Annotated in this window: 47 protein-coding genes, 2 pseudogenes and 1 riboswitch; of the genes and pseudogenes, 24 read left to right on the top strand and 25 right to left on the bottom strand. The window is 71.3% G+C overall.

Annotation, left to right across the window (positions count from 1 at the left end):
* Both RE027_RS16945 and RE027_RS16940 read left to right on the top strand, forming a co-directional pair.
* Nucleotides 1-210 (top strand): annotated as a pseudogene (locus RE027_RS16945) (diacylglycerol kinase); the annotation flags it as partial.
* A gap of 247 nt (nt 211-457) precedes the next feature.
* Nucleotides 458-1,174, top strand: a complete 717-nt coding sequence (locus tag RE027_RS16940; RefSeq protein WP_368809467.1) for a GAF and ANTAR domain-containing protein — start codon at nt 458-460, stop codon at nt 1,172-1,174.
* A 70-nt stretch (nt 1,175-1,244) separates the two neighbouring features.
* Here RE027_RS16940 and RE027_RS16935 read toward each other — a convergent pair whose 3' ends face one another.
* From RE027_RS16935 to RE027_RS16920, 4 genes are all read right to left on the bottom strand, one after another.
* Entirely contained in the window at nt 1,245-1,511 is a 267-nt protein-coding gene (locus RE027_RS16935; protein ID WP_368809466.1) for a hypothetical protein, read from the bottom strand.
* A 20-nt stretch (nt 1,512-1,531) separates the two neighbouring features.
* Nucleotides 1,532-2,251 carry a GAF and ANTAR domain-containing protein gene (locus tag RE027_RS16930; RefSeq protein WP_368809465.1) on the bottom strand — a complete coding sequence of 240 codons (720 nt, stop codon included), beginning with the start codon at nt 2,249-2,251 and terminating at the stop codon, nt 1,532-1,534.
* Between the two features lie 158 nt (nt 2,252-2,409).
* Nucleotides 2,410-2,739 carry a hypothetical protein gene (locus tag RE027_RS16925; protein ID WP_368809464.1) on the bottom strand — a complete coding sequence of 110 codons (330 nt, stop codon included), beginning with the start codon at nt 2,737-2,739 and terminating at the stop codon, nt 2,410-2,412.
* A gap of 9 nt (nt 2,740-2,748) precedes the next feature.
* Nucleotides 2,749-3,450, bottom strand: a complete 702-nt coding sequence (locus tag RE027_RS16920; RefSeq protein ID WP_368809463.1) for a GAF and ANTAR domain-containing protein — start codon at nt 3,448-3,450, stop codon at nt 2,749-2,751.
* A gap of 709 nt (nt 3,451-4,159) precedes the next feature.
* On the opposite strand from RE027_RS16920, the gene RE027_RS16915 reads away from it, so the two are divergent.
* Both RE027_RS16915 and RE027_RS16910 read left to right on the top strand, forming a co-directional pair.
* The gene (locus tag RE027_RS16915) at nt 4,160-4,429 is read left to right on the top strand and encodes a hypothetical protein (protein ID WP_368809462.1); all 270 of its coding nucleotides are present in this window, start codon (nt 4,160-4,162) and stop codon (nt 4,427-4,429) included.
* 240 nt (nt 4,430-4,669) lie between these two features.
* Nucleotides 4,670-5,140, top strand: a complete 471-nt coding sequence (locus RE027_RS16910) for a hypothetical protein (protein ID WP_368809461.1) — start codon at nt 4,670-4,672, stop codon at nt 5,138-5,140.
* 578 nt (nt 5,141-5,718) lie between these two features.
* On the opposite strand, the gene RE027_RS16905 is transcribed toward RE027_RS16910, so the two are convergent.
* From RE027_RS16905 to RE027_RS16890, 4 genes are all read right to left on the bottom strand, one after another.
* Nucleotides 5,719-5,958 (bottom strand): helix-turn-helix transcriptional regulator, encoded by a 240-nt coding sequence (locus RE027_RS16905; protein WP_368809460.1) that lies wholly within the window; start codon nt 5,956-5,958, stop codon nt 5,719-5,721.
* Between the two features lie 191 nt (nt 5,959-6,149).
* Nucleotides 6,150-7,268 carry a hypothetical protein gene (locus tag RE027_RS16900; RefSeq protein WP_368809459.1) on the bottom strand — a complete coding sequence of 373 codons (1,119 nt, stop codon included), beginning with the start codon at nt 7,266-7,268 and terminating at the stop codon, nt 6,150-6,152.
* Nucleotides 7,269-7,548: 280 nt separating this feature from the next.
* Nucleotides 7,549-8,151 carry a response regulator transcription factor gene (locus RE027_RS16895; RefSeq protein ID WP_368809458.1) on the bottom strand — a complete coding sequence of 201 codons (603 nt, stop codon included), beginning with the start codon at nt 8,149-8,151 and terminating at the stop codon, nt 7,549-7,551.
* Complete coding sequence (locus RE027_RS16890) at nt 8,145-9,257, bottom strand: sensor histidine kinase (protein WP_368809457.1); 1,113 nt, start codon at nt 9,255-9,257, stop codon at nt 8,145-8,147. Before RE027_RS16890 ends, RE027_RS16895 begins: the two co-directional genes overlap by 7 nt.
* A 217-nt stretch (nt 9,258-9,474) precedes the next feature.
* On the opposite strand from RE027_RS16890, the gene RE027_RS16885 reads away from it, so the two are divergent.
* The 4 genes from RE027_RS16885 (at nt 9,475) to RE027_RS16870 (ending at nt 12,317) form a co-directional block, all read left to right on the top strand.
* A complete protein-coding gene (locus RE027_RS16885; RefSeq protein ID WP_368809455.1) occupies nt 9,475-9,951 on the top strand; it encodes a hypothetical protein in 477 nt (158 codons plus the stop codon).
* 187 nt (nt 9,952-10,138) lie between these two features.
* Entirely contained in the window at nt 10,139-10,582 is a 444-nt protein-coding gene (locus tag RE027_RS16880; RefSeq protein ID WP_368809454.1) for a hypothetical protein, read from the top strand.
* 652 nt (nt 10,583-11,234) lie between these two features.
* A complete protein-coding gene (locus RE027_RS16875; protein ID WP_368809453.1) occupies nt 11,235-11,462 on the top strand; it encodes a hypothetical protein in 228 nt (75 codons plus the stop codon).
* 510 nt (nt 11,463-11,972) lie between these two features.
* Nucleotides 11,973-12,317, top strand: a complete 345-nt coding sequence (locus RE027_RS16870) for a hypothetical protein (protein WP_368809452.1) — start codon at nt 11,973-11,975, stop codon at nt 12,315-12,317.
* A 283-nt stretch (nt 12,318-12,600) separates the two neighbouring features.
* Here the strand turns inward: RE027_RS16870 and RE027_RS16865 are convergent, their stop codons facing one another.
* Nucleotides 12,601-13,380 (bottom strand): TIGR04086 family membrane protein, encoded by a 780-nt coding sequence (locus tag RE027_RS16865; protein ID WP_368809451.1) that lies wholly within the window; start codon nt 13,378-13,380, stop codon nt 12,601-12,603.
* A 640-nt stretch (nt 13,381-14,020) separates the two neighbouring features.
* On the opposite strand from RE027_RS16865, the gene RE027_RS16860 reads away from it, so the two are divergent.
* From RE027_RS16860 to RE027_RS16845, 4 genes and pseudogenes are all read left to right on the top strand, one after another.
* The gene (locus tag RE027_RS16860) at nt 14,021-14,443 is read left to right on the top strand and encodes a hypothetical protein (RefSeq protein WP_368809450.1); all 423 of its coding nucleotides are present in this window, start codon (nt 14,021-14,023) and stop codon (nt 14,441-14,443) included.
* Between the two features lie 183 nt (nt 14,444-14,626).
* Nucleotides 14,627-15,466, top strand: coding sequence for a hypothetical protein (locus RE027_RS16855; protein ID WP_368809449.1), 840 nt, complete (start codon nt 14,627-14,629; stop codon nt 15,464-15,466).
* A gap of 3 nt (nt 15,467-15,469) precedes the next feature.
* Nucleotides 15,470-15,667, top strand: coding sequence for a transposase (locus RE027_RS16850; RefSeq protein WP_368809448.1), 198 nt, complete (start codon nt 15,470-15,472; stop codon nt 15,665-15,667).
* Between the two features lie 75 nt (nt 15,668-15,742).
* Nucleotides 15,743-16,081 (top strand): annotated as a pseudogene (locus tag RE027_RS16845) (transposase); the annotation flags it as partial.
* A 33-nt stretch (nt 16,082-16,114) separates the two neighbouring features.
* Here RE027_RS16845 and RE027_RS16840 read toward each other — a convergent pair.
* From RE027_RS16840 to RE027_RS16820, 5 genes are all read right to left on the bottom strand, one after another.
* On the bottom strand, nt 16,115-17,224 hold the full coding sequence (locus tag RE027_RS16840) for a mandelate racemase/muconate lactonizing enzyme family protein (RefSeq protein WP_368809446.1): 1,110 nt from the start codon (nt 17,222-17,224) through the stop codon (nt 16,115-16,117).
* Complete coding sequence (locus RE027_RS16835) at nt 17,221-17,568, bottom strand: hypothetical protein (protein ID WP_368809444.1); 348 nt, start codon at nt 17,566-17,568, stop codon at nt 17,221-17,223. Before RE027_RS16835 ends, RE027_RS16840 begins: the two co-directional genes overlap by 4 nt.
* 196 nt (nt 17,569-17,764) lie before the next feature.
* Nucleotides 17,765-18,034, bottom strand: a complete 270-nt coding sequence (locus RE027_RS16830; RefSeq protein ID WP_368809443.1) for a hypothetical protein — start codon at nt 18,032-18,034, stop codon at nt 17,765-17,767.
* A gap of 759 nt (nt 18,035-18,793) precedes the next feature.
* Entirely contained in the window at nt 18,794-19,096 is a 303-nt protein-coding gene (locus tag RE027_RS16825) for a hypothetical protein (RefSeq protein WP_368809442.1), read from the bottom strand.
* 28 nt (nt 19,097-19,124) lie between these two features.
* On the bottom strand, nt 19,125-19,379 hold the full coding sequence (locus RE027_RS16820) for a hypothetical protein (RefSeq protein WP_368809441.1): 255 nt from the start codon (nt 19,377-19,379) through the stop codon (nt 19,125-19,127).
* 190 nt (nt 19,380-19,569) lie between these two features.
* On the opposite strand from RE027_RS16820, the gene RE027_RS16815 reads away from it, so the two are divergent.
* The 3 genes from RE027_RS16815 (at nt 19,570) to RE027_RS16805 (ending at nt 21,464) form a co-directional block, all read left to right on the top strand.
* Entirely contained in the window at nt 19,570-19,773 is a 204-nt protein-coding gene (locus RE027_RS16815) for a hypothetical protein (protein ID WP_368809440.1), read from the top strand.
* Nucleotides 19,774-20,023: 250 nt separating this feature from the next.
* Nucleotides 20,024-20,443 (top strand): hypothetical protein, encoded by a 420-nt coding sequence (locus RE027_RS16810; protein ID WP_368809439.1) that lies wholly within the window; start codon nt 20,024-20,026, stop codon nt 20,441-20,443.
* Nucleotides 20,444-20,624: 181 nt separating this feature from the next.
* Nucleotides 20,625-21,464, top strand: coding sequence for a hypothetical protein (locus RE027_RS16805; protein ID WP_368809438.1), 840 nt, complete (start codon nt 20,625-20,627; stop codon nt 21,462-21,464).
* Between the two features lie 20 nt (nt 21,465-21,484).
* On the opposite strand, the gene RE027_RS16800 is transcribed toward RE027_RS16805, so the two are convergent.
* From RE027_RS16800 to RE027_RS16775, 6 genes are all read right to left on the bottom strand, one after another.
* Entirely contained in the window at nt 21,485-22,396 is a 912-nt protein-coding gene (locus RE027_RS16800) for an FG-GAP repeat domain-containing protein (RefSeq protein WP_368809436.1), read from the bottom strand.
* Between the two features lie 138 nt (nt 22,397-22,534).
* Nucleotides 22,535-23,155 carry a dihydrofolate reductase family protein gene (locus tag RE027_RS16795; RefSeq protein ID WP_368809435.1) on the bottom strand — a complete coding sequence of 207 codons (621 nt, stop codon included), beginning with the start codon at nt 23,153-23,155 and terminating at the stop codon, nt 22,535-22,537.
* 96 nt (nt 23,156-23,251) lie between these two features.
* Nucleotides 23,252-24,433: a molybdopterin-synthase adenylyltransferase MoeB gene (gene moeB / locus RE027_RS16790; RefSeq protein WP_368809434.1), complete on the bottom strand. Its 1,182-nt coding sequence runs from the start codon at nt 24,431-24,433 to the stop codon at nt 23,252-23,254.
* Entirely contained in the window at nt 24,430-25,278 is an 849-nt protein-coding gene (locus RE027_RS16785) for a thiazole synthase (RefSeq protein WP_368809433.1), read from the bottom strand. Before RE027_RS16785 ends, moeB begins: the two co-directional genes overlap by 4 nt.
* A gap of 1 nt (nt 25,279) precedes the next feature.
* Nucleotides 25,280-25,519, bottom strand: a complete 240-nt coding sequence (gene thiS, locus RE027_RS16780; protein WP_368809432.1) for a sulfur carrier protein ThiS — start codon at nt 25,517-25,519, stop codon at nt 25,280-25,282.
* Nucleotides 25,516-26,841 (bottom strand): FAD-dependent oxidoreductase, encoded by a 1,326-nt coding sequence (locus tag RE027_RS16775; protein WP_368809431.1) that lies wholly within the window; start codon nt 26,839-26,841, stop codon nt 25,516-25,518. Before RE027_RS16775 ends, thiS begins: the two co-directional genes overlap by 4 nt.
* Nucleotides 26,837-26,938: riboswitch (TPP riboswitch) on the bottom strand. It overlaps the preceding gene by 5 nt.
* Before the next feature lie 15 nt (nt 26,939-26,953).
* Between RE027_RS16775 and thiE the strand changes: the two genes are divergently transcribed.
* The 4 genes from thiE (at nt 26,954) to RE027_RS16755 (ending at nt 30,672) form a co-directional block, all read left to right on the top strand.
* Nucleotides 26,954-27,673 (top strand): thiamine phosphate synthase, encoded by a 720-nt coding sequence (gene thiE / locus RE027_RS16770; protein WP_438612446.1) that lies wholly within the window; start codon nt 26,954-26,956, stop codon nt 27,671-27,673.
* Nucleotides 27,674-27,766: 93 nt separating this feature from the next.
* On the top strand, nt 27,767-28,765 hold the full coding sequence (locus tag RE027_RS16765; RefSeq protein WP_368809430.1) for a hypothetical protein: 999 nt from the start codon (nt 27,767-27,769) through the stop codon (nt 28,763-28,765).
* A 92-nt stretch (nt 28,766-28,857) separates the two neighbouring features.
* Entirely contained in the window at nt 28,858-29,649 is a 792-nt protein-coding gene (locus RE027_RS16760; protein ID WP_368809429.1) for an alpha/beta fold hydrolase, read from the top strand.
* Between the two features lie 111 nt (nt 29,650-29,760).
* A complete protein-coding gene (locus RE027_RS16755; RefSeq protein ID WP_368809428.1) occupies nt 29,761-30,672 on the top strand; it encodes a VOC family protein in 912 nt (303 codons plus the stop codon).
* A 96-nt stretch (nt 30,673-30,768) separates the two neighbouring features.
* On the opposite strand, the gene madM is transcribed toward RE027_RS16755, so the two are convergent.
* Genes madM through RE027_RS16735 form a run of 4 tightly spaced genes read right to left on the bottom strand, consistent with a single transcriptional unit; the run spans nt 30,769 to nt 34,729 of the window.
* Entirely contained in the window at nt 30,769-31,536 is a 768-nt protein-coding gene (madM, locus tag RE027_RS16750; RefSeq protein ID WP_368809427.1) for a malonate transporter subunit MadM, read from the bottom strand.
* The gene (madL, locus tag RE027_RS16745) at nt 31,533-31,940 is read right to left on the bottom strand and encodes a malonate transporter subunit MadL (protein ID WP_368809426.1); all 408 of its coding nucleotides are present in this window, start codon (nt 31,938-31,940) and stop codon (nt 31,533-31,535) included. Before madL ends, madM begins: the two co-directional genes overlap by 4 nt.
* Before the next feature lie 9 nt (nt 31,941-31,949).
* The gene (locus RE027_RS16740; RefSeq protein WP_368809425.1) at nt 31,950-33,473 is read right to left on the bottom strand and encodes an AMP-binding protein; all 1,524 of its coding nucleotides are present in this window, start codon (nt 33,471-33,473) and stop codon (nt 31,950-31,952) included.
* On the bottom strand, nt 33,470-34,729 hold the full coding sequence (locus RE027_RS16735; RefSeq protein ID WP_368809424.1) for a malonyl-CoA decarboxylase domain-containing protein: 1,260 nt from the start codon (nt 34,727-34,729) through the stop codon (nt 33,470-33,472). Before RE027_RS16735 ends, RE027_RS16740 begins: the two co-directional genes overlap by 4 nt.
* Nucleotides 34,730-34,855: 126 nt before the next feature.
* Here RE027_RS16735 and RE027_RS16730 point away from each other — a divergent pair, with 126 nt between their 5' ends.
* Nucleotides 34,856-35,497 (top strand): GntR family transcriptional regulator, encoded by a 642-nt coding sequence (locus RE027_RS16730; RefSeq protein WP_368809423.1) that lies wholly within the window; start codon nt 34,856-34,858, stop codon nt 35,495-35,497.
* Between the two features lie 131 nt (nt 35,498-35,628).
* Here RE027_RS16730 and RE027_RS16725 read toward each other — a convergent pair whose 3' ends face one another.
* Nucleotides 35,629-36,981 (bottom strand): carboxylesterase family protein, encoded by a 1,353-nt coding sequence (locus RE027_RS16725; RefSeq protein ID WP_368809422.1) that lies wholly within the window; start codon nt 36,979-36,981, stop codon nt 35,629-35,631.
* Between the two features lie 169 nt (nt 36,982-37,150).
* Here RE027_RS16725 and RE027_RS16720 point away from each other — a divergent pair, with 169 nt between their 5' ends.
* The 4 genes from RE027_RS16720 to RE027_RS16705 all read left to right on the top strand — a co-directional run bounded on the left by RE027_RS16720 (nt 37,151) and on the right by RE027_RS16705 (nt 40,338).
* Nucleotides 37,151-37,774, top strand: coding sequence for a TetR/AcrR family transcriptional regulator (locus RE027_RS16720; protein ID WP_368809421.1), 624 nt, complete (start codon nt 37,151-37,153; stop codon nt 37,772-37,774).
* The gene (locus RE027_RS16715) at nt 37,774-39,474 is read left to right on the top strand and encodes an MDR family MFS transporter (protein ID WP_368809420.1); all 1,701 of its coding nucleotides are present in this window, start codon (nt 37,774-37,776) and stop codon (nt 39,472-39,474) included. Before RE027_RS16720 ends, RE027_RS16715 begins: the two co-directional genes overlap by 1 nt.
* Nucleotides 39,475-39,713: 239 nt before the next feature.
* On the top strand, nt 39,714-40,043 hold the full coding sequence (locus RE027_RS16710) for a DUF3140 domain-containing protein (protein ID WP_368809419.1): 330 nt from the start codon (nt 39,714-39,716) through the stop codon (nt 40,041-40,043).
* A gap of 91 nt (nt 40,044-40,134) precedes the next feature.
* Nucleotides 40,135-40,338: a hypervirulence associated TUDOR domain-containing protein gene (locus tag RE027_RS16705; RefSeq protein ID WP_368809418.1), complete on the top strand. Its 204-nt coding sequence runs from the start codon at nt 40,135-40,137 to the stop codon at nt 40,336-40,338.
* Nucleotides 40,339-40,637 lie beyond the last annotated feature (299 nt).

Below are 40,637 nucleotides of genomic sequence, written 5' to 3'. Positions count from 1 at the left end.
CTCTTCGAGCACGCCGCCAAGTGGCGCGTGCTGCTCAAGGCCGCCCGCGCGGCCACCACCGGGCTGGGAGATCAGCCCAGTGTGGCCCGCTATGAGTTCACCGCGCTCAAGCCGATGCCCTACCAGCTCGACGGAGAGGTCCGCTCCGTCCCGGCCCACACCACGGTCCGGGTCGAGTCCGCCCCTGGTGCCCTGACCGTGATCGGCTGATCGCCGCTGGCGCGGAGGGCGAGCTCGAACCGGGCTCGCGGGTTGGCGGGGTCCTCACCGAGGCAGGACCCCGCGCCGCTGGTCGGTCCGGTGGCCGGCGGCCTGACGTCGGGTCCCGGAGGTGTCTTGTTCATGACGGGTGCCGCAGGTATCGGCCCCGGCGCCCGGAGGGGAGAATGGTAGTCTCGGCAGGCGTCAGGCCAGCCCACGGAACAGGCCGCTTCAGGGGCTTGTCGGAGGAGAAGCCATGGAACCGGATCCGGTGGTGGCCCGGCTTGGTGCCGCCTGGGCTCGTGTGCACGAGGTGGTGCTGCAGGCTCAGACGGCCGCCGAGGCGGTGAGTCAACTGGTGGAGGTGGCGCAGCAGCTGATCCCGATGGCGGTCGGGGCCGGGATCTCTCTGGTGGACGAGGACGGGGTGTGCACCACCGTGGCGGCCACTCATGCGATGGTGGCCAAGGCGGACGAGCTGCAGTACGAGCTCGGGGAGGGCCCGTGCCTGCGTGCCTGGGACACCGTGAGCGTCCAGTACGTCCCCGACACGACCACCGACCCGCGGTGGCCCGAATGGGGCCGGACCGTGGCCCGGGCGGGAATCCGCTCCGCGCTCAGCGCCCCACTGGTCGTTCAGGGCCAGGAGATCGGGGCGATACAGGTCTACGCCACCGAACCCCATGCCTTCACCGACCACGAGGAATACCTGCTGAGTCTGCTCGCCGGCCCGGCTGCCGCCCTGCTGGGCGACGCCCGCACCCGACGTCAGCCCCCTCGCCTCGACCACACCGTGCAGGAGGCTGTCACGGACCGGGATCGCATCGAACGCGCCGTCGGTGTGCTGATGGAACGCCGGCAGCTGACCGAGCCCACCGCCCGCAGCCGGCTGCTGGACACCTCCCGCGCTCAGGGCGAGACCCTCGCCCAGACCGCCGGGCACGTCCTGGACGACACCGACCCCCCGGCCTGAAGGCGGCCCGTGCGCAGTCACCCCCAGTGGCAGCACCACGGCCGAGGCAGTGGCCTCAGCGGAGACCGGCTCAGCACTCTTCGGCGTTGTCGCCCTCGGCGAGGTCCGAGACGTAGGGTGCCTGTTGCGGGGGGATCCGGGCGATCAGCTCATTGGCCGCATGGGCCAGCAGGTCACGTTGGAAGGGCGGCAGGCTGAAGGACTGGTGCAGGTAGGCGTCGATCTCGGTCTCCCCGGCCTCTCCACCGAGGCTGAAGTAGTGCAACCACAACTGTTCGCGGGCGATCCCGGACCGGTTGATGGCCTGGCGCAGCAGGCGGGCCTGTTCGCGGGCCATGGCATCATCATCCACCAACGCTAGGAACTCGTACCGAGGGAAGGGTCCAGGACCGCCTGGGCGATCTCGAGCAGGGGCCGGTCCTGGGCCCGGGAGTCATTCAGCAGCGCCACGCGGGCGTGGTGCTGATCGAGGCCGCGGCGTTCCATCACGATCCCGGTCGCCACATCCACCGTCGCGCGGTCCGTCAGGGCCGTGCGCAGGGCCTGACTGAGCCGGTGCGGGGCCTCGGAGGTCTGCGCGGCACCGAGCAGGGTCGCGGCCGCCGCGGCCAGCAGGCTCAGCCGCCGCTCATCGGCAGCGGTGAACCCGTCCGCGGTGGTGGTGTAGACCTTCAGCGCCCCGATGCAGTGGCCTCTGTACAGCATGGGGGCGCTCATCGCCGAGCGGACCCCCAACGGGAGCACCCCCGCGCACCAGCCCAGCCATCGGGTCTCGGTGGCGGTGTCGTCCACCCGCTGCAAGGACTCGGTGGCCCACGCGCTCAGGCACGGGCCTTCCCCGAGTTCGTACTGCAAGGTGTCACCGGCCTCGGCGACCGCATCCGTGGTGCCGGTGGACATCGTGTGCCCCTGATCGTTGATCAGCGACGCCCCGGCCCCGATCGCGGAGTCCACCACGTCCTGGGCGACTTCGGCCAGCTGCTCCACCGCGGAGGTCGCGCTCTCCTGGCTCAACAACATCCCGTGAATACGGGCGAAGACGGTGGTCAGTTCCGTGCCCGAGAACTCGCTTTCCATGGTGACCTCCCCGGTCCCACGGATCCGCTCCACGTTCCCTGACGGCTGGGAGCACAGGGGATGATCCGCTCGATGTTCGTCCTTGCCATCCATGATACTCCCGGCCCGACCAGCGACGAGGTTCCACTGTGGCCCGCTCCGGGGAGGTTGTCCCGCTGCTATGCCGTACCGCCCGGGCGGCCGTCACCGTCGGCTCCACCTTCCCCGTCGGCCGTCTCTTTCCGGTCGTCCTCGAGCAGCTCCCAGGAGTAGGGGGCGTGGCCATCGACCCCGTGATCGATGAGTTCGTTGGCCGCGCAGGCCAACAGGTCGCGCTCCAAGCGCGGCATCCCGAGTGCGTGGTGAAGATAGGCATCGATCTCCACCTCCCCCACCTCCCCTCCGAGCCGGAAGGAGTGCAGCCACAACGTCCCCACCTCGATGCCGGCCGCCTTCAGCAACCGGCGGAGACGCTGCGCCTGCTCAGACCCCACCCCGTCGTCGTCCACGACGGCGTCCTATCCTTCCCGGTCCGCCGGGCGGGCCAGGGTCTGGCGGGCGACGTGGGCCAGGGGACGGTCCTGGAGCACAGCCTCAGCCATCAGCGCGGCCCGGGCCTGCTGGACGTCGGTGCCGTGGCGCTCCATGAGCACCCCGACAGCGACCCCTACCTCCTGCCGGTCCGACAGGGCCTCCTGCACGGAGGCACTGAGCCGGCGCGGGGCGTCGGCGGGCTGCGCGCAGCCCAACAGGACCGCCACCGCCCCGGCCAGCATTCCCAGCATTGCCGCATCCTCCCCGGTGAACGCACCTGGCTCACCGGCGTAGACCTTCATCGCTCCCACTCTCCGGTCCCCGTGCAGCAGCGGGGTGCTCAGCACCGAGCGGATGCCCTGAGCGTGCGCGGCCGCGCACCATTGCGGCCAACGGATCTCGCCGGCGGTGTCGTCGATGCGCACCACGGCCGAGGTGGCCCAGGCACTGATGCACGGGCCCTCACCGAACTCGTACTGCAGGGCGTCGGCGGCGGCGGTGAGGGCGTCGGTGGCCCCGGTGGACCTCGCCCGACCGGTGTCGTCGAACAGGGAGGCCCCGGCCCCCACGGCAGTGCTGATCGTGGCGCGAGCTACCTGGGCGAGCTGGTCCACCGCCGTGGCCGCGTTCTGCTCGCTCAGGAGCATGCCCTGGATGCGGGCAAAGGCCATGGTCAGTTCGGACACAGAAGGATCAGGGTGCATGAGGTCTCCAGCGGTCGTGATGACGACCGGAGGTCACGTCCTGGCTTCGAAAACCGCCCCGCTCTGCGGGGTGCGTCTCCGCAGTTCGCCCTGGTCCTGACCTTTGAGCCTACGCCGCATCCCACTGCACACAACCGTCTCCTCGGCGCCCTGCAGCACCCACCGTGGTCCCACCACTCCCGAAGCCCGGCGATAGAGCATGTCGAAGGGCACCTTGTCAGCGCCCTCTCGAGCTTTCCAGCGGGAGTTCAGGAGGGCAGGTTCTGGCCTGCTCAACAGGACCCCCACCCGTGGGACAGAGGCTGCCGCGGACATGTCGAGGGCCTCGCCATGTTCCAGGGCCCTCGGTCCCCATGGCCGGTGGAAGCACCGGCACCACCGCGGCCCGGCGGTGGTCGCCGGTGTCGGGATGGTCAAGACCGGCGGTCTCGCCTACGGTGGGATCAGGTCGAGTACACGGCCTATCCCTTGCAGCGGCCCGATGCCAGGAACTCCCGGACCGTTCTCTCTGACCCCCATGCCCCGTGGCGCTGCTGCGGGTGTCCCGCACTGGATGCCTGCTCCATCCCTGCCGTGTCGACGGGCTCACCGGTCACTGCCCCGATTTCCCCGCTCGAGCGACCACCGCATCATCTGGAGCCATCACCTGCACACCAGGTTCGGCCCCTCTTCTCCGCACAAGGACATCACCATGAGCACCCCCACCACCGCGACCGACCACAGCACCGACTCCTTTTCCGTTCCCGAGCCCGACGGCGGGCCCTGCTCCTGCTTGGAACCCGCCGAGGCGTTCCCGGCCGAACTGGGCGGATTGAGCATGGGCGAGCTGCAGGTGCTGCACTCGAGGATCTGCCGGCAACTGGACCGCGATTACCTCACCACACCCGACGGGCCCCACCCCTGCACCACCGACCGGTTGCAGGACGTGTTGGGCGAGCTCGACGCCCGCGACGCTGCCTGAGCCCACCACCCACCTGGACAAGCGGCCGACTCCAGGTGTGATCACCACGTGTCCCGCTTCTCCACGGGTCCCAGCACCACCAGGGGCGCGCCCCACGACGGAGGGCGCCCCTCCGGTCGTGCCGCCGTCGCACCGCTCGACCAGCAGGTGGAGGGTGACACCGAGGCAGCGGGACTGGAGTCGCGCCGAGGGACGCCACAGCCCGTGGTGTCGGCCGTTCGCGGGATGGGTGTCAGGTCCGTGAGCTCTGGTGCGCTGCCCCACCGGCCCCGCGCCTATGTCGCCGCCCCGGTGGCTCCGGCCACGGGGCTGTTCCAAGCGATCAATTGGGCCTTTGACCAGGCCGAGGACCTCACCTGGGGTGATCTGCGCATCATGGTGAGCGATCCGGGCCTGGTCACGCGGTTGAGCCTGCTGCAACGACTGAAGAACCGCGGGGTGCGCATCGGCACGGCCGAGCAGGCGGCTGGGGCCCGGTCCTTCCGTGGGATGGTGATCGCCTTTCGCCCCGATGCCGCGATGCTCGTTGCCGCCGAAGCGCTGCCTGGGGTCCGGGCGGTGGTTGCGGTGGCAGCGTCCAACGACCAGCTCCGGGAATGGGTGGGCATCTACGCCCCGCAGCACCTGGGCGGAGACGTTCTGCCAGCCCGGCCCGAGGTCACGGCAGCGGTTTCCGTTCGATCCGGGCAGGTCCTCCAGCCCAACGTCTGAACCATCGACCGCCCCACTGGCTCCACTACGAGCCCGCCGCTTCCGGACCGCAGGCATCTCTCCGTGGTTCGCGCGCAGGACGCGGTGCCGCCGAGAACGATCCACAGAACGACAGAAGCGTGCATCTGCCCATCTCCGGCGCTGTCCTCGGGTGTCACGAGGGTGGTTGAGCAGCCGGCCACCCTTGCTTCACCCTGCAGGACCCTGTCCGCCCTCGACGCGGAGAGGAGCACGTCGTGCTGGACGCCCGCACAGCCCAGCAAGCTCGAGCACTGCAGCACCCCATCGCTCAGTCCGGCATCTCGGTGTTCCGGCCGTGGTGGCACTACTTCAGCCTGGGTGGAGACGTCGGCGAGCTCGAGGTCGATGCCTGTCTGCACCAGGCACTGCACCTGCACCGCCTCCAGCGCCAGTTGCTCGATCACGCCGCCCACGAACTCGTCAACGACTGGCCCGGACCACAGACCGACCACCCCACCCGGCAGGAACCGGGATGGTTCCTGCTCCCGCGACGACGGTGGCCCCTCAGCTGTTCTGCAGCGCGGGCGCCGCCAGCCCGTCGGGGTGCGTTGGTGCGGTCAGGGCAGAAGTGCCGTACAGGGGTTCCCCTGTCCTGAGGTCGGTGGTGATCCGAGATCATGGAACACCTCTTCGATCGGCCGGCGGAAGAGCCGGGCCAGCCCGAAGGCCGAGGACGGATCCGACCGCTCGTTCTCCACGACACAGATGGCCTGCCGGGAGACTCCTCCGGCAATGGCCACCTGGCCCTGGGACATTTCCCGGGATGTCCGCAGCGTCTTCAGCTGGTTGTGCACCACCCCTCCGATCATGCCTGCTGGCCGACGAGCAACCTGAGCAGTGTCAGCGCCAGCCACCCGGCCCGCACCGGGATCTTGACCGCAACGAGGCATGCCCAGGAGTCAACCGCGCCTTCAGCACTCCCGTTGAACTTGTGGGACGCCCGCTGTTCTGACCCGGCACCGACCGGGCGATGGGCTCGCCCGGGCCTTCAGTCCTGGTAGTCGTCGGCGAGCCGTCGCCGTTCGTGTACTCGCCGGTTGTAGGTCGCCTCTCGGATCGACTCGTCGCTGTCGAAATTCGATCCCAAGGCCCCGGCCAGGGTGCCCAGCGAGGCGGCCAACCAGGACAGGTGGAGATAGTCGAACAGGCTGACCGGGTGGCCGAGCTGGGAGCCGAGAAAGTCGCCGGTGATGACCGCCAATCCCAGCACGAACAGCACCGACCACAGGACCATGTACATCAGAACCACGCTCAGCCCGACCGTGATGATCGTGGCCGCGTTGTCCAGCCCGGCCCGCCACCGATCGGCGGCGTCGCGGAGCCTGTTCCACAATCCGTTGTAGACGATCAGCCATGCACTCAGCGCGGCGATCACCACACCACTGATCGCGGCCATCCGGGGCACGGAGAGCGCGTCCGACATGTTCCAGATGGACGCGTAGAAGATACCGAACGCCCCGGTGGCCGCCGCCGCGGCCACACAACTGGACAGGGCCGACAGCAGGCGCCCGGGACGGTTGCTGCGGACCATCCCGGACAGCAACCGCAACCGATTCCACCGCCCCGGAAGGACGACATAGGACACGTCGTCCTTCCGCCCCGGGGGCACTCGGCGCACCGCACCATGCCCCGCCGCCTCCCGGGCCGCCGGGGCGGACGGGAAATCCACGGTCCCCTCCTGCACCGAGCGGATCAGGGCCACCACCAGCTTCCGGGTCCTTCTCCTGAGCCGGTATGCCCCCAGAGCCGGCAGCACCACCAGGGCAGCCCGGGCCGCCGAACTCACCTCGCACAACATGGACTGACCATCTTGGACCCGGGGGAGATCCGTCAGATACACCACGTAGTCCCAGCCTCGCCCGTCCCGGATCTCACAGGCACGCTCCATCAGAGGAATCTCCCCCTCCGAGGTGAGCGGAAGAGCCCCCAAACTGACCTCCACCTCCCACCGCGCCCCCGCACCACCAGCAGCACCAGCACCAGCACCAGCACCAGCACCCGGATCATTCGACAGTTCCCGGGACAGTTCAGCAGCAACCGATTCGGCCACCTTCTCCGGCAGGCCAGGATCGGCCATCAGCCCTATCCTCATCGTTGTCGTGGTCATGACCCCATCATCAAGCACACACGCTCACCCCGGACTCGCTTCATCTCATTGCCCCCCAGTGCAGACTCACCCCGCCCACACGAAGGTTCAGTCCGTCCACGCCCACTCACACATCGGTTTCCCACCTCGAACTCGATCGCACAGGAACTTTCACGGCAACGTCGTTCCCGTGGGCGGTATCCGGTATCCGGTAACCGGCCATATGCAAAGTGGGGGCCTGCTGCCTGACCGCCCGGAGCGCTTGTCGTGACGCATCGAGTCCTTCGGTGTGCTGTTGAACTCAGAGCCAGTCGTTGTCCCTGGCGTGCCGAGCGGCGTCGTGGCGGGTGCGTGTCCCGGTCTTCCGGATGGCTGAGGACAGGTAGTTGCGCACCGTGCCTGGTGACAGATGCAGCAGGCGGGCGATGTCGCGGACGCTGTACCCCTCTCCTGTCACTCGCAGGACGTCCTCCTCTCGTTGGGTCAGAGGCGAGTCGGTGGTCAGTGCCCGCGCAGAGACCGCCGGATCGATCACGCGTGCGCCCTGGGCCACTGCAACGGCGGCGGACGCAATCTCCTCGGGGTCGGTGTCCTTGCCGAGGAAGCCACGCACCCCGAGCCGCAGTGCTCGGCGCAGAACGCCGGGCCGGGCATGACGGGTCAGGATCAGGATCGCCTGGTCCGGAACGATGGCGAGCATCTGCGAAGCGGCTTGAAGGCCGTCCAGGACAGGCATGTCGAGGTCCAGGATGGCGATGTCCGGGCGCAGCTGTTCGAATTGGCGCACGGCTTCTGCCCCGTCGGCGGACTCAGCGATGATCTCCAGGTCTTCTTCCAGGGGGAGTAATGTCGCCAAGGCCGTGCGGATGAGCCGTTCGTCATCGGCCAGCAGGACCGTCAGCAATCGCGGACCTGTCCCATCCGCGCCTCGAGCGTGAACGTGCCATCGACGTCGCGCAGTTCGAGCCCGCCACCGAGGGCGCGCAGTCGTCGATGCAGCGTGTCCAGGCCGCGCAGAGTGCACGATTCCTGCCGCGCAGGGGCCCCGTCGTTGGTGACGACCAGGTGATCAGCCCCGACGACGATTGATACGTGCTCGGGGCGGGCGTGCCGGAGGATGTTGGTGGTGGACTCGCGCAGCACCCGGGCGAGGGTGGCCTCCCAATCCGAGGCTGGGGTTCCGTCGGGCCGCTGGACGGTGGTGGTGGCCCCGACCGCGTCCAGCAGGTCCACGGCCGAGTGCAGCTCCTCGGAGAATCTCAAGGCGTGCCGGTCGGCGGCCAGTTCACGGGCCGCTGTGATCGTCTGGCCAGTGAGTTGCTGAATCGCCTCGAGTTCTTGTGCGGCCCGGGCGGGGTCAGCGGTGCGCAGCTTGGCTGCGACGGCGGCTTTCAACTTGATCACGTGCAGCGTGTGCCCCTGGATGTCGTGCAGATCCGCGGCGAACCGATGCCGCTCACGGGCGAGGGAGAGTTCACGCTCGACGTCCTTCGCCCCCTCGAGCAGAGCGAAGAGTCGTCGCTCGGATCCCATGTCGTGGATCGAGCAGAGCCAGATGGCTGCCACGAAGGTCAGCTGAACGACGGTACCCACAGCGTTGGGGGAATCGGTGGTCAACGCCACCGTGCTCACCCCAGCGACAGCAGCACCCGCAGCGGTGGCCCAGGCCGCTCGACGAGTCGTCCGCGCTTCGATGACCACACCGGCGGCGACAGCCAGCGACACCGACCCGGTGGGGTTGGCTCCCGTCAGCGCGGACCAGAGCAGAGTCGGAAGCCCGACCACGACGGTCAGGCTGAGCCACAGCCAATTCGGCTCCTCGTCGACACGCAGAAGAACCAGCACCGCCAGCAGCAGGCTGGGCATCACGACGAGCACGGCCGCCCAGTCCGACGACGCAGTGGCCGCCACCACAACGGTGACCGCCACCGAGAACGCCCACGTGCGGGTGCGACGAGTGCGCGACATGTCCCGTATGTCCATGACGGTGCTCGGCTCGGCGATGGCCACGCGATACTCCTCCGGGGTTCGGGGCCTGCCGGTCCGCAGAGCCCATGCCACCTCATCAGATGCACCTGAGCCCGTCCAGTGACACCACGTCACCCACACCAGTGACTCAACAGCACTGTCCACCTCGGCCACGGGCTGCCCAAGGTGGACAAGTCATCCCACCCCACGGTCTCGGCTCCCACTGCGGAGAACTCGGTGACCGGACGAAAGGACTCCCGTGACCCAGCTGCGCACCTGGATCCTCGACCTGCAACAGGTCGTCGACACCTTGCCCGGCCCCCTGCAGATGCTCGCCGTTCTCCTCATCGGCATGATCCCCTTTCTGGAGGGCGACGTGGCAGCGACCATCGGAGTGGTCGCCGGCATCCATTGGCTCCCCTCCATCGTTCTCGGAGTGACCGGCACCGTCGTAGTGACCTTCTTGGTGCTGAGCTCGCTGGGACGATTCGGCCGACCCCGTGACAACCGGTGGGCGGAGCACAAGGTGATGCGCCGTGTCGAGCAGTGGGGCGTCCCCATTGGCATGCTGATCAGCGGATTCCTGTTCAGCGTGCCCGTCACGGTTTTCATCATGGGCGCCGCCGGCCTGCGGCGTCCGACCGTGCTCATCTCCGCCCTGGCCGTCGCCGTGCTGAACGGGACCGTGGCCGGTCTCCTGTCCGCAGGAATACTCCAGTGGGTCATCGACATCTGAACTCCACAAGCCAGAGAGCAGTCACCTTCCCAGCAAGGACGTCGACGAAACGGCCAAGCACTCTCGCCAAGAACCCGGGGAACCCCAACTGCAACACTCACATCGGCCCCTGTGAAGGTGGCTGGGTGGCATGACCCATGACCCGGTGTCTGTTGGCCATCCGCGCAGTGATCACTACCGTGAAGACATGGACGGCAACGACGCACTGCCCCGCACCGAATCGACAGCCACGGCGACTCCCGCGACCCGAGACCGTGGCTCCGGCCGGGGCGAGGCACTGGTCCTGGCGAGCTGGACGCTCATCGGCGGCCTCTTCATGACCGCGGTCCTCCACCTGGGCGCCGACCTGTGGGGCGGGGCCCAGGGCCCGGTCGTCTTCGGCAGCCTCATCGCGCTGGTCATGCTGGGCAACTTCACCCGCGCACGCACCCGGACGGCACGCCCCCGGCACTTCGGACTGGCAGAAGGAATGGCCGCCCTGTGGCTGGGCATGGGCGGCGGCATCGCCACCCAGGCTCTCGGCAACGACATTGGCAGCGGAGTGCCCCTCGGCACCGCTGTGATCGCGGCTGCTGTGCTCACCGCCCCGCTGTTCGCCTGCTCATTGTGGTTGGCCGCACGAGGCCGGTGAACCGGGTCCGTGCAATCCGCATGGCCCTGCCACCGCTGCCCCGGGTGCCGCGCCGGGGTAGTTCCATGCCTGTCGACAGGCCGGTGCGGAACTGATCGCGGTGATCGACGGACTCTTCATGACCCCGGTGTTGTTCGCTCCTCCTGGAGATCCAGTGGTGTTCTTCAACCGTCCCGGCGGACCTCGCTGCGCCTGGGTCCACGACTCCGACCACCTTCCGGCAGACCAGACGGACACAGTGGAATTCGCCCACCTGTCACCACTCGGTGACCTTGCCCCTTTCGCCCGGTGGGTGCGAACAGCCCCAGTGCGAGGAGGAGAACGACGATCGCAGCGACTCGGACTTTGTTGTGCATGACGATGTGCGGTGGACGGGCCCTCGCCACAACGGGAGCTCGTTCACCGTCGCGTGTGGGGTAGGCACCGCCTTCCTCGAGTGCGACTACGGCATCCCAGGGACGGCCGTGACCAGCACCCCAGAAGATCTGCAAGCGTTCCGGGAGCTCCGCGGCAATGCCGGCTCTGACATCTGGCCGGTCCTGCACGGACCGAACTGGATGATCATCGCCCGCGACGAGGCACCCCCTGCAGCAGCTGCAGGCCGAACTCGGCGGCACGATCCCCCCGGCCCCGTGAGCGGCCCCGGCATCCCGTGCGAGGCCCCGCTCGGGACACCTGGGAACTGCTGCGCCTGCCACTGATCCTCATCCTGATCGGGGTGGTGACCACGATCAGCGCGGTGACCTGGAACCGGCTCTCCTGCTGTGCGGGCGGAGCCAACATCGGCGCCGGCATGCTGTGGCTCCTCGGGCTGGCGCTGCTGGCCGGCGGAGGCCCGTGGGGCATCATCACCGTCGTGACCGGGCGCAGCAACCGGTAACACCGACCCCACCCCTCCAGGGGCACCACCAGAGCGCGCCGCGCCATGACCAGGCCCCGCCACCTCGTCATGGCGCGTTCCGGAAAGCCTCGTGGTCGCGGGATCACTCCCCATGTTGCCGTCGGAACTGGGGACAATATGAAAGTCGATCTTTTACCAACTGCGCGGTACTGTTGACGTATCACGTCAGGTAGTCGGTCGGGGGGCCGAGCCGCAGGGCGTGGACGATGCCAGAGTGCTCAGCCGGGGGGCTCAGCGACTCGGCATCGGTTGCACGGCCGCCGCCCTGGCGGCAGAAGACACCGGGACCGCGAGGTCTGTCGTCGGGGGGCGACTCTTCTGCCACCAGGTCGGCGACCCTCACGCCATCGCCACGCTCCCAAAGGCATCTACTTCTTGCACAGTGCACTGGCCGGCACCAACGGTCAGTCGGGGAATCCGCGGCCACGCGGGCGCCTCCACGACCGGACGGATCCCTCTCCTCCCGCCATGACTTCGCAGGAGCAACCCATGGACGGCACACCGGAGGCCGACGTGAACACCGCCCGGGACGCGACCCTGCTGGACCCCCACACCCGTACGGCCGTCTTCGCTGCCCTGCGCCCGGCCCTGGAGGCTCTCGCCGCCGACACCGGCACCGATGCCCGCCTCAGCCCCGACGCCCGCCGCGTGCTGCGCGCCGTGACTTGCACCCATCCGGCAGACACTCTGGCCCTGGCCGACCTCGCCGCCCGCGCCAGCACCCCCAAAACCCGGATCCCGCCGGCCCGGCACGAACTGGGGACCTGCGGCTATCTGGCACGCCTGACCAGCATCGCTCCCCACCTGAGGGCAGCACTGCCACCACTCATCTGACCGACGCAGACCTGCCCGCAACAGGCCCTGCACCTGCCCCGCTGCGATTGTCAGCTGCTCGACCACGCCGTCTGCGAGCTGATCAACCACTGGTTTCGTCGGCCCACCTCATGAAACGGCCCCTGTTGCAGATGCAGCAGGGGCCGTTTCTCCTGCTGAGCGCCCTGTGCAGGCGGCAGGTGTTCCGACCAGCAGACCCCGCTTGCCTCAGGTGCAAGCGGGGTCTGCTGGGGGCTACTCATGGGGCTGTGTGTGGGTTACTCAGCAGCCGCAGCGGGTCAGATCAGCTGTGCGGGGAGCGGATCTCGCGCTCATCGGCGCGGTCCCGGGTCACGGAGCGGGAACCGAACAGACCGGCGATCGAGGCCACGATGGCCCCGAGCAGCAGCCCCACGAAGGTCCAGATGGCCCCGGTGGAGGCGGTGTCGGCGGCCTGCTCGGCCTCGGGAGCGGCCTCCTCCACGGCTTGACCGGCTTGCTGCTGAGCGTCCTGGGCGGCCTGGCGGGCTTCCTCAGCACTCACGTCGGGGGCCACCGAGGCCGCCTGCTCGGGATTCTGGGCGGCGGCATCGGACACGGTGGACGTTGCGGAGCCGAGGATGTTGCCGGCCGACCCCAGGATGTTGCCGACCAGCATGCCGGCCAGCACCACGGCCGCCAGCAGCGAGGTGGCCCAGGTGAGGAACCCGTGGATCAGCCCGGCACGCCCGGCCAGCAGCCCGGCCACGTACCCGCCGGCGGCAAGAGCCAGGACCAGGGTGATGATCGAGGAGATGCCGGTGGCGATGCCGACACCCTCCCCGGGATTGGCGGACGTCAGATCCGCCATGCCCAGCCCCAGAGCGGCGGTGATCAGCGACAGCAGGATGGTCAGAGCCAGGAAGGTCACCACACCGGCGATCACCGCACCCCAGGAGATGTTGCGAGGGTTGCCGGAGCGATCGTCACCCAGAGCGGTCTCCTTCCAGGAGGGCTTGGAGGCCTCTTGGGAGTGGTTCTGGGATGCATCGGGGGTAGTAGGTCGAGAAGTGGCGGTGGGATCGGAAGGGACACTGCTGGACATGATGACTCCTCAAGAGTGGATGGTGCGCTGGCGTGCTCCACCTCCGGTCGTTCATGGTGCCGGTGGTGGCAAGAACTGTCGTGGCGAGAGAGGCCCTGTGGCAGCCGTGGCCAGAGCATGTGACGGTGGCGGACGTTCGGAGGTTCCGGGCACCCAGGCATCGGAGCGAGTTTCCGATTCGTGGAACATCGTGGAACGGGGACCACGGCGCTGATCAAATCATCAGCTTACTTACATGGTGGTCGACCTTGACCCGGATGGCAACCTGAACGCCGAGGTCAAGCCGGATTTCGGGCTCGTCGCCTGCCGGCAGGCCGGGACGTCCGGTGGGGTTGTCAGTCAGGACCGGCCACTGGAGGGACCGTTGAGGCGTCGCAGCCGGGCAGTGGGAGCGGGTGCCTCCTGCAGCGGACGGATGGTCGGCTGGAGGCGCCGTGCGCAGGTGAAACGGGCCGCAGCCCACCGGAGCCCTGGTTCGTTCACCACCGGGGCAGTCCCGCTGGTCGTCACATTACTTAGCTAGGCTATCTAAGTAACTGCTCGTCACCTTACGCTGGGCCATCAGCCTCGGGGCCTCCCGGGCTGTGACAGCGCGGTGCAGCCCCGGCCGCCACCCCTGATCTGCACCCAGGAAGAAGCCATGACCACCTCTGTCTCCGCGGCTCTGGCCGTCGAGCTGCAACCCCACTCCCCGACCCGATGGATCGCCACCTACTACCCCATGGTGACCACCCCGGCGGGTCGTTGGGCCGACGTCACCTGGGCCCTGCACCAACACCTGCTGCCCACCACACCTGCTCCTGTGAAGCCGACACGGTGGCTGGAGGCACACAGCTCCGAGCCCGGCCACCCCAGCTACGCCGGCCACCGGGCATGGAGTGCGGCTCTGGCCGCCGGCTACACCACAGCCCTGACCATCCACGATGCCGGGACCGCCGAGGAACCTCTCTCACCCCACGAGACACAGCAGCTCCGCGCCGGCACGGTCGTGGTTCCGGCCGGGCAGCTCTCGGAATGGGTGCTCGACGACCTCCAGGACCAGACCACCCGCGCCCACGGGTGAGCCTGCACCTCCACCGCGCCAAGAACAGCCGTCCCTGCTCTCCTGCACCGGCCGCTCCAGGCGCAGCACTGAGAGCATTCCCCCGGTCACCTGCTCTCCTGGTTTTGCCCGTCCCAGCGGACCACCCCAGCTATCAGCCTCGGCTCAAAGGAGTCCATCCAGCCCCGGGGTACAGTCACGCCCATGGGGGAGCTGATCCACGAGGACATGATTCCGGCCCAGGCCACTGAGGTGCTCGAGGAGTTCATCGCCGAACGCACCCCGGCCCTGGAGCAGCTGCGCTCCAGCATGGCCGCACACGGGCTCAACCCTGACGCGCTGCTCGAGGGCACCCCCGAGTCGGTGGGCCCGGTGTGGGAGTGGATCACCACCCGGGCCAACGACCTCGGCATCGACCCCCGCCCGTTGGACAAGGACCCGACCCGTCCCGGATGGCCCAGCTGGACCCGCCACGTGAGGCTGGTGGCCCCGCACCCGCCGGCCCAGTCCCTGGCCCTGGTCGACGGCTTCACCTCTTACCTTGCCGAGGTGATCACCGCCGCGGCCCCGGATGCGCACTGGCACGTCGGGAACCACCGTATCGGTTGCCATCCGATGCTCAACTACCCCGTCCCCGCTGCTGACAGCCACCAGATCTTCCTCCCCGGGCTCCCGCTCTACAGCGCCTATCTGTCCGCCCACGGCCGCGACCCGATGAGCAGAACCGAGATGCTCCACCACACCCGCCGCACCATCTCCGCGCTGCGCGGTGAAGGCCCGGTGGCCGACAGAGCCGAGGAGCCGCTGGTGAGCGTGGTCGCCGAGGTGGACTGCTTCGACGTCGGTCTGCGCGCCGACCTCGCCAGGAAGCACTCACACCTGGTGGAGCGGATGGTCACCGAGCTCACCGACCGCGATGGGGTCGCCTCCGTCCACCGGTACGGACCCGATGTCCTGGTCATCGACGCCCCGGACTGGGACGAGACCCGACTCAAGCTGTGGCTGACCCTGTGGCTGCACCGCCACCTCCACACCGAGGACTAGGGCGTGCTGCTGAAGGCCGATCTGTGGCGCGCGAGGGAGGCTGGAGGCGTGGCGCGTACTGAGATCTCCGACGAGGCCTGGGTGGTGATCGACCCGCCGTTCCCGGTGCCGGAGGCGACGGGCCGGCCGCCAGTAGAGCGTCGCGCGGTGGTCGAGGCGACCGCGTGGCGATACCGGACCGGCGTTCCCGTGGCGGGCTGACGACGAAGAATCATCTGGTCTGGGACGGCAAGGGCCGGGTTCGTGCTGATCCCGGGACAGGCGGCCGACACGAGCATGCTGATCGACACGCACTCTCCAATCCGCGTCCCAGGGCGCACCGGCAGACCCCGGTCACGGCCGGACCGGGTCCTGGCCGACAAGGGCTACCCGTCGAGAGCGCACCGAGCCTGGCTGCGCGAACGGGACATCGCCACGACCATCCCGGAGCGCAACGACCAGATCGCGCACCGCCGCAAGAAACCCGGCCGCCCGATCGGCTTCGGTGACGAACAGCGCGTCCGCCACCGCGGACGCAACGTCGTGGAACGCTGCTTCAACAAGCTCAAGCAGGGGCGCGGGATCGCAATGCGTGCAGACAGGACAGCCCGCAACGACCACGCCGCCGTCTGCCTCGCCGCCGCCCTCCAACGGGTTCGGAAAAAGGCCCTAACCGAAGGTTGCGGATGGCTCGCCGAAGAGGGTTGCGTCGGGATGCACACCAAGTCCAGGCCCCTGAGGCACAGCGATGTGGCCACCCTCGACGCGGACGCCCCCGTCGGGGTCGTAGCTGCCATCGAGGTACGGCTGCGCGATCCAGGCGCCTTCGTTGAGGCGAGGCTGCACGGTTGACGCGAGGTGCACGCAGGCCGCTGCGATGATGTCGCCGCCCCATTCGTCATCGCTGGTGTGGGGCATGGACCTGATCTCGCAGATGTCTCTGACGAGCGCCATCTGGTGGAGCCCGCCGACGCGGGTGACCTTCATGCCGAAGCCGTCGCAGATGCCGCGGCCGATGGCGTCGAGCACTGTTGACACGTCGCGTGTCGCCTCGTCGAGGTAGACGGCGTGGTGCAGTTGCGATCGGATGGAGGCGATCTCTTCGATGGTGCGGCAGGGCTGCTCGATGACGAAGGGAATATCTGGGCATTCGCGGCTGAGTCGAAGAGTGTCTCGGGTGGTGAGCCCCCGGTTTCCGTCGACGGCAAGTCGCACGCGGTTGCCGACTCGTTCCCACACCTTCCGAATGACTTCGATGTCTTCCTCGATGGGCCGACCGCCGACCTTGAGCTGGAGCCGGGGGTAGCCCTCTTCCGCTGCAGCCTCCGCCTTGTCGACCATGTGATCGACCGTCTCGCATGCGCTGGTTGCGCAGTAGGACGGCACTCGGTCCGTGAGGGCGCCGCCGAGGAGCGTGGAGACCGGCACCCCGTAGTGCTTGCCGGTGAGGTCGTGCGCAGCAATGTCGATCGCGGCCTTCGCGGGGTGGTGTCCATCGAGGAGGCCGTGCATGCGGCGGTGCAAGCTGACGATGTGGGTCGGATCCACACCGAGCAGTCCGGGGGCGAGTTCGGAAAGAGCGGCTCGGTCACCGGCCGCGTGGTGGGGCTGGTAGATCGGCGAGATCGGCGAAGTCTCGCCCCAGCCGACGAGGCCGTTGTCCGCCGTGATGCGCACAAGCGTCGTTGGGACCTCGGTGATCTGCCCGATGGGCATACGGAAGCTTGAGTTCTTCACTGGGAGTACGTGGTCGAAGACGGCGATTTCGGTGATCTTCATGCGTTGCTGCTTTCTGTGTTCTGAATGGAGCTCGTCAGGCGTGCTGCGGCGAGTCCTGCTGTCACGCCTTGAACGAGGACTTCGAGATCGCGGGTCGAGTTGATGAGCGTGAACCCCTGAGCTGCCCGTCTTGCAGCATCGACACCCGTGCCCGCGTGAATGCCCGCGACCTTGCCACGACGGTTCCTCTCGACCTCGACGCGTGCGAGTGCCTTTGGCGGCCGGCCCGTCGCCTCCGGCACCAGGAACAGCGGGCCGAACACTGCCCAGGCCTCGTCGGAGATCTCAGTACGCACCACGACCCAAGCCTCACTCGCGCGCCACAGCTCGGCCTCCAGCAACACACCCTGAGGGATGGACGCACGGATAGGCGACCCGGGCGACAGCAGCGCCTCGAACCTCAGCCACCTCACAACCATGTGCCTTCCAAGGCATGCTCGCCGAGCCCGAGAACAGTGCTTGCCCGGAGCGAGGAAAAGGGGTCGGTTCGGTGGACCAGGACCCAGATGTGACTGCCCCAGTCGGGGAAAGATGCCCGGCTCAGGGCGCCCCGGTGAGATGGATGAGGGCGGTGTGCACCGCCTGCGCCTTCGGCGTTCTCATCTCTCGGAGGTGCGCACAGATCTGCTGGAGAGCTTGTGGGTCCAGGCAATGACCTTCGGCGCTGTCCTTGCACACCGTCCAGTCCACCGCGGCCGCGTAGCGGTCACTGATCAACGGCTCGTGGACGTGGCAGTAGTGGTGCAGGGGCGCTGCGGTCAGTTCCGGGAAGGTGGCCGCCGTCCAGGCCACCACCGGCAGCAGGATCACGGCCTCCTGACCGCACCCACTCACCTCACAAGCAATCCCTGACGTCATGGCGCTACTGTGCCGGGACGCACAGGCCCAGGACCAGGGAACAGTGCATCTTCATGCATTTATGACGTCGGTCGCCCGGAGAAGAACATGGAGAAGACCGCCCTCGCCCCGACCGGGTGACTGCCGGAGCCGGTGCTCGACGGCCTCACGGATGAGCCCCCCGGGCGCCCACAGCTGATGCTGCCCACGCGCCAGGACACCTCGTGCCCCACCGCACCGAAGACCGCCAGAGGAGCACCCAGTTCACGACCGCACATTGATGCGTCGCGATGTGACGGCCCACACACGCAGAATCTTGCCCGGTGGGGCGGGAGGAACCATCCTTGCCTATCAGAGGGGCAATGGATGCACAGCAGACCATCCTCCAGCTTCTGGCGCGTCGACCGGCCGCACCCGGTTCCGGGGGGATCCGGAGTGGGGCCCGACACGGGTCCGCGCAGGAGCACCACGGGGGCGGGGTGGCCGGGGGGCCACCCCGCCCCCCTCATGCCCAACCACGGCCCCAGCCGAACCCGCTCCCACGAGGCTTCGTGCACCACTTGAGGTCAGAGACGCAGACAGTGCAGGGGCCGACCCGGTCAAGATCCCGGCACAGTGGGCGCGCCGGCCCACCTTGCCTCCGTGGTCGACGTGGCTGCGCTCACCCCAGGGGAGCAAGATCTCGCCCCTGCCCGTCGTGGCAATGGGTGACCATCCCGGGAGGTGCTGGGATCACAGGGTCGTGGTGGCCGGAGGTGGTTGCCGCAGGCGCGCGAGGGTCAGGACCGCCGGCACCACCAGACCACCCAGCAGCAAGAAACCATAGGCGCCCATTGCCGACATCGTGACCAGCAGCGGGGCCGCGGCGACCAGCGAGATGATCGCCAGCACGGTCGCGGCAGTGCGCCGGCGATGCGTGGCCGGTTCACGGCTCAGGACGGGGGCCTCGACGATGAGTTGGACGATGATCAGCACGGGATAGCCGATCAGGGGCACAACGAAGGCCAAGGACTCGAGCACGGTGACCTCGAACATCACTGACCCCTTCCCGGTCGGCGCGGAGTCAGCACTGGCCACCACCTCCGTCGCCGTCGAAGCCCCCACCGGCATCCCCGGGGCTGTACCCCCAGACCCCGGCCGTGGAGCCACCGGCGGCCGTTCCACCATCGGCGCCGGTGCGCTCATCGAGGTGCTTCGGGCGGTAGAGGCGCACGAGGATCACCACGCACACCACGGCGACGGCCGCGCCGATCACCCACAGGAGGGGGTTGACTGCGGACGGACCGCTGAAGGCTTCCACGGGCATCAGGGGCGGCATGGGGATCTCCTTCGACGTGTCCTGAGATCAGGATGCGGGCGCCCAGCCGTCATTGACCAGGGCCACCGGCCCGACAACGGCAAGAACTTCCCAACGCACCACTCCGGGCCTGCGATCAAGCCCTGCAGCAGCTCAGGACGATCGACATGGGACTCCCACACTCGTGGAACCCGCCTGCGACACGGAGCCCATGAGCAGCCCCCTCGACCGGCCGCAGCCACGGCCGCCCCCGCGCCCAGTACTCGCCAGGCACGGAATCCGCTCCCCCGCCCGCTGGGTCGCCACCTACGACCACATGGTGCACGCCGCCGCGGGCCGCTGGGCCGACGTCACCCGGGCACTGCACCGGGGCCTGATGCCGGTCACCGACGACGCCTGGGAACCGGCACGGTGACCGGAGGCGCGCAGCCCCGACGCCGATCATCTCTGCTACGCCGAGCACCGAGCCTGGGCCACCCGGGCCCACGGCCTCCAGGACCACCCCGAGCCGCACCGCTCAGCCGGCTCCCACGGCGATCGGCTCAGTGCCTATTCTGAGTGACTCTGAACAAGCTATCGTTGTACCAGGCAGAGCGGCCCAGGCCCAGGCCGACACCTGCATCTGCACACGCACCCGATTTTTCGACCGTCAACAGGAAGTTGGCATGCACTCCCCAGCCCTCCGGGCCCTTGCCGTCGAGATGCACCCCCACTCGGCCACGCAGTGGATCGCCACCTACTACCCCATGGTGGGGACCCCCGCGGGCCGCTGGGCCGAAGTCACCTGGGCGCTGCACCAGTGCCTGCTGCCCGCCACCCCCGCTCTGCTGGAGCCGGCACGGTGGCTGGAGGTGCACAGCGCCGACCCCGGTCACTCCTGCTACGCCCGCCACCAGGCATGGAGTGAGGTCCTGGCCGCGGGCTATCTCGCGGCACTGGCCGCCTACGACGCCGAGGACACGGAAGAGCCCCTGCCGATCGAGGACGCACAGCAGCTCCGGGAGAGCACGATCGTCGTCCCGGCCGGCCAGCTCTCGGAGTGGGTGCTCGACGACCTGCAGGACGAGACCTCGGCGATCGGGTGATCCCGCCCGGGTGCCGCGTCCAGCACACGTGAACCCCCTCCCCGCACCGGGCCCTCCGGCCGGAGGCACGAGGAGAACTGCCCGCGGGGACTGATCCTCCCCGTCCGCCCGGACCCATGGAGCAGCCCGGTCACCGGCTCCGGCACAGGCGCGCCCCGGCGCGCGGGGTACAGTCACGCCCATGGGAGAGCTGCTGTACGAGTGGATGACGGAGTCCCAGGCCGCCGACGCGCTCGAGGAGTTCCGTGCCGAACGCACAGCGGGACTCACCTGTCTGCGCTCCGTTCTGGACGGCCACGGCCGGCACCCCGACGCACTGCTCGACGGCACCCCCGAGTCGGTGGCGCCGGTGTGGGAGTGGATCACAGCCCGGGCCGGCGAGCTCGGCGTCGACCCCAGATCACTGGAGGAGGACCCGACCCGCCCGTCCTGGCCCAGCTGGGCCCGCCACGGGATGCTGGTGGACCCCCACCCCCCGGCCGAGACGCTGGACCTGGTCGACGGCTTCACCTCCTACCTCGTCCAGATCCTCACCGCCGCGGTCCCGGACGCGCAGTGGCTCGTCGGTGAGCACCACCTCGACGACTACCCGATGCGCAACTACCCGGTGCTCGCCGCCGGCGGCCACCAGGTCTTCCTCCCCGCGATCCCCCTCTACAGCGTCTACCAGTCCGCCCACGGCCGCGACCCGATGAGCGGAACCGAGATGCTCGACCACACCCGGCGCACCGTCGCCGCGCTGCGCGGTGAAGGCCCGGTCGCCGAGGCGGCCGAGGAACCACTGGTGACCGTGGTCGCCGAGGTGGACTGCTTCGACGTCGGGCTGCGCGCCGACCTCGCCGCCCAGCACCGGGAACTGGTGAAGCGGCTGATCGCCGAGCTCACCAGCCGCGACGGCATCACCTCGGTCTACCGCTACGGACCCGAAGCACTGGTGGTCAACGCCCCGGGCTGGGAGGAGATCCGGCTCAAGCTGTGGCTGACCCTGTGGCTGCAGCGCCACCTCCCCACCGACGGCTGAGCACGGCGGCTCGACGCCGCTCACCCCACCGAGGTCAGTGCGCGCCGCGCCCCACAGGGTCCCCATCCTTTCGGAGCACTCACCACGTCACGCCGAGCCGTCCCCGGGAAAGCCTCGGGACGGGGCAGGACGGTGCCCCACCGGTCCTGGGGACCGGCGGGGCACCTGGTGGCGGACAGGTCAGGACAGGAGGGCCACGTAGGTGTCCGAGTGCCCGAAGCCGACGACGTCGGCCCGGCCGTCACCGTTGACGTCGCCCAGTTCACGGGGTGGTCACCGACCCGCCAGCCCTGCTGGGACCCGAAGTCGCGCACCAGCAGCTGCGGAGTGGTGAAGGTGTCCCCGGCCACCGAGAAGTAGGACACCCAGGCGCCGGCGTCGCCGAAGCCCACGATGTCGGCGGCGCCGTCACCGTCCACGTCGGCGAGCGTCCGCGGGTGCTGATCGACCCGCCACCCCCGGTTGTACCCGTAGCTGTCGATGCGCTTGCCGGCGCCGATGAAGGTCCGGTCCGTCTGCCCGTGGGTGACGGTGACCCCCGAGTAGCCGAAGCCCACGATGTCGGCAGTGCCGTTGCCCACCAGGTCGACGACTTCGCGCGGGTGCTGGTCCACGCGCCGGCCCTGGTCCCAGCCGAACTGGCGCAGCTTCACGGTCGCGGGGGTGAAGGACCCGTCGGGCTGGGCGTAGGAGACGTAGACCCCGGCGTTGCCGAAGCCGACGACGTCGAGGCGACCGTCGCCGTTGACGTCGGCGAGCTCGCGCACGTGCTGGTCCACACGCCAGCCGTCGGCGTAGGAGAACATGGGCTGCACATAGGGCCCGTGATAGGTCCTGGCGTGGGCCGGGGCCCCGCCCAGTGCGAGCCCGGTGACGGCCAGCAGGGCCGCTGATGCACCTGTTGCCAGGCGGGACAGGAGAAAAGGTTTCATCCGGGGTGCCCCACGTACTGGAGATGATGCGCCGTCCGTGGATCAGGACGAGGTGGCGGGGTGGAGAGCCCGGCCGGTGCCGTCAAAGGTCGGCCGTGGTGCCGCGAGGGGCGCGATCGACGGTTCGCCCGGGGCCGCCTACTGCGACAGCTGCGAGATGTCGACGCCGGTGGCCGGGGTGCCGGCGCGTTCGTAGACGAGCGAGATCGCTCCTTTCGGGAACGCCTGCGGCGGCTCCACCACGGTGAAGGCGGCCGGGACGGTGCCGTCGCCGAAGAGGCGTTTGCCCGAGCCCAGGGTCAGCGGATAGAGGATGAGGTTCAGCCGGTCGAGGAGGTCCTCCCGCAGCAGGGTCCTCACGAGGTCGCCGCTGCCGAAGACGTGGACCTCGTCGAACCGCTCCTTGAGCGCGCGCACCTCGGTCGTGACGTCCGTCAGCACCGTGGTTCCCTCCCACGACGGGTCGGTCAGCGTGCGCGACACGACGAACTTCGGCACCGCGTTGAACTTCGCGGCGATCGGGTCCTCCTCGCCGCGGGACGGCCAGTAACCGGCGAAGATGTCGTACGTCCTGCGACCGAGCAGCAGCGCATCGAGACCCTCGATGGAGGTGCCGATCGTCTCGCCCGATGCGTCGTCGAAGTACGCCCCCTGCCAGCCGCCGAGCTCGAAGCCGCCCGCACGGTCCTCGTCGGGCCCTCCCGGGGCCTGGTAGACGCCGTCGAGGGTGAGAAAGAGGTCGACCTGGATGATGCCCATGATGTGGTCCTCCGGTGAGCTCCAGCGACAGCCAGGGGGCACCATGCTTTCGCGACGGGAGCGGGGCGTCAACCCCCCGCGGGGCGCCGCGGCGGCTCAGTAGACGGGCGCGCCGGGGTCCGTCTGCTCGACCCACGCCAGCACCCCGCCCTCGAGGTGGCGGATCCGCTCCTCCCGCCCGGCGTAGTACGGGCGCAGCGCGGCCAGGGCGGTCGCCGAGCGGGCGCCGGCCTTGCAGTGCAGCACGAGGTCCGCGCCGCGGGCCTCCGGCGGCAGGGCGTCCGGTCCCCGCTCCAGCAGCTGCTGCAGCGGCACCGGCACGGCGCCGGGAATGGCCACGAGCTCCCGCTCCCAGTCCTCCCGCACGTCGACCAGGACGAACGCGGCCTCCCCGCGCCCGCGACGCTCCAGCAGCCGGGCCAGCTCGGCCGCCCCGAGGGTCTCGGAGGGCTCCACTCCGCGGCCGGGCAGCGCGCGGACGGCCTCGGGCTCGGCGACCTCGGTGACCGGGGCGGCGTCGGGGTCCGCGGCCAGGCGCAGCTCGCGCCAGGTCATCGCCAGGGCGTCGTGCAGCAGCACCCGCCCGAGCAGGGGTTCCCCGGTGCCGGTGATCAGCTTGACGGCCTCGGTGACCATGACCGAGCCGAGGGTGGCGGGGAGCATCCCGAAGACCCCGCCCTCGGCGCAGCTGGGGACCTCGCCGTCCGGCGGCGCCTCGGGGTAGAGGTCCCGGTAGGTGGGTCCGTGGCCGGCCCAGAAGACGCTGACCTGTCCCTCGAAGCGCAGGATGGAGCCCCACACGCAGGGGACGCCGGTCAGCGCGGTGGCGTCGGCGACGACGTAGCGGGTCGCGAAGTTGTCCGCGCCGTCCACGACGAGGTCGTACTGGCCGACGATCTCCACGGCGTTGTCCGCCGTGAGCCGGCAGGGGTGGGTGCGCACCCGGACCAACGGGTTGAGCGCGGTCACGGCCTCCGCGGCGGAGTCCGCCTTGGGCCGGCCGACGTCGGCGGTACGGTGCACCACCTGGCGCTGCAGGTTGGAGACGGCCACGACGTCGTCGTCGACGATCCCGAGCGTCCCCACACCCGCCGCGGCGAGGTACTGCAGCGCCGGGGCGCCCAGCCCGCCGGCGCCGACCACGAGCACGCGCGCGTTCTTGAGCCGGCGCTGGCCGAGCGGGCCGATCCCCGGCAGCGTGAGGTGCCGGGCGTAGCGCTCGAGCTCCGCCCGGGTCAGGTCCGGGCCGGGCGCCACGAGCGGGGGCAGCGGGCTCACCGGGACTCCCCCAGCGGCGCCCAGTCCCCGCGCGGGAGGTCCAGCGGATCGCCGGCCTCCCCCTCCGGGTCGATCCGCCCCGCCATGGGCGAGGACGCGAGCGCGTGCCGGCGGGCCGGGATCCGTCCGGCACGGGCGGCCAGCCGCCCGGCAGCCACGGCGTGGCGCATGGCAGTGGCCATGGCCACGGGGTCCTGCGCGCGGGTCACGGCGCTGGCCAGGAGCACGGCGTCGCAGCCCAGCTCCATGGCCAGGGCCGCCTCGGAGGCGGTGCCGATGCCGGCGTCGAGCACCACGGGCACCGAGGCGCGGGAGGCGATGAGCTCGATGTTGTGCGGGTTGAGGATCCCCAGCCCGGTGCCGATGGGCGCACCGAGGGGCATGACGGCGGCCGCGCCGAGGTCCTCGAGCCGGCGGGCCACGGCCGGGTCGTCCGAGGTGTAGGCGAAGACCTTGAAGCCGCGGGCCACGAGCTGCTCGGTGGCGTCGAGCAGCTCCACCACGTCGGGCAGCAGCGTCTCCTCGTCGGCGATGACCTCGAGCTTGACCCAGTCGGTTTCCAGGGCCTCGCGGCCCAGCTCGGCGGTGAGCAGGGCGTCCCGGGCGGTGTAGCAGCCGGCGGTGTTGGGCAGGATCCGGATGCCGTTGCGCTCGAGCATCGCGAACAGCGAGTCCCCCTGGCCCGGGGCGTAGCGGCGCAGGGCCACGGTGGTCAGCTCGGTGCCGGAGGCCACCAGCGCCTGCTCCAGGGTGTGCAGCGAGCTGAGCCCGCCGGTGCCCATGATCAGCCGGGAGGACAGCTCCGTGCCGTCGAGCACGAGCGGGTCGGGGTGCGGGACGGTCATGTCAGCCTCCTTGGACGGCGGTGATGATCTCGACGGACTGGCCCTCGGCCACGGGGGTGCGGGCCCAGCGGCTGCGGGGGACCACCGCGGCGTCCACCGCCACGGCCACGCCCAGGCGGCGGCCGTCCAGCGGGGCGCCGTCAGGGCCCAGGGGGCGCCCGACGGTCTCGGCCACGAGGTCGACGACGGTGGTGCCCCCGGCCACGGCGTGCGGGCGGCCGTTGAGGGTGATGGCGGTCATCGGGTGCTCCTGTTCGGGTGGCGGGGTCCGGCCGCGGCCGGGTCGGGGTCCTCGGGGGGCGCCCCGGCGGGGCGGTCGAAGCGGTGCGGGTCGGTGCTGGCCAGGTGCCCCGCGTCGTCGTCCGGCACGGCCCCGCCCAGGACCAGTCGCGCGGCGAGGCGGGCGGCCAGCGGGGTGAGCAGGACGCCGTGGCGGAAGTAGCCCGTGGAGACCACGAGGCCGGGCACGGGCTCCCCCGCCGGGCCGCGGATGCGGCCCAGGTACGGGATGTCGTCCGGGGTGCCGGGCCGGGCGCGGGCCATGGCCTCGACCAGCTCGAGGTCGGCGACGCCCGGCACGAGGGCCTGGGCGTCGCGCAGCAGCCGGAACACGCCCCCGGCGCTGGTCCCCTCGAGGTCGTCCTCGCGCGAGGTCGCCCCGATCACCACCGTCCCGTCGGCCCGGGGCACCAGGTAGACGGGCACCCCGTGGACCAGGCCGCGGACGGTGCGCTCGAGCAGCGCGGGCGCCCCGCCGGGCACGCGGGTGCGGAGGATGTCCCCGTGCACCGGGCGCAGCGGCGGGCGCCAGGACCCGGGCAGACCCTCGAGGCCGGCGAGGCCCGTGCCCGGCGCGAGGACCGTCTCCGCCGCCGAGACCATCCCGCCGCCGGCCAGGTGCACGCCGGTGACCGCGCCGTCGGCGCTGCTGCGCAGGCCCACGGCGCGGTCGTGCACGAGGCGGGCCGGCCCGCCGTCGGGGCCTCCCGCCCGGCAGGTCTCCGGCAGCCCGGGGGCGACGAGGGCGGCGAGCAGCGCGGCCACGAGCCGGCGCGGGTCGACCTGGTGGTCGTCGGGGATGCGGTGCACGGCGGACAGCCGCGGGCTCAGGGCCGGCTCCAGGGCCCGGGCGGCGCGCAGGGTCAGCGGCTCCACGGCCATGCCGTGGCGCCGCTGCAGCTCGCGCAGGTCGGCCAGGGCCTGCCGGTCGGCCGCGTCGACGCCGCAGACGAGGGTCTCGGTGGTGCGGTAGCCGACCGACCCGTCCGCCGCCTCCTCGAGGGCGGCCACGAAGGCCGGGTACGCGGCGGCCGAGTCCGTCATGAGGGGGTAGAGCGGCTCCTGCTGGTACTGGACCTCGCTGACCGGGGCGAGCATCCCGGCCGCGGCGCGGCTGGCCCCGGAGCCGGGCTCGGGATCCACCACGGCCACCGAGCGGCCGCGGCGGCGCAGCTCCCAGGCCGTGGCCAGGCCGACCACACCGGCACCGACCACGGCGACGTCGGCCCGGACATGCTCGGGGTCCGGGTACGGGACGGCAGGTGCGGGAGGCGCAGACGTCACGGGCGATGTCCTTTCCTACGGCGGCATGACCCGCATCAGGTGTGGCGGTCGGCGCTGGACGCCCTCTCAGCCCGGTGGGGCTCCCGCAGAACCGCTGACCTATCATCAGCGTGTGAACCAGCATACCCAGGACACCTCCGCCCCCGCCGAGTCCCCGCTGAGAGGCGCCCGGGCGGACAAGCTCTTCGCCGCCCGGCTCTACGTGTGCACGGACGCCCGCCGCGCGCAGGGCGACCTCGAGGATTTCCTGCACGCCGCCTACGCCGGCGGGGCGAGCATCGTCCAGCTGCGGGACAAGGGCATCGACGCCGACGAGGAGATCGCCGCGCTGCGCCTCCTGGGCCGGGTCGCCGCCGAGTACGACGCCCTGTTCGCCGTCAACGACCGCGCCGACGTCGCCGCGCTCGTGGGCGCCGACGTCTTCCACGTGGGCCAGCACGACCTCACCCCCGCCCAGGCCCGGCAGCTGCTCGGCCCGGACGTGCTGATCGGCCGATCCACGCACGACCTCGGCCAGGCCCGGACCGCGCTCGCCGACCCGGACGTCGACTACTTCTGCACCGGGCCCGTGTGGGAGACGCCCACCAAGCCGGGGCGGCCCGCCACCGGCCTCGGGTTCGTCCGGGCGGTCGCCGAGCTGACCGGCACCCGGCTGGACGCCGATCCGGAGGCCGCGCCCGTGCCGTGGTTCGCCATCGGCGGCATCGACGAGCAGCGGCTCCCGGAGGTCCTGGCGGCCGGCGCGCGCGGTGCCGTCGTCGTCCGCGCGGTCACCGAGGCTCCCGACCCGCGGGCCGCCGCCGGGCAGCTGCGCAGCCTGCTCCCCGCCTGAACTCCCCACCGGCTCCCCGCGGCCGCACAGCCCCGTCTGAGAGCATGGACCTGTCAGAGAGCATGGACCCGGACGACGACGGAGGAGTGGCCCATGGACCCCGAGCTCGACCCCCAGGTGCGGCACGCGGTGCAGCATCCCGCGCAGACCGCCCGCGGCCCGGAGGACGTGCAGCTGCGCGTCCGGCTGGCCGGTGAGCCCGCCCGGCGGGCGCTGGGCGCCCACTGGGAGGAGGGCGCCCCGGAGGACGCCCCGCCCGGCGAGGACCGGCTCGCGGCGGCCGTGCTGCTGGCCACCCTCTTCGGCGACACGTTCTGGCTCGAGCGGGCGGCCCGGCTGCCCGGCGACGTCCCCGGGTGCCCCTCGGCGCCGCCGAGCGGGCTGCTGGAGCTCACCCGCGTGCCCGGCGCCCGGGCGGCCATGGCCTCGGTCCTGGAGCGGTCCCTGCTCACGGGGCTGCTGGAGTGGGGCACGAACCCGCTGCCCGAGCAGCCGCCGCTCGCCGTGGCACAGGCCGCCCGGGACCTGGGCATTCCCGACGACGGTCGGGTCTACCGGGTGGTGCGCCGCCGGGCCGAGCGCTTCCTCGCCCGGGAGTACGACGGCTCCGAGGAGCTGGAGCGGTTCGTGGCGCTGCTGACGGAGGCCGAGAAGGGCCACCGCGAGGACGGCCCCGTGCTCTCCGGCGAGACGCTGCCGCCCGCCGGTCCGTCGGCACCGGGAGACCCTGGGTCCGGACCGGCGCCGTCGAACCCCTCGATCGCGGACGCCCCCGAGGCCCCCCGGTGGGGCGTCAGCCCGTCGACGCCCGCCCCGCCGCCGCCCGGGCAGCTCGGCCGGCCCGGCGAGCCCGGCGGGCCGTTCCCCGGCCAGGCACAGGGCGGCCCGTTCCCCGGTCCGGGGGCCGGCGGACCGATGGCCGGACCCGGCGGCCCGATGGCCGGACCCGGGGGATCGATGGCCGGACCCGGGGGGTGGCCGCCGCGCCAGGCCTCCGACCCGGAGGAGGACGACTCCGACAACCTCAAGGCCTGGGGCCTCGTCCTCCTCGTCATCGTGGCGGTCATCGCGGCGCTGATCTTCGTCCTCTGACCACCGCCCGGCCCGGGGGCCGCCCCCCCTGGGCCGGTCCGCAGGCCGGGCGGCGCTGGCCAGGCGGCTCGCCGTCGGCGAGGATCGGGGTCATGGACATGCACCACGAACGGCTCGGCACCGGCAGGCCCCTGCTCCTGATCCACGGTCTCGGCTCGACCTGGCGGACCTGGGACCCGGTGCTCGCCGGCCTGGCCGCCCACCGCGAGGTGATCGCCCTGGACCTGCCCGGTTTCGGCGCCACCGCTCCACTGGAGGGCGAGGTGACGGTCGCGCGCCTGGCCGACGCGGTCTCCGGCTTCATCGACACCCACGGGCTGGCGGGGGTCGACCTGCTGGGCAGCTCGGTCGGCGCCCGGCTCGTGCTGGAGCTCGCCCGGCGCGGCGTCGGGGGCACCGCCGTCGCCCTGTCCCCCGGGGGCTTCTGGAGCCCCCGGCAGCGCCTCGTCTTCGGCCTCTCGATCGGCGCCTCCATCCGGCTGGTCCGGGCCCTCCGGCCGGTGCTCCCGGCGCTGACCCGCAACCCGGTCACCCGCACCGCGCTGCTCGCCCAGCTCAGCCCCCGGCCGTGGGCCCTGGACCCGCAGCTGGTCCTGCGCGAGCTGCGCACGTGGGCGACGTCCCCCAGCTACGACGCCCTCCTGCACGACCTGGTGCACGGACCCGACCAGGAGGGAGCCACCCGGGCGCAGACCCCGGGAGACGTCGTCATCGGCTGGGGTCGCCAGGACCGGGTGGTCACCCCGAGCCAGGCGCACCGCGCCCTCGAGCGGTTCCCCGGCGCCGAGCTGCACTGGTTCGACTCCTGCGGCCACTTCCCGATGTGGGACCGGCCCGCGGAGACCGTCGAGCTCGTGCTGAGCCGGACGGGCGGAACGGGCTGACCCGCGAGCGCCTCCTGGCGAGGCGCATTTACTTGCACTGGAAAGCTTTTAGGGGCTATCCTTGAGGACATATCAACCATTGTGTTGCCGATGCCGACGGAGAGCCCCGAGATGCCGATCTTTCCCCAGAACCCCGACCCCCGGAGCCTGACGGCACGCCCGGCCGAGGACCTGCTGTCCGCCGGGACCCGGATGGGCGCCGTCGAGCTGCTCGTGTCCGACCTGGACACGATGCTCGCCTACTACACGGACGCCGTCACCCTGGAGGTGCTCGCCCACGCCGGGGACACCGCGGTCCTGGGCCGGGACGGCCGGACGGTGGTGCGCCTGCGCCAGGTGAAGGAGCTGCCGCCGGCCCGCCGCGGACAGGCCGGGCTGTTCCACACCGCAGTGCTCTTCGAGGACGAGCCGGCGCTGGCGGCGGCCCTGGCCTCCGTCGCCGCCGTGGCCCCGCGCTCCTTCACCGGCAGCGCCGACCACCTCTACAGCCAGGCCTTCTACTTCGACGACCCCGAGGGCAACGGCGTGGAGCTCTACACCGACCGCCCACGGGAGACGTGGCGGCGGGAGGGCAGCGGACTGCTGACGCTGGCGTCCGAGCCGCTGGACCCGAACGGCTTCCTGCAGGAGCACCTGGTCGAGCGGGACGGGCGGCGCCCCGTGGCACCGCCGGCCACCCTGGGCCACGTGCACCTGCAGGTGGGTGACATCCCGCTCGGCCGGCAGTTCTACGTGGACGTCCTGGGCTTCGAGGTGATGAGCGACATCGGCTCGGCACTGTTCGTCGCGGCGGGCGGCTACCACCACCACATCGCGCTCAACACCTGGCACAGCGCGGGGGCGGGGCCGCGCGCGGCCTCCCTGGGACTGGGGCAGGTCAACATCGACCTGCCGGGCGCCGACGACGTCGCCGCCCTGCAGGCCCGGCTGGCGGACCACCGGATCCCCACCCGGCACGACGGCGCCGTGCTGCGCTTCGAGGACCCGTGGCGCACCCTGATCCAGGTGGGCGTCGCGGCCTGAGGTCCTGGAGTCCCACCGGCGCGGGGGCGTGTCCTTCCGTCCCGGTCCGGGACGGAAGGACACGCCCCCCCGCCGTCGAGCCGGGCGGCCGGTCCGTCAGCCGCCGGTGACGGCCACCAGGGCGAAGTAGAAGACCGACGGCACCAGCAGGACGCCCATGCCCGTGAAGAAGGTCGCGGTCATGGCCCCGTAGGGCACGAGCCGCTCGTCGGTGGCGGCCAGTCCGCCGGCCACCCCGGACGTGGTGCCCATCAGCCCCCCGTACGCCATGGCCGACTTGTAGTTGTCGAGCCGGATCAGCGGGGCGATGAACGGCGTGCCGACCATGACGACCACGGACTTGACCAGGCCGGCCGCGACGCTGAGCGCGATGACCTCGCTGCTGGCGCCCAGCGCCGTCCCGGTCACCGGACCGACGATGTAGGTGGCCGCCCCGCCCCCGATCGTCGCCATGCTGACGGGATCGGAGTAGCCGAAGGCGGCGGCGATCGCCGCACCGACGGCCGCCGAGACGAACACGCCCAGCAGCACGGCGAGCACTCCGGTGACCCCCGCCTTCCGGATCACGTCCAGGTCCACGCCGTAGGCGGTCGAGACGATGGCGAAGTCGCGCAGCATGGCTCCGCCCATGAGGCCGAGCCCTGCGAAGACCGCGATGTCCGCCAGGCCGCGCTCGCCCCCGGTGTGGAGGCCGCCGAAGTAGGCGAGGACGAGACCGATGGTGATGGCGATGGCCGAGCCCTGGAGCCGGCCCCGGGTCAGCTTCCGGGAGAAGTAGTTCGAGACCAGGATGAGCACCCCGACGAGGAGGAACGCGAAGACGAGGCCGTTGCCCTCCAGCACCCCTGCGATGACGTCCGTCATGCGACTCCCTCCATCGTCCTGTCCTGCTCCAGGGGAGGCAGCGGCTCCGCCTGGCCCCCGATCCTGGCGAGCACGGGCACGAGTGCGGCCCCCGCGACGATCGCCGCCAGCCCGACCAGCAGGGCCATGGGACCCCCGGTCACGGCGGAGACCACGTTCTGCGTGGCCGCCATGGCCACCACGATCGGAATGTACATCGCACTCCAGAAGAACACCCCGTGCTCGGTCGCCGAGGGGAGCATGCCGGCCCTCCGCATCCGGTGGGTGACGAGCACGAGCAGCACCATGGCGAAGCCGACGCCGCCCACGTTGGCGTCGACCCCCATCAACAGTCCCAGGAACTCACCGATGAGCATTCCCGCCAGGAAGCACCCGGCCAGTACTGCGACGCCTGTGATGATCATGTCCGCCCCTCAGCTCTTGGGTCCGGTCGGTGCCTGCTGGAACAGCGCTGCGTGCTCCTGGCGCAGCGCCGCCTTCTGGATCTTGCCCATCACGTTGCGCGGCAGCTCGTCGGCGAACTCGACCCTCCGTGGCTGCTTGAACCGCGCCAGCCTCGGCCGGATGGACGCGAGGATCTCCTCGGGATCGACGGCGGCGCCGTGGGGCACGACGACGGCGACGGGCACCTCCCCGAGGTCGGGGTGCGGCACGCCGACGACCGCCGACTCCCGCACCGAGGGGTGCTCGTCGATGAGCTCCTCGATCTCCTTGGGATAGATGTTGTAGCCGCCCGAGATGATGAGGTCCTTGTCCCGCCCCACGATGGAGAGATAGCCGTCGTCGTCGAACACGCCCAGGTCCCCGGTGACGAAGTAGCCGTCGTCGGTGAACTCCTCGGCGGTCTTCTCCGGCATGTTCCAGTACTCCCGGAAGACGTTGGGGCCCGCCACCTGGATCGAGCCGACCTCGCCGGCCGGGAGCTCGGTGTTCGTCTCGCGCTCGACGACGCGGATGCTGATGCCCGGCAGCGGCGGACCGACCGTTCCGGCCCGGCGCTCACCGTCGTAGGGGTTGGAGCACATCATGCCGGTCTCGGTCATGCCGTAGCGCTCGAGGATGGCGTGGCCGGTCCGGGCCCGCCACTCGTGGTGCGTCTCGGCGGTCAGGGGCGCCGAGCCGCTGACGAACAGCCGCATGTCCTGCGTGCGCTCGGCCGTCACGTCCGGGTGCCGGAGCAGGCGGGTGTAGAACGTCGGCACCCCCATGAGCACGGTGGACCCGGGCATCAGGTCGACGATCGCCTGGGGGTCGAGCTTGGGCAGGAAGTGCATGGTGGCACCGGTTGTCACCGACATGTTGACGGCCACGAAGAGCCCGTGGATGTGGAAGATCGGCAGCGCGTGGATGAGCACGTCGTCGTGCGTGTACCGCCACGCCTCGGTCAGGGTGGCACAGTTGCTGGCGAGGTTGCGGTGGGTCAGCACGGCGCCCTTGGAGCGCCCCGTCGTGCCCGAGGTGTAGAGGATCGCCGCCGGCGCGTCCGGCTCGACGGCGACCGGAGGCGCCGGCGGTGCGTCCTCCCGCTCGAAGAGCGTGCCGGTCCGGTGCGGGCCCATCGACACGAAGGAGACGCCGTCGGGGCTGCGCCCGGCGAGGTCCTCCTCCTGCCCGGGGCTGCAGACGAACAGCGCCGGCCGGGCGTCCTCGACGAAGTACTGGAGCTCGCTGCCGGTGTAGGCCGTGTTCAGCGGCAGGTAGATCGCCCCGACCCGCAGGGTGGCCAGGTAGAGCGCGATGACCTCGGGCAGCTTCTCGACCTGGGCCGCGACCCGGTCCCCGGGCCGCACGCCGAGGGCGGTCAGGGTCCCGGCCAGCCGTTCGGTCAGCTCGTGGGCCGCGGCATAGGTCAGCCGCCGACCGTCCGGCTCGATGGTGAGCGCGGTGTCCCCGTGCCTCGCCACGGCGTCCTCGAACAGCTGGTAGATGGTTCTCATGTCGTCTCCTGGGTGGTGGTCCGTCGGTGGGCCGCTGCCGCGGCGCGGGACGCCGTCGCGGCGACCGGGCCGGGTTCGTCCTCGTCAGGGAGGTCGTCGTGGTGTTCGTCGTAGAGGTAATTGACCATGAGCCCGAAGGACTGGTCGAGGACGTGCTGCTCGGTGCTCGCCGGCCAGCTGATGCGGTGCAGGGCGGCGCCGTTGCGCAGGTGGAACCGGGCCACGCGGTCCAGGGGCCGGCCGCGGCCGTCGGTGCTCTCCAGGAGGTAGCTGCGGGCCGCGGCGGTGATCGCCGGCCGGAGCGCGTCGACGGCCTCGGCCGTGCCCCCGGGCCGCAGGGCCGCGTCCGCCGCGTCGGCCAGACGCCTCCCCCCGGCCCCGTCGGCGGGCCGCTCCTCCAGCCAGCTCCGGAAGCCCGGCACCGGCGAGAGCGTCACGAAGGTGGTGACCCCGGGGTCGTGCCGTCGCACGTGGGCGATCACCTGCTTGATGAGGTGGTTGCCGAACGGGATGCCCCGCAGTCCCGGGAACGTGTTGTTGATGGAGTACAGCGTCGCCACCGTCTTGGACGCGCTCCGCTGCGCACGGTCGAGGTCGGTGATGAAGTCCGTCGAGGCGGGGATCTCCTCGGTCAGGGCCACCTCGACGAAGATCAGCGGGCGGTCGCCCATGGAGGGGTGCAGGAAGGCGAAGCACTTGCGGTCCGCGGGCTCCAGCCGGGACCGCAGGTCCGCCCAGCCGCCGAGCGGATGCACCGACTCGTACTCGAGGATGTGCTCGACGAGCGAGCTGGGCGAGCTCCAGGAGAGCTCGTGGAGCTTCAGGAACCCGGCGTTGAACCAGGACCGGAACAGGTGCAGGAAGTCCTGGTCCACCGGCTCGAGCTCGGGATGCTCGTCCAGCACCTCCAGGAACCGCGAGCGCATGGTGACGAGGCGGAAGGTGCCGTCCTCCGCCAGGTTCAGGGCCCGCAGCAGCGCCTGCCGCGGCGACTCGCTGGCCGCGTGCAGGAGCTGGGCCGACTGCTGGGAGGGTGTCGCCTGCCAGCGGGCGATGGCGTCGTCCACAGTGGCCGGGGCCGCCACCAGGTCGCCGTGGAGGTGGTGGAAGAACGCCGCCTGCCCCTCGGGACCGAGCCCCTCGAACTGCTCCAGCACGGAGGATGCCAGGGCCGGCTTGAAGTGGCCGTCGCCGACGTCGAGCAGCGCGGCGCACTGCTCGGTCAGCCTCCTCGGGAGGTGGGGTGAAGCGTCCATGATGAGCTCCTGCATGATGTATATATCTCGTGCGTTGTTGTATATATGAAGGAACTGTAGAGCATTTCTGTGAGCTGCACCACAGTGGGCCTGGACTAGATTGGGACCATCGCCGAAGGAGCAACGATGACAGAAGCCGTGCGCGTGCGGCGGGGCCTGGAGGAGGCCATCGTCGCCGGCCGCTATCGACCGGGCGACAAGCTGGACCTGACGAGCATCTCCGCGGAGTACGGGTGCTCCCGGACGCCGGTCCGCGACGCCCTGCAGCACCTGAGCAACTCGGGGCTGGTGCAGATCCGGCCCAAGCACGGGACGTTCGTCTCCCGCCTGGGCGTGCGCGAGCTCGCGGAGCGGTTCGAGGTCATGGCCGACCTGGAAGGCCTCTGCGCCGAGCTGGCCGCGCGGAGGATGAGCCCCGGGACGGCGGCGGAGATGACCGCGGGACTCGAGGCCTGTCAGCACTTCGTGGCGCAGGGCGACCCGGACGGCTACTACGACGCCAACAGCCGCTTCCACCGGGCGATCTACGCGGGCTCCGGCAACGAGTTCCTGCGCACCGAGACGGAGAAGCTCCAGGCGGGCCTGGAGGTCTACCGGCGCCTCCAGCTGCGCGTGGGCGACCGGATGACCAGGAGCCTGGGCGAGCACCGGGAGATCGCCCGGGCCATCCTCGAGCACGACCCGGACACGGCCAGGACCCGGGCGCGGGCCCATGTGAAGATCCAGGGCGACGAGTACGCCGACCTGGTGCTGAGGGGCGGCGCCTGAGCGTCGACGGCCTCGCGGCCCCGGACCTCCTGGCCCGGACGTCTTGGTGCAGTACCGCCGGAGGGCCCACCCGGCACGACGGCGCGGCGCCTCGAGGACCGGGCGGGGAGTCCCGGGACGGGCGCGCCGGGTCAGGCGCCCCGGGCCGGCGTCCGGACGCGCCGGTGGCGCAGGACGCCCGGGATCCGGCCGGTGTCGCCGATCGGCTCGCCGCGGGCGAAGTCGGCCCACAGGCGGCGGACCTGCCGGCCGCAGGCGTCGATGTCCGCCCACGCGGCGCCGGCGACCAGCCCGGTGCCGACCCAGGTCCGCTCGTCGCCGAAGAGCAGGGGCAGGTCGACCGTGTGGGCGGCGCCGTACGGGTTGCCGGGGGCCGCCCAGGAGATCACGTACCGATGGGCCGTTCCGCCCGCCCGCACGTGCCGCCGCGCGAAGCGGCCGATCGCCCGGGAGTAGACCGCCGAGGTCGCCCACCCCACGACGGCGCGGCGGAGCACCGGGCCCAGGAGCGGGACGCGGGTCCACCGCTGGAGGACGGGCACCGTGGGCAGGTAGAACCGCGCCTCCTCGGTGGTGCGCCCGATGAGGACGTCGATGTGCGGTGCGGCCCGGTCCCAGGCCGCGTCGACCTCCTCCTCGACGGGCAGCGGGTGGTGCCCGTACTGGGTGCCGAAGGGCATCGCGCCCATGAGCCCGAAGGAGGCGGCGCGGGCCTCGACGTCGGCCTGGGCGGCCACCACGTCGGCGGCGGGCATGCCGGCCGTGACGGCCTCGGCCGCCTCGGCCATGGCGGCGTTCATCCTCCGGCGGCCGCGGGCGATGCCCAGCGGCGGGCTCTGGAGGATCGCGCGCCGGAACAGCGCCTCCGCGCCGGGCACGGCCATGAGGTGGGCCACGGCGTCGCCGCCGGCGGACTGGCCGAAGGCGGTCACCCGGCGCGGGTCGCCCCCGAAGGCGGCGATGTTGCGCTGCACCCACTGGAAGGCCTGGAGCTGGTCGAGCAGTCCGAGGTTGGCGGGGCGGGCGTGCCCGGAGCCCAGGTAGCCGAAGAGCCCCAGCCGGTAGGTGACGGTCACGACCACCACGCGCTGCTCGGCCACCAGCGGCTTCGGGTCCATGATCGGGGCGTCCCCGGCGCCGGTGGTGTAGGAGCCGCCGTGGATCCAGACCAGCACCGGCAGGCCCTCGTCGGCCCGCGCGTCGCGGGGGAGGGTCACCGACAGCCGCTGGCAGGCCTCGTCCTGCGGCAGGCCCCGGAGCGCCTCGCCCAGGACCGAGGCCAGGAAGGGCGAGCGGAGCTGGGGGCAGGCCGGCGCCGGTGCCGTGGCGTCCAGCGGCTCCGCCCAGTCGTCCGTGGGGGCGGGGGCCGTGAACCGGTCGGCGACGGCGTAGGGGATGCCGCTCGCCCGGACCACCTCGCCGTCGGCCCGGCCGTGGACGGGACCGCACGGCGGGGTGAACGTGATCGTGGTGGTCGTGGCCATGCGTCCTTCTCTCGGCGGTGGGGCAGCGCGGTCGTCCCTGTCGGGACGTCCGCTGCGCTCGTGCGCTCTCGGTACAGGTCCGGGCGGCCGTGCGCTATTCCCCGACCCGGCCGGTGCCCGGCAAAATATTGCAGTGGTGCAAAACGTGCAGAAGTGCAAGAATATTGGGGTGAACACCGCTTCCCCTCCCTCCCTGCGCGCCCGCAAGAAGGCCGAGACCTGGGCCGCCATCCACGAGGCGGCCGCCGGTCTGGCGCTCGAGCGCGGCGTCGAGGGCGCCACGGTCGAGGCCATCGCCACGGCGGCGGGCGTCTCCCAGCGCACCTTCTTCAACTACTTCCCGGCCAAGGAGGACGCCGTCCTGGGCATGCGGGCCCCCTGGCTGGACCCGGAGCTGCTGGAGGGCTTCTCCCTCGAGCACGACCTGCTGGGACAGGTCTCGCGCCTGCTCCTGGCCGTGACCCGCAGCGCCTACGCCGGCCGGGACGCGGAGCGGCGCCGGCAGCTGCTGGAGGACCACCCGAGCCTGGGCCGGCGCCGGCACGAGCTGACCCTCGAGGCCGAGGCCCTGGTGCGCCGCACGCTCGCCGAGCTGCTGGCCGCGGACCCCGAGTGGTCCGCCGGGATCGGGGAGCACCGCGTGGACGACGTCGCCCGGATGCTCGTCATCCTCAGCGGCGTCCCGCTGCGCTTCGCCCTCACCGCCGAGGGCTACTCCCCCGCGCACGGCCTGCCGGCCGAGGACCACGAGTCGGCGCTCGCCCTCTTCCACCGCCTCCAGGAGAAGCTCTGATGACCCGCTCCCCCGCCCACCGGGCCGAACCGGCCCCCGCCGCCCAGCACCTGGCGCTGCTCTTCGTCGGCCTGATGCTCTCGATGCTGCTGGCCGCGCTGAACCAGACCGTGCTCAGCACGGCCCTGCCCACGATCGTGGGCGAGCTCAACGGCGTGAACGAGATGCTGTGGGTGATCACGGCCTACATCCTCGCCTCGACGATCATGATGCCGGTCTACGGCAAGCTCGGGGACCTGATGGGCCGCAAGCCGCTGCTGCTGGGCGCGATCCTGGTGTTCATGGCCGGCTCCGTCGTCGGCGCGCTCGCGGGCACCATCGAGGTCCTCATCGCGGCCCGCGCGATCCAGGGCCTCGGCGGCGGCGGGCTGATCATCCTCTCCCAGGCCGCCATCGCCGACGTGGTCCCCGCCCGGGAGCGCGGGAAGTACATGGGCGTCATGGGCGGGGTGTTCGCGGTGGCCTCGGTGGCCGGGCCGCTGCTGGGCGGCTGGTTCACCGAGGGGCCCGGCTGGCGCTGGGTCTTCTGGATCAACATTCCGCTCGGGCTGCTGGCCCTGGCCGGAGCCGTCCTGTTCCTCAAGCTCCCCCGGCACCGCGGCCGGCCGCGCCTGGACGTCGGCGGCATGGTGCTGCTGGCCGTGGCCACGACCTGCCTGGTCCTGTTCGCCACCTGGGGCGGCGGCCGGTACGCCTGGTCCGACCCCGTGATCCTCGGCCTGATCGCCGGGACGCTCGTGACCGCCGCCGCCTTCGTGCTGGTGGAGCGGCGCACCGCCGAGCCGATCATCCCGATGCACCTGTTCCGCGAGCGCAACTTCGTGCTCACCACCGTCGCGGGTCTGCTCACCGGCGTGGCGATGTTCGGGGCCCTCGGCTACCTGCCGACCTATCTGCAGATGGTCTTCGGCGTCGACGCCACCGCGTCCGGGCTGCTGATGGTGCCGATGATGGGCACCCTGCTCGTGACCTCGGTGCTCGCCGGGCGGGCGGTGAGCCGGACCGGGCGCTACAAGTGGCTGCCGGTGGTGGGCAGCGTGGTCGTGGCCGTGGCCATGGGCCTGCTCTCGACCCTGACCCCCGAGCAGGGCGTGTGGCACGTGTGCCTCTACATCGCGCTCCTGGGCCTGGGACTGGGCCTGTCCATGCAGGTGCTCGTGCTCATCGTGCAGAACACCTTCCCGCTGCGGCAGGTCGGCACGGCCACCGCGGCGAACAACTTCTTCCGCCAGATCGGTGCCACGCTGGGCGCCGGGGTGGTGGGCAGCGTCTTCGCGGGCCGGCTGGCCGGCCTGCTGGCGGAGCGGCTCCCGGCGGCCGCGCTCGAGGGCGGCGCGGGCGGGGCCGACTCGCTCACCCCCGCCGTGGTCGCCGCCCTGCCGCCGGCGCTGCGCGAGCCGATCGTGTCCTCCTACAACGACGCCCTGACCCCCATCTACCTCTGGGTCGTGCCCCTGGGGCTGCTGGCGGCCGCGCTGCTGTGCTTCGTCACCGAGAAGCCGCTGGCCACGACGATCGAGCAGGACGTCGAACCCGAGTCGCTCGCCGAGGGCGGCCTCGTGGTCACCGCCGACGAACCGGCCGTCCGGCCGGGCGAGGAGCGGGCCGACGGCGGCCGGGATCCCGGCCGAGCGCGCGAGGACGCCGGGAGCTCGGCCGTTCTCGAGCCCGCCTCCGGGCCGGCCTCCGGATCGCGGTAGACCGCGGCGCCACCGCTCCGGCGCAGCCGCTCCGGCGCGGCACGCCCTGCCCGGTCGTCCCCGCGCGGGGACGACCGGTGCAACCGTCCCGATCCGGCCGCGCGATACCCCCGGAAGAGGTGCCCGGAAGGGCTCGCCGCAGCACGGCCCGCTCCGTAGGCTGGGAACCGCGCTCGCACACGGCCGGGCGCCGGGCGGCCCGGACGCGGCCGCCCGCGGACGGACGCGAGGAGCGCGGAATGAGCGACAGCGACGACACCGTCGGCCAGGACTTCGACGAGGCCGTCAACATGACGGCCGAGCAGCTCTCGGACTGGCTGGACACCGAGGAGTCCGAGTCGGTGGGACAGGACGACGGCGGCGAGTCGGTGGGCCACCGATCGGGACGGCGCATCGTGGAGATCCTGCGGAAGAAGAAGGGTGAGCGCACCGGTTCCGACGAGGAGCACATGCGCAAGGTCGTCGGCTACGTCCACCGCCACCTGGCCCAGCGACCCGACGGGGACGTCAGCGAGACCCGGTGGCGGTACTCCCTGATGAACTGGGGCCACGACCCGCTGAAGGACTGAGGCCCCACGGGACCACCGAGCACAGGACAGCGGCGTGCGGTCGCCCCGGAGACGGTCCGCACCCGGCGAGGCACGAGGAGAGGAACAGCGCATGAGTCTGAGCAAGGGCACGAAGGTCACCTGGAACACCCCGCAGGGCACGACCGAGGGCACCGTGGTCGAGAAGAGGACCGAGGACTTCGAGCTCGACGGGCACACGTTCCGGGCGAGTGAGGACGACCCCCGCTACGTCGTCGAGTCCGACAGCTCCGGCGCCCGCGCGGCGCACAAGCCCGATGCCCTGACCGAGGCGTAGGCCGGCGCCGCGGCTGCTGCTGCGCGGCCCGTCCGCACGCCGTCCGCGTGCCGCCGCGCCAGGTGTCCCTCGTGGAGCGGACGACGTCCATGAGCCCCGCAAGATCAGTAGATCATCTAGTTACCAGAGGAATTGAATTCACGATCGTCTAGAATGCCCGCATGCTTGCACACCACCCGACATCCTCCGGCTACTGGTACGGCACCAGTGACGACGGCGCCACCGGTCCCGGTGCGGTGCAGGTGCTGGAGGCCCTGCGGGCCTACCGCACCGCCGAGACCGCCATGCGCCGCCGCACC

It is taken from the genome of Kocuria sabuli (genome assembly GCF_040981185.1).
In the GTDB taxonomy this organism is placed as follows: Bacteria; Actinomycetota; Actinomycetes; order Actinomycetales; family Micrococcaceae; genus Kocuria; species Kocuria sabuli.
This window is presented reverse-complemented; position numbering and strand designations above follow the sequence as displayed.

Excerpts from the sequence above, each read along its gene's own strand:
- RE027_RS16940 (WP_368809467.1), top strand. The coding sequence starts at position 458 with ATGGAACCGGATCCGGTGGTGGCCCGGCTTGGTGCCGCCTGGGCTCGT.
- RE027_RS16935 (WP_368809466.1), bottom strand. The coding sequence starts at position 1,511 with ATGGCCCGCGAACAGGCCCGCCTGCTGCGCCAGGCCATCAACCGGTCC.
- RE027_RS16930 (WP_368809465.1), bottom strand. The coding sequence starts at position 2,251 with ATGGAAAGCGAGTTCTCGGGCACGGAACTGACCACCGTCTTCGCCCGT.
- RE027_RS16915 (WP_368809462.1), top strand. The coding sequence starts at position 4,160 with ATGAGCACCCCCACCACCGCGACCGACCACAGCACCGACTCCTTTTCC.
- RE027_RS16900 (WP_368809459.1), bottom strand. The coding sequence starts at position 7,268 with ATGACCACGACAACGATGAGGATAGGGCTGATGGCCGATCCTGGCCTG.
- RE027_RS16880 (WP_368809454.1), top strand. The coding sequence starts at position 10,139 with ATGGACGGCAACGACGCACTGCCCCGCACCGAATCGACAGCCACGGCG.
- RE027_RS16870 (WP_368809452.1), top strand. The coding sequence starts at position 11,973 with ATGGACGGCACACCGGAGGCCGACGTGAACACCGCCCGGGACGCGACC.
- RE027_RS16865 (WP_368809451.1), bottom strand. The coding sequence starts at position 13,380 with ATGTCCAGCAGTGTCCCTTCCGATCCCACCGCCACTTCTCGACCTACT.
- RE027_RS16860 (WP_368809450.1), top strand. The coding sequence starts at position 14,021 with ATGACCACCTCTGTCTCCGCGGCTCTGGCCGTCGAGCTGCAACCCCAC.
- RE027_RS16855 (WP_368809449.1), top strand. The coding sequence starts at position 14,627 with ATGGGGGAGCTGATCCACGAGGACATGATTCCGGCCCAGGCCACTGAG.
- RE027_RS16840 (WP_368809446.1), bottom strand. The coding sequence starts at position 17,224 with ATGAAGATCACCGAAATCGCCGTCTTCGACCACGTACTCCCAGTGAAG.
- RE027_RS16825 (WP_368809442.1), bottom strand. The coding sequence starts at position 19,096 with ATGTTCGAGGTCACCGTGCTCGAGTCCTTGGCCTTCGTTGTGCCCCTG.
- RE027_RS16820 (WP_368809441.1), bottom strand. The coding sequence starts at position 19,379 with ATGCCGCCCCTGATGCCCGTGGAAGCCTTCAGCGGTCCGTCCGCAGTC.
- RE027_RS16815 (WP_368809440.1), top strand. The coding sequence starts at position 19,570 with ATGAGCAGCCCCCTCGACCGGCCGCAGCCACGGCCGCCCCCGCGCCCA.
- RE027_RS16810 (WP_368809439.1), top strand. The coding sequence starts at position 20,024 with ATGCACTCCCCAGCCCTCCGGGCCCTTGCCGTCGAGATGCACCCCCAC.
- RE027_RS16805 (WP_368809438.1), top strand. The coding sequence starts at position 20,625 with ATGGGAGAGCTGCTGTACGAGTGGATGACGGAGTCCCAGGCCGCCGAC.
- RE027_RS16800 (WP_368809436.1), bottom strand. The coding sequence starts at position 22,396 with ATGAAACCTTTTCTCCTGTCCCGCCTGGCAACAGGTGCATCAGCGGCC.
- RE027_RS16795 (WP_368809435.1), bottom strand. The coding sequence starts at position 23,155 with ATGGGCATCATCCAGGTCGACCTCTTTCTCACCCTCGACGGCGTCTAC.
- RE027_RS16785 (WP_368809433.1), bottom strand. The coding sequence starts at position 25,278 with ATGACCGTCCCGCACCCCGACCCGCTCGTGCTCGACGGCACGGAGCTG.
- thiS (WP_368809432.1), bottom strand. The coding sequence starts at position 25,519 with ATGACCGCCATCACCCTCAACGGCCGCCCGCACGCCGTGGCCGGGGGC.
- RE027_RS16765 (WP_368809430.1), top strand. The coding sequence starts at position 27,767 with ATGGACCCCGAGCTCGACCCCCAGGTGCGGCACGCGGTGCAGCATCCC.
- RE027_RS16760 (WP_368809429.1), top strand. The coding sequence starts at position 28,858 with ATGGACATGCACCACGAACGGCTCGGCACCGGCAGGCCCCTGCTCCTG.
- RE027_RS16755 (WP_368809428.1), top strand. The coding sequence starts at position 29,761 with ATGCCGATCTTTCCCCAGAACCCCGACCCCCGGAGCCTGACGGCACGC.
- madM (WP_368809427.1), bottom strand. The coding sequence starts at position 31,536 with ATGACGGACGTCATCGCAGGGGTGCTGGAGGGCAACGGCCTCGTCTTC.
- madL (WP_368809426.1), bottom strand. The coding sequence starts at position 31,940 with ATGATCATCACAGGCGTCGCAGTACTGGCCGGGTGCTTCCTGGCGGGA.
- RE027_RS16740 (WP_368809425.1), bottom strand. The coding sequence starts at position 33,473 with ATGAGAACCATCTACCAGCTGTTCGAGGACGCCGTGGCGAGGCACGGG.
- RE027_RS16735 (WP_368809424.1), bottom strand. The coding sequence starts at position 34,729 with ATGGACGCTTCACCCCACCTCCCGAGGAGGCTGACCGAGCAGTGCGCC.
- RE027_RS16730 (WP_368809423.1), top strand. The coding sequence starts at position 34,856 with ATGACAGAAGCCGTGCGCGTGCGGCGGGGCCTGGAGGAGGCCATCGTC.
- RE027_RS16725 (WP_368809422.1), bottom strand. The coding sequence starts at position 36,981 with ATGGCCACGACCACCACGATCACGTTCACCCCGCCGTGCGGTCCCGTC.
- RE027_RS16715 (WP_368809420.1), top strand. The coding sequence starts at position 37,774 with ATGACCCGCTCCCCCGCCCACCGGGCCGAACCGGCCCCCGCCGCCCAG.
- RE027_RS16710 (WP_368809419.1), top strand. The coding sequence starts at position 39,714 with ATGAGCGACAGCGACGACACCGTCGGCCAGGACTTCGACGAGGCCGTC.
- RE027_RS16705 (WP_368809418.1), top strand. The coding sequence starts at position 40,135 with ATGAGTCTGAGCAAGGGCACGAAGGTCACCTGGAACACCCCGCAGGGC.